Genomic DNA, 57,671 nt, shown 5'->3' on the forward strand with positions numbered 1-57,671 from the left:
TAGGCTTACTGATAGACACAAGACTATCCGTTATTTTAAGAGAGTCCTTGTGTCCTCAGATACGTGGGGCCGCTCCACTGCCGTCGACGGCCGTGATCTCGTCGCCGACACGTAGTCCAGCGGGCCCTGCCGCACCACCCGGCAGGAGCTGGCCCACCTTGACCCGCGCCGACGGCGTCAGACCGAGTCGCTGCATGAAGTCCTGCTCGCCATCGGCGTCGAAGTGCTGACCCGCCGCGTCCAGCATGTATTCAGCGCGCCCGTCGCGGGTACGCGCCACGAGCGTCACGCGCTGCCCTTCGATCATCGGATCGACCAGGCGCCAGCGAAGGTCTTCCCAGGACCGAACGGGCATCTCGTCTCCGACGGCTTCGTCAGGACTCTTCCCGTTATCGCGAACGCCGGTAATCAACTCGCCACCGGACAGCCCCGCGCGAGCGGCCAGCGTACCGGCCGCCGGCGGTGCAATGCGCGCGACGGGTTCGGTCACGCCCGCGAGATTCAGGCCCGCGTACAGGGCGATCGCCAGAAGGAAGTTCGCGACCGGACCGGCCGCCACAATGGCAAATCGCTTATAGACCGATTGGCGGTTGAAGGCCCGCGCGCGATCCTCCGGGGCGACGACCTGGGTTTCATCGCGCTCGTCGAGCATTCGGACGTACCCGCCCAGCGGCAGCGCGCAAACCGTCCACTCCGTACGATCGCGCCCCATCGTCCACTTGAGCAGCGGCGTGCCGAACCCGACCGAAAAACGCAGAACCTTGACGCCGCACAGCCGCGCGACCGAGTAATGCCCCAACTCATGGAATACCACCAGCACGCCAATGGCGACGGCAAACGCAAGCAACGTGGTCAACAGAGTCATGAGCGAATGGGGGCGCGAAGGCGTTACGACATAGGGTCAGGCGTCAGGACGACGCCCGGGCCGGCAGTTTGGCGACGATGGCCGTCGCCAGTTCGCGCGCGCGGCGATCGGCGTCGAGCACGACGTCGAGCGACGTCGCCTCACCGACGGCAACCGCGTCGAGCACCTGCTCGACCACCTGGCCGATGGCCGTAAAGCGAATGCGGCCTTCAAGGAAGGCGGCCACGGCGATCTCGTTGGCCGCATTGAGCAGCGCGCCCGCCGTACCGCCGCGATGCAGCGCGTCGAATGCCAGACGCAGGCACGGAAAACGGCGCAAATCCGGCGCTTCGAAAGTCAGCTTGCCGATGTCGGCAAGATTGAGGCTCGCCACGCCCGACGTCACCCGATCCGGGAACGCCAGCGCATGGGCGATGGGCGTGCGCATGTCCGGATTGCCGAGTTGCGCGAGCGTCGAGCCGTCCGTGTACGTCACCATCGAGTGAATCACGCTCTGCGGATGGATCAACACCTCGATCTTCTCGGGCGGCATATTGAACAACCAATGCGCCTCGATGACTTCGAGGCCCTTGTTCATCATGCTGGCGGAGTCGACCGAAATCTTGCGGCCCATCACCCAGTTCGGGTGCGCGCACGCCTCGTCGGGCGTCACGTTCTCGAGCGACGCCAGCTCGCGCTCGCGGAATGGCCCGCCCGACGCGGTCAACACCAGTTTTTCAACGCCGCGCGTCGACACGCGGTTCTCGCCGGCCACTTGCGGCAGGCATTGGAAGATGGCGTTGTGCTCGCTGTCGAGCGGCAACAACGTCGCCCCGGCGCGTTCGGCCGTCGCCATGAACAGGGCACCGGAGAGCACCAGCGACTCCTTGTTCGCCAGCAGAATGCGCTTGCCGGCGCGCGCGGCGGCGAGTGTCGACTGCAGTCCCGCGGCACCGACGATCGCCGCAACGACCATCGTGGCCTCGGCCGCTTGCGCGATCTCGACGAGCGCCTGCGGACCGTAGGTCACGTCGATCTTCAGACCGGCGTCAGCCAGACGCGCCGCCAGCGAGCGGGCACCGTCGGCGTCGGCCACCACCGCCACTGCTGGGCGATGCGTGACGCACTGCTCGAACAGGCGATCCAGGTTACGGTGCGCCGACAACGCGTAGACGGAGAAGCGGCCGGGATGACGCCCCACCACATCGAGCGTGCTAACGCCAATGGAACCGGTGGAGCCAAGAATGGAGAGTCGTTGCGACATGATCAGACGAAGAGCAAAGCCAGCGGGAGCACCGGGAGCAACGCGTCGATTCGATCGAGCACGCCCCCGTGGCCGGGAAGCAGCGCGCTGGAATCCTTCACGCCGGCCTGCCGTTTGAGTTGAGATTCGAACAGATCGCCCACGACGGAGAAAGCCACCAGCACCGTCAGCGCCAATGCGCCCAGTGCCAGACCTTGCGTGCCGGCGAAATGAGAAACGAGGGTTGGCGCCTGCAAGCCGCTCGCGAGAACCCCGGCAGCGACCACGAGCACCAGCAGCCACCCGCCGATCGCCCCTTCCCAGGACTTGCCGGGACTGATCGACGGCGCGAGCTTGCGACGGCCAAACGCACGGCCGGCGAAATACGCGCCCGTGTCGGCAAGCCAGACGATCACGAGCACCGAGAGCAGGAATGCCACGCCGCGATCACGCGCCAGACACAGCGCCTGCCATGCCGCGATCAGCAACACCGGGCCGGCGACCAGCAACAAACCGCGCCATGCCCCTCGCGTCGCCGGCTTGCGGGCGAGCGTGTAGGGTCCCGCGAGCACCCAAAAGATGGCCGCGGGCTTGAGCCAGATTGACGAGAGCATCCAGCCGCCCGCCCATGTCAGGCCCACCCCCAGGAGGGCGAGCGCCCCATAGAAGACGGCGCCCGTGCCATTCAGACCGACGAGCCGCCCCCATTCCCAGCCGGCGGCGGCCACGATCACTGCGGCAAGTAATGCGAACTGCGCCGGCGTACCGACGAAGATCACAGGCAAAAGAATGGCGAGAAGTACGACAGCGGTAATGACGCGTGTCTTGAGCATCAGGCGGAATGTCCCGGAGGGCTCTGGACTTGCGCGCTGGTACGGCCGAAACGGCGCTCGCGCTGCTGAAACTCGGCGACGGCCCGTTTGAGGGTATTGGCGTTGAAGTCCGGCCAGAATTCTTCGGTGAAATACAACTCAGTGTACGCCAGTTGCCACAACAGAAAATTACTGATGCGTTGATCGCCACCGGTGCGAATGAAGAGATCCGGCTCCGGCGCGTAGGCCATGCTCAGGTAAGGCGCGAGATCGTCCTCGGTGAACGACGCGTCGAGCGCCGCGGCACCACCGGCCGCCACACGCGCGGCGGCAAGCTTCTGGGCCGCCTGCAAAATGTCCCATCGCCCGCCGTAGTTGGCGGCAATGGTCAGCGTGAGGCCCGTGTTGTCCTGCGTGCGGGCTTCCGCACGCCTGACCAGTTCCTGAATGCGCGGCTCGAACGCGTCGAGCGCGCCAATGACGCGAAGGCGAATACCGTTGCTGTGCAGCTTCCCGACTTCACGCTCGAGCGCAAGAATGAAAAGCTGCATCAGCGTCGACACCTCGTCCTGCGGACGGCGCCAGTTCTCGGAACTGAACGCGAACAGCGTCAGATACTCGACGCCGATTTCGGCGCAGGCCGTCACGGCCTCTCGCACGGCATCGACGCCACGCTTGTGGCCCGCAACGCGAGGCAACTTGCGACGGGTAGCCCAACGCCCATTGCCATCCATGACGATAGCAACGTGGCGAGGAATGCTCTCTGTCTTGGGAACGGAGCGCGTAGAGCTGAGAAAACCCATTGAGGTACGGTGCGGGAGTCGAGCGCGAAAGTCAGCGGAGGTCTTGCGGTGAGTGCCGGGGCACTCAGACCGTCATGATCTCGGCGTCCTTCTGCTTGACCAGTTCGTCGATCTCGGCGACAAACTTGTCCGTGAGCTTCTGCACTTCGTCGCTGCCACGGCGCTCGTCGTCTTCCGACGCTTCCTTGTCCTTGACCAGCTTCTTGAGCTGCTCGTTGGCATCGCGGCGCAGGTTACGCACGGCGACCTTGGCGGCTTCGCCTTCCGACTTGACCAGCTTGGTCAGCTCGCGACGGCGCTCTTCGGTCGGCATCGGCATCGGCACACGAATCAGATCGCCTTGCGTGGCCGGGTTCAGACCCAGATCCGATTCGCGGATGGCCTTCTCGACCACGCCAACCATCTTCTTTTCCCACGGTTGCACGCCGATCGTACGGCTATCCACGAGGTTCACGTTGGCGACCTGGGAGATGGGCACCATCGAGCCGTAGTAGTCCACCTGAACGTGATCGAGCAGGCCGACGTGCGCACGACCGGTACGAATCTTCGCCAGGTTGTTCTTGAACGACTCGATCGAGCTTTTCATCTTTTGCTCGACACTTTTCTTGACGTCAGCAACGCTCATGACAACCTCCAAACCTTGAATTGTTACGCAAACGTAAATAATACGGCGTCGGCGCGCCCATGCACGCCGACGCCGCAATTTGAACTCAAACGTGGACGAGCGTTCCCTCGTCTTCGCCGAGAATGACGTGCTTGAGCGCGCCCGGCTTCACAATCGAGAAGACTCGCACCGGCATCTTCTGGTCGCGGCACAGCGCGAAAGCCGTCGCGTCCATGACCTGCAGGTGCTTGGAGATCGCCTCGTCGAAGCTGATGGTCGAATACTTTACCGCGTTGGGATCTTTCTTGGGGTCTGCGGAGTATACGCCGTCGACCTTGGTCGCCTTGAGGACCACTTCGGCGCCGACTTCCGAACCGCGCAGCGCCGCTGCCGTGTCGGTCGTAAAGAACGGGTTGCCGGTGCCCGCGGCGAAAATCACGACTTTGCCCTCTTCGAGCTGACGGATCGCACGCGGGCGGATGTAGGGCTCGACCACCTGATCCATGCGCAGCGCGGACTGCACACGCGCTTCGATACCCGCATGGCGCATGGCATCCTGCAGCGCCAGGGCATTCATCATCGTGGCCAGCATGCCCATGTAGTCGGCCGTTGCACGGTCCATACCCGCGGCACCGCCTGCCACGCCCCGGAAAATATTACCGCCGCCGATCACGACGGCCAGTTGCGTGCCCAGGCGAACGACCTCGGCAATGTCGTCAACCATCCGTTCGATGGTCGCGCGGTTGATGCCGAATGCATCGTCACCCATGAGGGCTTCACCAGAGAGCTTGAGAAGTACGCGTTTGTAAGGAGTAGACATGGCGGTCCTTAAGAAGTCTGGTCGGGCACTGTTGGGTATTCTGGATGAAACAACGGGGACGGCACCGCCGCCCCCGGATACTGCGGTACTGCGCGAATTACGACTGCTTGGCCGCAGCCACTTGCGCCGCCACTTCCGCCGCGAAGTCGTCCTGCTTCTTCTCGATGCCTTCGCCGACCACGAACATGGTGAAAGCCTTCACCGTGGTGTTGTTGGCCTTGAGCATCTGCTCGACGCTCGACTTGTCGTCCTTCACGTAAGCCTGGTTGAACAGCGAGACTTCCTTGAGGAACTTCTGCACGCTGCCTTCCACCATCTTGGCCACGATCTCGGCCGGCTTGCCCGACTCGGCAGCCTTCTCGGCAGCGACCTTGCGCTCCTTCTCGATCAGTTCCGGCGAGACCTGATCGCCCGACACGGCCACCGGCTTCATTGCGGCGATGTGCATGGCGACGTTCTTGCCGACTTCGGCGTCAGCGCCGTCATACTCGACGACCACACCGATACGCGTGCCGTGCAGGTAAGCCGCCAGCTTGCCCGCCGTGTCATAGCGCTGGAAGCGACGAATGGTCATGTTTTCGCCGATCTTGCCGATCAGGTCCGCACGCACTTGCTCAACGGTCTTGCCGTCGAGCGGCAGCGCCGACAGTGCCGCCACGTCGGCCGGGTTGTGCTCGGCGACCAGCTTGGCCACGTCGTTGGCGAACTTCAGGAAGTCGTCGTTCTTCGAGACGAAGTCGGTTTCGCAGTTGATTTCGACCACGGCACCCTTGCCGCCGTCGATGTAGGCGGCGATCACGCCTTCGGCGGTGATACGGCTGGCGGCCTTGCTGGCCTTGCTGCCCAGCTTGACACGCAGGATTTCTTCAGCACGGACCATGTCGCCATCGGCTTCGGTCAGCGCCTTCTTGCATTCCATCATCGGCGCATCGGTCTTGGCGCGCAGTTCGCCCACCATTGCTGCAGTAATTGCCGGCATATCGTTACTCCTGTATATCGAATCAGTCGGGAGTGGATGGCGTCCGGACGGCCTCGCTGCCCGCCCCGTGGCGCCCCGCGCACCCGACGCGGGAAAATCGGACTAAAAAAAAGGGGCGCCACCAGCAGCCCCTTTTGTTACGCAGCGGCGGCCGCTTACGCCTCTTCGTTCACTTCGACGAACTCGTCGTTACCATCGCCGCGAACGGCTTCCACGACTTCCTTGACGGCGTTTGCACGGCCTTCGAGGACAGCGTCGGCAACGCCTTGCACGTACAGTTCGACAGCCTTGCTCGAGTCGTCGTTACCCGGGATGATGTAATCCACACCTTCCGGCGAGTGGTTCGTGTCGACCACGGCGATCACCGGAATGCCCAGCTTGTTGGCTTCCGTGATGGCGATCTTGTGGTAGCCGACGTCGACGACGAAAATGGCGTCGGGCATGCCGCCCATATCCTTCACGCCACCGATCGACTTCTGCAGCTTGGCCATTTCGCGATCGAACAGCAGCGCTTCCTTCTTGCTCATGCGCTCTTGCTCGCCGGCTTCCAGGGCCTGCTCCATGTCCTTGAGCTTCTTGATCGACGACTTCAGCGTCTTGAAGTTCGTCAGCATGCCGCCCAGCCAACGGTTGTTGACGTAAGGCATGCCGGCGCGACCCGCGGCTTCCGCCACGATGTCACGCGCTTGACGCTTCGTACCCACGAACAGGATCGTGCCGCGGTTTGCTGCCAGTTGACGCACATACTTCAGTGCGTCCTGGTACATCGGCAACGTCTTTTCGAGGTTGATGATGTGAATCTTGTTGCGATGGCCGAAGATATAGGGGGCCATCTTGGGGTTCCAGAAACGGGTTTGGTGACCAAAGTGGACGCCCGCTTCCAGCATCTGACGCATAGTGACAGACATGTGATTCTCCGTGAGGGTTAGGTCTTAGACCGGCTGCCGTACCCGTTTCGCCAGACTGCCACACAGCTTTGCATGACCCGTCTGCGAAGATCGGGCACCCTGGGTGCGCCGGCCCGCGATTTCAAAATTTCCAAGCCGACGATCGACACCGCCACCCCGCAATCCGCCGGATGCGGCGCCGATCGGCACCACACTGGGGCAAAAACACCCCTGAAAACCCGGCGAAGACCGTTGAAACACAAGGGAAAACCCTTGGGTTTATTAGCAATTCGTCCTCGACTTAGCCCGAGATTATAGCATCGGAGCCCACCTGCACTCAAGCGACGCGTGAACTTGTGATGACAAGTCGGAAACGCCCGATCTGCGCGGCGCTCCGGACGGTTCACCGCGCGGCCGAGCGCTGCGTCAGGAACCTTGGAAATTCCTCGTCGGAACGCTCCGAAATCCAAGCCGGACGGGGCGAAAACCGTCCGTTGGTGCGATAATGCGGCACTGTTTACGCAATCTCTCCGATTCAGCAATGGCCATCACCCTCAAGAATGCCCACGATATTGAAATGATGCGCGTCGCCTGCCGACTGGCCAGCGAGGTGCTCGATTTCATTACGCCGCATGTGCGCGCCGGCGTCACGACCGGGGAACTCGACCGGCTTTGCCACGAATACATGCTCAAGGAGCAGGGCACCGTGCCGGCACCGCTGAACTATCAACCGCCCGGTTATCCGCCCTACCCCAAGGCCACCTGCATCTCGGTCAACGACGTGATCTGTCACGGCATTCCCGGCGACAAAACGCTCAAGAATGGCGACGCCCTGAACATCGACATCACCGTCATCAAGGATGGCTACTTCGGCGATACCAGCCGCATGTTCATCGTCGGCGAAGGTTCGATCCTGGCGAAGCGTTTGGCGCAGGTGACGTATGAATGCATGTGGCTCGGCATCAACCAGGTCCGCCCGGGCGCGCATCTGGGCGATATTGGCCACGCCATCCAGACGCATGCCGAAGCCCAGGGATATAGCGTGGTACGCGAATACTGTGGCCACGGCATCGGCCAGGTATTCCACGAGGACCCGCAGATCGTGCATTACGGTCGCCAGGGCACCGGCCTCGAGTTGCAGGCGGGCATGATCTTTACCATCGAGCCGATGATCAACGCGGGCAAGCGCGAGATTCGGACGATGCCCGATCAATGGACGGTCAAGACGCGCGATCGCAGTCTGTCGGCGCAATGGGAGCACACGGTGCTCGTGACGCCAACGGGCCACGAGGTGCTCACGCACTCCGCCCTGACGCCACCGCCGCCGCCCGGTTCGTCGTACGTGACATCGTTCGCCACCGCTACCTGAGCCACTGAAGTCCGGCCGCCTGTCACCGCGGCGGCCGCCCGGCCTGACTCGTTACTTTCACCACCAGGAAGCCGCCATGCACGCGCGTGCGCACGCCCCGTCTCCGCTACGTCAGGCCCTCAAGGACCGCAAGGCCGAACTCGTCGACCGCTTTTCCACACATGGCAAGATCGACGTGCTTCTGCATGGCTTATGCCAGGCGGTCGATCAAGCCATGCGCGACGCGTGGGACGAGTGCGAAATGCCCGATGGTTTCGCGCTCGTCGCCGTGGGCGGCTACGGGCGCGGCGAACTGTACCCGCACTCGGACGTCGACATTCTCCTGCTCCACGCGGACGCCGACGCGCAGGTGCTCACCTCGCACGTGGAGCCGTTTATCGGCTTCCTGTGGGATATCGGGCTCGAGATCGGATCGTCGGTCCGCACGGTCGACGAGTGCATCACCGAAGCCCATGCCGACGTCACGGTACAAACCAGCCTGCTCGAAGCCCGCCTGCTCACCGGCAATGCGGCGCTCTTCGACGACTTCGAGCGGCGCTTCTCCGCCGATCTCGATCCGCGAGCGTTTTTCCGCAGCAAACAGCTGGAGATCCGCCAGCGTCACGCCAAGTATCAGGACACCCCGTACAGCCTTGAACCCAACTGCAAGGAAAGCCCCGGCGGACTGCGCGACCTGCAGGTCATTCTCTGGATGACGAAGGCCGCCGGCCTCGGCAACAGCTGGGCGGAACTGTTCGCGCGGGAACTGCTGACCGATCGCGAGCTCAAGGAGCTGCGCCGCAACGAGCAATTCCTCAAGGGCCTGCGCGCACGGCTGCACTTATTGGCGCGACGGCGTCAGGACGTGCTCGTATTCGACATGCAAACGTCGCTCGCGCAAAGTCTCGGCTTCGACGCCACCCCCACCAAGCGGGCCAGCGAGCAGCTCATGCGGCGCTACTACTGGGCCGCCAAAGCCGTCTCGCAACTCAATACGGTGCTGCTGCTCAACGTCGAAGCGCGCCTGTTCCCGCAAACCAGCGGGGTCACGCGGGTGATCAACGAGCGTTTCGTCGAGAAGCAAGGGATGATCGAAATCGTGGACGACGAGTTGTACCAGCGTCACCCGAACGCGATCCTCGAGACATTCCTGCTTTACGAACAGGTCGTCGGTGTGAAGGGGCTCTCGGCGCGCACGCTGCGGGCGCTGTACAACGCTCGCGAACTGATGAACGCGCAGTGGCGCGCCGACCCCGAGAATCGCAGCACGTTTCTCGGCATTCTCCAGCAGCCACAGGGCATTACCCACGCCTTGCGCCTGATGAACCAGACGAGCGTGCTCGGCCGCTATCTGATCAACTTTCGTCGCGTGGTCGGCCAGATGCAGCACGACCTGTACCACGTCTACACCGTCGACCAGCACATCCTGATGGTCGTGCGCAACATCCGCCGTTTCGCCGTGGCGGAGCACGCGCACGAGTACCCGTTCTGCAGCCAGTTGATCGCGAACTTCGACCGACCTTGGGCGCTGACGGTCGCGGCCTTGTTTCACGACATTGCGAAGGGTCGCGGCGGCGATCACTCCACACTCGGCATGGCCGATGCCCGACGTTTCTGCACCCGTCACGGCATCGACAAGGAGGACACGGATCTGATCGTCTGGCTGGTGGGTGAGCATCTGACGATGAGCACGGTGGCGCAGAAGCAGGACACCACCGACCCCGAGGTCATCCGCCGCTTTGCGGCGAAAGTGGGGAATGAGCGGCGCCTGACGGCACTGTATCTACTGACGGTCGCCGATATTCGCGGCACCAGCCCGAAGGTATGGAACGCCTGGAAGGGCAAGCTGCTGGAAGACCTGTACCGGCTGACGTTGCAGGTGCTGGGCGGCGCCAATCCGGATCCGCGTTCACAGCTCAAAACGCGCAAGGAAGAGGCCCTCGGGCTGCTGCGCCTTTACACCGTGCCGGAGCGCGCGCAGGAGGCGCTCTGGAGCACGCTGGACGTCGCCTACTTCCTGCGCAACGATCCGGCCGACGTCGCATGGCAGACGCGCCATCTTTGGCGGCACGTGGGCAGCGCGACCCCCATTGTCAAGGCACGTCCCTCACCGATCGGCGAAGGGCTGCAGGTGATGGTCTACGTGCGCGACCAGCTCGATCTGTTCGCGCGCATTTGCGGCTATTTCGAGCGCAAAGGGCTATCGATTCTCGACGCAAAGGTACACACGACCAGCCACGGCTTTGCCCTGGACAGCTTTCTGCTGACCGACCCGGGTCTGGACACGAGCTATCGCGACATCATCAATCTGGTGGAGAGCGAACTGGTGTCGCTGCTCACGCGTGTCGAGCCGCTGGCAGAGCCCAGCAAAGGCCGGCTGCCGCGACGCTCGCGCAGTTTCCCGGTCACGCCGCGCGTCGATTTGCGACCCGACGATCGCGGTCAGTACTACTTGCTATCGGTGTCGGCCAACGACCGCACCGGTCTGCTGTACGCGGTCGCTCGCGTGCTTGCGCGTCACGGCGTAAGCGTGCGTACCGCCCGCATCAACACCCTCGGCGAGCGTGTCGAAGACACGTTCCTGCTCGATGGCAGCCGTTTGCAGGACAGTCGTCTGCAAATCGCCGTCGAGACCGAATTACTCGAAGCATTGGAATCATGAGCGATACCCCGCGCACCAAACTGAGCGCCAAACATCCCCGCACTCTCGACAAGACTCGCGCTCCGGTGCGTTCGTCCGGCGCGCTGAGCCGTCCGACCAAAGCCGTGCCCGCGTCGATGCTCGACGCGAGCGGCGCAAAGAAGAAGCCGGCCGCGAAACCGGCACGACCGCGTCCGGTGGACAATGCGGCTACGCCGGCGGGTACACGTCGCCCGGCCGGAAGTGCCGCCGCGCCACGCAAACCTGCGGCCGGCAGCACAACGCCGTACGAAAAGCGTTCGACGGGCGAACGTCCGCCCGCACGTGGCCAACGCGAGCGCGTTGCTGGCGCGCGTCCGGCACGACTTGACGACGAATCGCGTCCACGTCGCGCTGCCGAAGGTGGCGCCCGTGGCGATTTCGCCCGCCCGGCCAAACGGGGACCCGACGACCGCGCCCCGCGCCGTTTTGACGAAGATCGTCCGCGTCGTGCCGCCGAAGGTGGCGCCCGTGGCGATTTCGCCCGTCCGGCCAAACGGGGACCCGACGACCGCGCCCCGCGCCGTTTTGACGAAGATCGTCCGCGTCGTGCCGCCGAAGGTGGCGCCCGTGGCGATTTCGCCCGCCCGGCCAAACGGGGACCCGACGACCGCGCCCCGCGCCGTTTTGAAGAAGATCGTCCCCGTCGTGCCGCCGAAGGTGGCGCCCGTGGCGATTTCGCCCGTCCGGCTAAACGGGGACCCGACGACCGTGCCCCCCGCCGTTTTGACGAAGACCGCCCGCGTCGTGCTACCGAAGGCGGTTCCCGTGGCGAAGGCGCGCCCGGCGGCCGCTTCGCCCGCGACGATCGTGACGCGCGGACTGCACGGCCGGCACGCCCCGCGCGCGTCGCGCGCGATGCCGATGACGACATCAAGGTCCATCACGACGCCGCTGGGTCGCTGCGCCTGTCCAAGCGCATGTCTGAGCTCGGCCTGTGTTCGCGTCGCGAAGCCGACGAGTGGATCGCCAAGGGCTGGGTTCGCGTCGACGGCAAGGTCGTGACCGAACTCGGCACGAAGATCCTGCCGACCCAGGACATCACCGTCGTGCAGGCTGCGCACAAGGAGCAGGCCAACCGCATGACGATTCTGCTGCACAAGCCCGTGGGCTACGTCTCCGCACAGGCAGAAGACGGCTACGAGCCCGCTGTCGTGCTGGTCACGCGCGAGCATCACTGGACCGAGGACGATGCCGGCGTGCGCTTCTCGCCGTCGCATCTACGCAGTCTCGCGCCCGCCGGACGCCTCGACATCGACTCGACCGGCCTGCTCGTCCTGACGCAAGACGGTCGCATTGCCAAGCAACTGATCGGGGAAGATTCGGATATCGAGAAGGAGTACCTCGTGCGCGTCTCGTATAACGAGCATGTCGAGAACGTTCAGGCGCATTTCCCGACAGACCGTCTGGCCCTGCTGCGTCACGGCCTGGAACTCGACGATCAACCGCTCAAACCCGCACAGGTCGAGTGGCAGAACCCGGAGCAACTGCGCTTCGTGCTCAAGGAAGGCAAGAAACGCCAGATCCGCCGGATGTGCGAACTGGTCGGCCTGCATGTGACCGGCCTCAAGCGCGTTCGCATGGGACGCATCACGCTGGGCAACCTGCCCGTTGGTGAGTGGCGCTATCTGCGCGCCGGCGAAGGCTTCTGAGTCAGCGACGACATAGCCCATGAAAAAGCCCGCCATCGAGGCGGGCTCAGCGTTCAGACGAACCCCATGTTTTTCGGAGCATGGGGTTTTGTCTTTCAGGCGAGGGCATTATCGGACTGGCCCGCGATCCGGTCCAGACGCTCGGCAAGATCAGCCAATTGCCGCGTATCAGGTTAACGCGGTGCCGCCTCGTCCCCACGTCAGTCGTCGCTCTTGGGATCCAGTCCCGGAAAGAGAATCTCGGTAAATCCAAACTTGCTGAAGTCGGTAATGCGCATCGGGTAGAGCTTGCCGATCAGGTGGTCGCACTCGTGTTGAACGACCCGGGCGTGAAAGCCCTCAGCCACGCGGTCGATCGCTCGGCCATACTGGTCGACCCCCTCATAGCGCAGCATCGAATAACGATTGACCATGCCGCGCAGCCCCGGCACCGACAAGCAGCCTTCCCAGCCCTCTTCCATGTCCTGCGTGAGCGGCGTGATGACGGGATTGATGAGCACGGTTTCAGGCACTTCGGGCGCGTCCGGGTAGCGCTCGTTATGCTCGAAGCCGAAGATCACCACCTGCAGATCAACGCCGATCTGCGGCGCCGCCAGTCCCGCGCCGTTTGCGTGCTTCATGGTGTCGAACATGTCGGCGACCAGCTCCCGCAACTCGGGCGTGTCGAAATGTTCCACGGGTTTGGCGATGCGCAGCAGGCGCGGATCGCCCATCTTCAGGATGTCGCGAATCATCGATTGGATCCTCCCATCAAAGCGCGGCCAACATCGCCCGCATAGCGTCTTCGTCCAGCACGGGCACACCCAGTGCCTCGGCCTTCGCCAACTTGCTGCCAGCTTCTGCGCCCGCGACCACGTAGTCGGTTTTCGCAGAAACCGAGCCGGCAACCTTTGCCCCCCGCTCCTCCAGCATGGCTTTCGCCTCGTCGCGCGAGAGCGTCGGCAGCGTGCCTGTGAGCACGAAGGTCTTGCCGGCCAGCGGCAGCGGTGCCGCAGCCGCCGGCTCAGATTCCACCCAGGTCACGCCCGCCGCCCGCAGTTGCTCAATCACTTCGACATTATGCGGTTCGCCAAAGAAATTGGCGATGGATTGGGCCACAATCGGTCCGACGTCGGGCACGGCCAGCAATTCCTCGGTGCTCGCCGCCATCACATTGTCGAGCTTGCCAAAATGACGCGCGAGATCCTTCGCCGTCGCCTCGCCCACATGGCGAATACCCAACGCGAAGATGAACCGCGCCAGCGTCGTGTGACGGGCCGTCTCCAGCGCCGCCACGAGATTGGACGCCGACTTGTCGGCCATCCGGTCAAGCGCGGCAAGCTTCGCCACGCCCAGTTTGAACAGATCCGCAGGCGTGCGAATGATGTGCTGGTCAACCAGTTGCTCCACGAGCTTGTCGCCAAGCCCCTCGATGTCGAGCGCCCGACGCTGGGCGAAGTGCAGCAACGCCTGCTTGCGCTGCGCCGCGCAAATCAAGCCGCCCGTGCATCGCGCGATCACCTCGTCGGGCAGTTTCTCGATGGCCGATCCGCACACCGGGCACGCCGTCGGCATGACGAACGCTCTTGCATCGTCCGGTCGACGCTCGAGCACCGATCCGACGACTTCCGGAATCACATCGCCCGCCCGGCGCACGATCACCGTATCGCCAATCATCACGTCCTTGCGGCGAATCTCGTCTTCGTTGTGCAGCGTAGCATTCGTGACGGTCGCTCCGCCGACAAAGACGGGCGAGAGCCGCGCCACCGGCGTAATTGCCCCGGTTCGCCCCACCTGCACTTCGATGTCGAGCAACGTCGTCAGCGCCTCCTGCGCCGGAAACTTGTGCGCCAGCGCGAAGCGCGGGGCGCGTGAGACAAATCCAAGCCGATCCTGCTCGTCGCGACGGTTGACCTTGTAGACGACGCCATCGATGTCGTAAGGCAGCGTCTCACGCGCCTCTCCCACCGCGCGGTAGAACGCCAGCAACCCCTGTGCGCCCCGCACGACTTCGCGCCGCTCGTTAACCGGAATTCCGAGCGTGACATACCAGTCGAGCAATGCCGAGTGCGTCTCCGGCATCGGGACACCCACCAGCTCCCCCACCCCGTAAGCAAAGAACGACAACGGACGCCTCGCCGTAATCCTCGAATCGAGCTGTCGCAGACTGCCCGCCGCCGCGTTGCGCGGATTGACGAACACCTTCTCGTGCGCCGCTTCCTGCGCCCGATTGAGCTTGTCGAAGTCGGCCCGGAACATCAGCACTTCACCCCGCACCTCGAGCACTTCGGGCGGGTTATCGGTCTTCAGGCGCAGCGGAATCGTCTTGATCGTGCGGATGTTCGCGGTGACCTCCTCGCCCGTCGTGCCGTCGCCACGCGTGGCTGCCTGCACGAGCACCCCGCGTTCATAGCGCAAAGCGATCGCGAGCCCGTCAAACTTCAGCTCGGCCGCATATTCGACGGGCGCGCCGAACAGATCGCCGGTGGGTGCTCCGCCATCGCGCAGTCCATCCGACACACGACGATCGAACGCTTCAACATCCTCGTCGGCAAAGCCGTTGTTCAGCGAGAGCATCGGCACGCGATGCACGACCTGCGCGAACCCTTCCACCGGCTTGCCACCCACACGTTGCGTGGGCGAATCGGGACGCTTCAATTCGGGATGACTCGTCTCGAGCGCGACCAGTTCGGCAAACAGGCGGTCGTACTCGGCATCCGGAATCAGCGGCGCATCCTCTTCGTAGTACGCGCGGTTGTGACGCACCAACTCGGCACGCAACTCGGCCGCGCGGCGGGTGGCGGGCGATGCATCGGTAGCGGTAGGGGCGTTCGCGCCCTGACCCGGAACAGAAGTTTGGGACATGCAAGCAGACTCGGGAGACGGGAAGTCAGGACATTATGCCTTCGACGTACGCAACTGCGCGTTGTCGATCGCTTTCATCCATCGATTGGAACAAAAAACGCCGCTCACCCGACGGTGAACGGCGTGCGTCGAACGCGGCATCCGACGGGTCGTCGTCTGCCGCGCTTCGGTTCGAAATTACTGGCTGAACAGGCGGCGCGTGACGGGCGAGCCCGCCGGCAAACCGCGCGCCTCGAGACGTTCGTAGAGCTTGAGCAATTGCTTGTCGACGTTTTGCAGCGCAGCATCGGAGAGCGGTCGACGCTGATCGTCCACCACGCGGCCCCCAATGCGTTGTCCGATCGAACGTGCGTAATCGCACATCAGACGGAACGGCAGCAGGTCCTCGTCGGCCACCGGCACATCGAGCAGCATCGTGATCAGATCGCCGCCCTTGTAGGTCAGGTCGTCACGCAGAAAGTTGGTGTCGCCGAACTGCAGCATGAACACCGGATTCTGGCGTGCATCGAGCTTGACGAACCGCATGCCGTCGCGTGAGAGCAGCAGCCCGTCTTGCGTGGCGACCGCCTGCACGTAGTTGGCCGACCACGGCGCGCCGTCCGAAAGCACGTTCACCGACAGTTGGGCATCGCATTGCGCGGCAAAGCTGTCGAGTTCGCGGCCGCGGGCGACCGTCTCCACCATGTCGGGCAATTCGGGCAACGCGTCAGCCGCATCGGCGAGCGTCTGCACGAGATTCGAAAACTCGGAGAACTCGACCTCATTCAGGGCGCCCGCGCGGTTGGCCAACTGTACAGCCATGCGCAACTGGTGGTAGCGCCCGCCGGAGCGAATCAACTCCCACGGCGAATGCTCGTCGGCACGGCCCTCGATGTTGACGGGTTTGCTGCCCGCGCGGCGCATGCGTACCGTCAGCGGCATCAAACGCTCCGCCGCGATCACATTGGCCAACGGCAGCGCAACGACGCAGTCGATGCGCTCGTCGATGACCGGCGGCGGACCGCTCGGCGCAGCCGGCGGTGCCGCCACGGGCACCACGGTCGCAGCCGCTGCCTCGGGCGTGGCAGCCGCCGTCGCGACTGCCTCGGCGTTTGCAACGGGTTCGTGGGTGTCGACGTTGGCGAGCTCGGGCGCCCCGGCCACCGTGGCGACCGAACCGGCTGCCGCAGCGTCCACGGTGTCATCGGCCGCCAGTTCCGCGTCAAAGCGTGCGACCGCGCTCGCGGCCGCCGCTTCCTGCGCGTCGCGGGCCTGCGCTTGCCTGTCGAGAGCGCCGTCGTCGGCCTCCACCGCCGTGTCGGCCGTGGCAGTCACGGGTTCCTCGGGGCGGGCGGCATGGGCGGCGGCGTCCTGCGCGGCGCGCTTGCGCGACGCCGGCGGCGCATCCCAGGCATCCTCGTTGATCGCGAAAGCATCCTGCACCGAACTGCCGGCCGCCACCACTGGCCCCAGTGTGGGCTCACGGCGCTCGCTCGACTGTGCCGGCACCCGGGGCGGCGAAAGCGTCGGTTCGATGAACGGACGGTCGTCGTCGGCATCCGGCACGCCGGCCGTCGCATCGATGCCGGCACCGTCGACCGGCATGCGACGCGGTATTCGTGCGCGTGCCTTGCTGCCCTGCCAGGCGTTATAGGCCACGACTCCCAGCAGTACCACTACCCCTGCGCCAATCAAGCTGAGCTGCAGTTCATTCATGCGCGGCGTTCCTCTCTCTTCTCCATCGTGGGCGCGGGCTCAGACGATCTCGGCCAGATTGATCGCCGACTCCATGTCCACCGCGACGATCCGCGACACCCCTTGTTCCTGCATGGTGACGCCGATGAGCTGATTGGCCATTTCCATCGCGATTTTGTTATGCGAAATAAATACGAATTGGGTGCGGTCCGACATGCGCGCCACCATCTTGGCGTAGCGCTCGGTGTTGGCATCGTCCAGCGGCGCGTCCACCTCGTCGAGCAAACAGAACGGTGCCGGATTGAGCTGGAACATGCCGAACACCAGTGCAATGGCCGTGAGCGCCTTCTCTCCCCCCGACAGCAGATGAATCGTGGAGTTCTTCTTGCCCGGCGGTTGCGCCATGACTTGTACGCCAGCGTCGAGGATTTCGTCGCCGGTCATGATGAGCTTGGCTTGTCCGCCGCCGAACAGCAGCGGGAACAGTTCGCCGAAATGCTTGTTCACTTCGTCGAATGTGCCCTGGAGCATCACCCGCGTCTCTTCGTCGATTTTGCGAATTGCGCCTTCGAGGGTGTCGATGGCGTCGTTCAGGTCGGCCGACTGTGCGTCGAGGAAGACCTTGCGCTCACGCGCCGTCTCCAACTCTTCCAGCGCGGCCATGTTGACCGGACCCAACGCGTTGATCGCGTTGTTGATGCGGGTGACTTCGCCTTGCAGGTACGACGGCTTCATATCGGGCGTCAGCTTGACGGCGAGTGCCTCCTCGTCGACCTCGGCCGCCGTCAGTTGCTCGACAAACTGCTCTCGGTTCAGGCGTGCCGCCTGCTCCTTCAACTGGAATTCCGTGATCCGGTCGCGCAGCGGTTGCAGCCCGCGCTCCGCCGCCAGCCGCTCTTCGTCGCTCTGACGCAACTTGTGCGTGAGCGCCTCGAGTTCGATGCGTGCGGCCCCGAGAATCTCTTCCTTCTGCGCGCGGAGTTCAAGCGCGTCCTGCAAACCGTTCTCGACCGTCTGTTCGGTGATCTGCGTGAGTTCGGCCTGTGCCTGCTCGATCGACACCACCAAACGTTCGGCCTGCTCGAGCGCCGTCTGGATACTGCGGCGGTGCTCGTCGATCTTGCTTGAAATCCCCTTTTGACCGAACGCCGCTTCCTGCGCCAGACGCTCCAACTCGCGCGCACGGTTGCGGGCATCCGAGAGCCGGCTGTCGAGCGATTCAAACTCGAGCTGACCGTCTTCGAACGTCGCCTGCAATTCGGCCAGACGCGCGTCGCTCTGCTCGAAGTTCGCCTCCGATTCGGCGCGCAGCGCCAGTTGCTCCTCGATCTGCGCGGCGATTTCACGCAGCTCTTCGTCGATCTGCGTGCTGCGGGCGTTGAAGCGCTCATAGGCTTGCGTGAGCTTGAGCACGTCCATCTGCAGCGCATGCACACGCTGGGTGGCGCGCTCGGCACGCCCGCGCACCTCGCTGAGCGACTGGGCCGCCTGGCTGTAGGCAGCCTCCGCCCGCACGGCGGCGGCCTTGGCTTCGTCCGACAGCAACACCTGCGCGCGCAGTTGCTTGCCCAGGTTCTCGATTTCCTGCTGACGCGCGAGCAAGCCAGCCTGCTCGGAGTCGGCGGCATACAGCTGCACACCCACGCGCGTGACCTGGTGCCCCGCCTTGACGACGAGCGACGCGCCCTCCGGCAGTTGCGCCCGGGCGACCATCGCCTGCGCGAGATCGTCGGCGACGAACACGTGGCCGAGCCATTCCTGCAGCACGGCACGAAGGCCAGGATCGTCGATGCGCAGCAACGAAAGCAGCGGGCGCAGCGACGCCGGGGCGTCGAGCGCACGCGCGGCTGGTGGCGGCGAATAGAACGCCAGCTTGGCCGGCGGCGCATCGCTCGCAAACGCCTTCACCCACTCGAGATTGCTGATTTCCAGGGCGGCGAGACGCTCGCGCAGCACCGATTCAAGGGCGTTTTCCCAGCCCGGCTCAATGTGCAGTTTCTTCCATAGACGCGGCAATTGCGCCAGCTCGTGCTTGTCGAGCCACGGCTGCACCTTGCCCTCCGTCTGCACACTCTCCTGAAGTTGCTTGAGTGCGGTGAGGCGCGCTTCGAGCTGCGCAATGGACGCGGCTTCGGACTGCACCCGCGCCTGCGCCTCGGCACGCTCGGCTTCGAGTCGCGGCAGCCGCTCCTGCGCATCGGCGAGTTCGGCCTGCGCGTCTTCGAGCATCGCCTGATGTTCGGCAAGATCGGCGCGCTGCATCTCCAGTTCGGCTTCGTCGGGCTTGTCGAGCCCGCGCGCCTCGCCTTGCAGACGCTCCTGACGCTGCTGCAACTGCTGCAACGCCTGATCGGCATTGCGCTGGTGCGCCGCTTCGAGTTTCAGACTCTGCTCGACCTGCGAAATCTCGCTGCGTTGCTCGTTGAGCAGCGTCTGCGCGTCGCGCCAGCCGGCTTCCAGCGCCGGCAACGCGTCGTTCTGATCGGCCGCCTGATCCTGCGCCGTGGCCGCGCGCTCTTCGGCGATGATGAGTTCTTCTTCCGCGAGCGCCAGGGCCTCTTCCGACTGCGCCGAGCGCGCCTGCCATTGCTCGCGCTGCGAAGTGAGCGCGGCCAGTTGCGCCTGCACGCGGTTGCGCGACTCGACGACGTAGCGGATCTCGGCTTCCAGCCGGCTGACCTCCGAATTCGCCTCGTACATGGCGCTTTGCGCGGCCTGAACGGCATCGGTGGCCGTGTAATGGGCGGCGCGCAGCGTTTCGAGATCCGATTCGGAGCCGCGCAGACGCGCCATCTGCGCTTCGAGATCGACCTGCGCCGATTCGATCGCGCGCTGTTGACGTTCTTGTTCGTTCTGGGCTTCGTTCTTGCGCAGCAGCCACAGCAACTGCTGCTTTTCTTCGCCGTCGCGATGCAAGTCCTTGTACCGATTGGCCACCACGGCCTGCGATTCCAGCTTTTCGAGATTACTGCCGAGTTCGCGCAGAATGTCTTCGACGCGCGTGAGGTTCTCGCGCGTGTCCTGCAGGCGGTTCTCGGTCTCGCGACGACGCTCCTTGTACTTGGAGACGCCCGCAGCTTCTTCGAGGAACACGCGCAACTCTTCCGGCTTGGCCTCGATGATGCGCGAGATCATCCCCTGTCCGATGATGGCGTAGGCGCGCGGCCCGAGGCCGGTACCGAGGAAGATGTCCTGGATGTCCCGCCGGCGGGCCGGCAGGTTGTTGATGTAGTAGCTGGAGGTGCCATCGCGCGTGAGCACGCGCTTAACCGCGATGTCGGCGTACTGGCTCCACTGCCCGGCGGCGCGCCCGGCGCTGTTGTCGAACACGAGTTCGACGCTGGCGCGGCTCGCCTGCTTGCGGGCGGTCGACCCGTTGAAAATCACGTCCTGCATCGATTCGCCGCGCAGTTCCGAGGCGCGCGACTCACCGAGCACCCAGCGCACGGCGTCGATGATGTTGGATTTGCCGCACCCGTTGGGGCCAACGATCCCGACCAGTTGGCCAGGCACCGCGAAGTTCGTCGGATCGACGAAGGACTTGAAGCCGGCGAGTTTGATGGAGGTCAGACGCACGGCAGGTTCGCTTTATCGGTCATGGAATGATGGGAAAGACGCAGACGCGCTTAGCTGGTCCTGACGGGCCTTGCGCGCACTGCTGCGCACTGGCCGCTGACATCGATATGACATCGGTTCGCATCATACCATCGCATCCCTCGCCGTCGCGCATTTACAACGCCCGGAATCCGGCAAAATGCCTGACAGCACGCCGGCGGCCACAATGCACAGTCCACCCGCGATGTCGCGCACGCCCAGCCCTTCGTTCGCCAGCCACCAGGACGACATCGCCGCCACCACGATCTCGAAGAGCATGATGAGCGCCGCCTGATTGGCGGGCACCTGGGCCAACCCGAACTGCACCACGACATTGGTCAGCGCAATCGCGCAGCCCAAGGCGAGCGCCACGGCAGCGGCGGCCGTACCCGACGTGAGCGCCGAGACGGCAGCGCGCCCCGTGTCGGCCCCGCCATCGAACGGCAACACCAGCAACCCGCCGACCACGCAGCCAAGATACAGCGTCCAACTACGCATTTCGGCACGCACGTCAGGCATCGCCTGACTGACGCGCCGCAGCAGCACGTTATTGAGTGCAAAGGCCGCCCCGGCAATGGCGCCCGCCCATTCGCCGGGGTTGTTGGGCAGCGGCCAGCCCAGCGCGGGCGACCAGAGCATCAGCCCCGCCCCACCGAGCGCCAGCGCGATCAGCCCCACGCCGCGCACACCGACGCGCTCGCCCAGCAGCCAGTGGGCGAACAGCGCCGTCCAGACCGGCGTCAGGTAGAACAGCAGCAGGACACGCATCACATGTCCGTGCGTCGTGCCCCAGACAAACGCGACGTTGGTCGCGCCGCCGGCGAACGCCACCCCCGCGAGCAGCCACGACCACCGCAGCGTGCCGAGCGAGCGGCGATATACGAGCGTGAGCAACAGCAGCGCGACGCATGCGGTGCCGATCTGGGCGGGGACCGCCCCCACGCCCCACTGGGCTAGCATGCGATAGGGAAACCAGGCCAGCCCCCACACCGACGACCCCATAAGAATGGCCAGGGCAGGTGCCGCCCGAGCGCGCCGCGACGCGCTCGCCGTCGACGCCGGGCCGTGCGCGCCGTTACCGGCTACGGTCATGCTGTTGACTCCTGAAAAATCTGAGTTATTCCCTGGGCTTGCCCCATCGGCGCCTCGGAATAGGCTGAATTACGCAGCGGTCGCGCTTTGTGCGCGCCATAACGGTATAATTTTCGCTTTGCCGATCTTGCCATTCTTTAGCGCGTTCGGGAACCGTCCTTCGCGCGTTGTTACGAACGATACCGCCGCCCTGTGTGGCCTGCGCCCTGCCAGTCCGGCCCCGGAAAGCGCTCGTCGTGCCGCGCGGCGGCGCGGCGCAACGCCCAGCCGGCCGGCCCGCACGGCGCCGGATTGCCCTCGAAAGTTGCCTTGCTCGGCAGCGCGAACCCTAGCCCTGAGTCTGTTTGAATTCTCGTGAACCCATTACTCGACAAGCTCCAGCCCTACCCCTTTGAACGCCTGAAGTCGTTGGTGGCGGACATCACGCCTGCCAGCGCGTACAAGGCCATCAGCTTCGGCATCGGGGAACCCAAGCACCCGACGCCGCAGTTCATCAAGGAAGCCCTGATCGATGGGCTGGGCGGCCTCTCGAACTATCCGGCCACCGCGGGCGGCGAGCCGCTGCGCGCGGCGATCGCCGAGTGGCTGGAGCGCCGGTACGCACTGCCCAACGTGAATCCGGCCACGGAAGTTCTGCCGGTCACGGGCTCGCGCGAGGCGCTCTTTTCGTTCGCCCAGGCGGTCGTCGACGGCAGCAAGCCCGGCGCGCGCGTGGTGTGTCCGAACCCGTTCTACCAGATCTACGAAGGCGCCACGTTGCTCGCCGGCGCGACGCCCTATTACGTCGACAGCGATCCCGCGCGTAATTTCGCCCCGGACTACGACGCCGTGCCGGCCGACGTCTGGCGCGACGTCCAACTTGTCTATCTCTGCTCGCCGGGCAATCCGACCGGCGCCGTGCTGAGCCTTGCCGACTGGAAACGCCTGTTCGACCTCTCCGACGAATTCGGCTTTGTGATTGCGTCCGACGAGTGTTATTCCGAGATCTACTTCGACGAAGAACATGCGCCACTGGGCGCCCTGGCGGCGGCGCATCGACTGGGTCGGGGCTTCGACCGTCTGGTCGTGTTCTCGAGCCTGTCGAAGCGCTCGAACGTGCCGGGCATGCGCTCGGGGTTCGTGGCGGGCGACGCCGCCGTCCTCAAGAAATTCCTGCTGTACCGCACGTACCACGGCTGCGCGATGAGTCCGGCCGTGCAAGCGGCGAGCGTTGCAGCGTGGAACGATGAAGCCCACGTGCGCCTGAACCGCAGCAAGTACCTGAAGAAGTTCCAGACCGTCACGCCAATGCTCGCCGACGTGCTCGACGTGCGTCTGCCAGACGCGGGCTTCTACCTGTGGGCTCGGGTCGACACGAAAACCGGCCTGTCCGACACGGAATTCACGCGCCAGTTGCTGGCGCAATACAATGTGGCCGTCCTGCCCGGGTCATACCTGGGCCGCGCGGCGCACGGCACCAACCCGGGCGAGAACTATGTGCGCATCGCCCTTGTGGCCGATGTGGACGAATGCACCGAAGGCGCCCAGCGCATCGTGCAGTTCTGCCAATCCCTTTAATTCTCACTGCAACCGATTCTCGCCATGTCGCAACAACTGCAAACCACCATCGACCAAGCCTGGGACAACCGTGCCGAGATCTCGGCGAAGTCGGCACCTGCCGAGGTGCGTGAGGCCGTCGCCCACGTCATCGCCGAACTGGACAAGGGCGCCCTGCGCGTGGCCCAGAAGCAAGACGGCCATTGGATCGTGAACCAATGGGTCAAGAAGGCCGTGCTGCTGTCGTTCCGCCTCGAAGACAATGTCGTGATGCCGGCTGGCGGCTTCAGCCAGTTCTACGACAAGGTGCCGAGCAAGTTCGCCAACTACACCGCCGACGACTTCGCACGCGGCGGTTTCCGCGTCGTGCCGCCGGCCGTGGCGCGTCGTGGCTCGTTCATCGGCAAGAACGTGGTGCTGATGCCGTCGTACACGAACATCGGCGCCTACGTTGACGAAGGCACGATGGTCGACACCTGGGCCACCGTCGGTTCGTGCGCCCAGATCGGCAAGAACGTTCACCTCTCGGGCGGCGTCGGTATCGGCGGCGTGCTCGAACCGCTGCAGGCCAACCCGGTCATCATCGAAGACAACTGCTTCGTCGGCGCCCGCTCGGAAGTCGTGGAAGGCGTGATCGTCGAAGAGAACTCGGTGATCTCCATGGGCGTGTATCTGGGGCAGTCGACCAAGATCTACGATCGCGAAACCGGTGAAGTGCATTATGGCCGCGTGCCGGCCGGCTCGGTCGTGGTGCCGGGCAACCTGCCCTCGAAGGACGGAAAGTACAGCCTGTACTGCGCCGTGATCGTGAAGAAGGTCGATGCGCAAACGCGCGCCAAGACGGCCATCAACGACCTGCTGCGCGGCGAGTAAGGCAACGCGGCATCCGAGGCTTCGCCGCCGGTTGGGCGGCGAGGGCTTCGGCGCATCTTTGCAATCGCGACACCAGGAGTTTCGGCGATGACGGCAGTGCTGTATGGCATTCCCAACTGCGACACCGTGAAGAAGGCGCGCACCTGGCTCGACGAGCACGGCGTGGCGTACGACTTTCACGACTTCAAGAAAGCGGGCGTGAACGACGCGCTGCTGGACACTTGGCTCGCCCAGGTGCCGCTTGCCACGCTGCTCAATCGCAAGGGCACGACCTGGCGCAAACTCTCGCCGGAACAACAAGCGGCGGCGGCCGATACGTCGGTGGCCCGCACGCTGATGGTCGAAAATCCATCGCTCATCAAGCGCCCGGTGCTGGTGGCCGACGGCCAGGTTTCCGTGGGCTTCACGCCCGACAGTTACGCCTCACGATTCTGAATTCATGACTTTCTCCCAAGGCGCCACACTGGCGCTCACCGAGCAACTGATCGCCCGTCACTCGGTGACGCCCGAAGACCGCGATTGCCAGGCCATCCTGGCGCGCCGCCTTGAGGCCATCGGCTTCGCGTGCGAGACCATCGCGTCGAACGGCGTGACCAACCTCTGGGCGATCAAGCGCGGCACGCGCGGCCCCGACGGCCGGCTGCTCGTCTTCGCAGGCCACACCGACGTCGTACCGACCGGCCCGCTGGAGCAATGGCATTCGGATCCGTTTGCCCCCACGCATCGTGACGGCATGCTCTACGGTCGTGGCGCCGCCGATATGAAAACGTCGCTGGCGGCGTTCGTGGTCGCCTCCGAGGAGTTCGTCGCCCAACATCCGGATCACACCGGCTCCGTGGGTTTCCTGCTGACCAGCGACGAGGAAGGCCCCGCCACCGACGGTACCGTGAAGGTCGTTGAAGCGCTCACGGCGCGGGGCGAGCGCCTGGACTACTGCGTGGTCGGTGAGCCGACCTCGAGCCAGCGCCTGGGCGACATGGTCAAGAACGGCCGTCGCGGATCGATGTCGGGCAAGCTGGTCATCAAGGGCGTGCAGGGGCACATTGCCTATCCGCACCTCGCCAAGAACCCAACGCACCTGTTCGCGCCGGCACTGGCCGAGCTGACGCAAACCGTGTGGGACAACGGCAACGAGTATTTCCCGCCCACCACGTGGCAAATCTCGAATATCCACGCAGGCACCGGCGCGACCAACGTCATTCCCGGCGAGTTGACGGTGATGTTCAACTTCCGCTTCTCGACCGCCAGCACGTCCGACGGCCTCCAGCAACGGGTGCATGCATTGCTCGACCGTCACGGCCTGACCTATACGCTCGACTGGTCGATCAGCGGCCAGCCGTTCCTCACGCCGCGCGGCGACCTGTCGGCAGCGCTCGCGAGCGCCATCCGCGAGGAAACGGGGCTCGAGACCGAACTCTCGACCACGGGCGGCACGTCCGACGGGCGTTTTATCGCACGCATCTGCCCGCAGGTCATCGAATTCGGTCCGTGCAACGCCAGCATCCACAAGATCGACGAACACATCGCGGTGGCCGACATCGAACCGCTCAAGAACATCTATCGGGGCGTGTTGACGCGCCTGGTGGCCTGAGGCGCACGAGGCATTCCACCATGACGACACCGACCCATCCCTTCCAGACGTTACGCGACCTGTTGCGCTACGCCGTTTCGCGCTTCACCGAGGCCGAGCTGGCCTTCGGGCATGGCACGGCCACGGCGTACGACGAGGCCGCCTATCTGCTGCTGCATACGCTGCACCTGCCGATCGACACACTCGACCCGTTTCTCGACGCCCGTTTGCTGCCCGACGAAATCGAGCGCGTGCTGTCGGTCGTCAACCGTCGAGCGGGCGAGCGCGTGCCGGCGTCTTACATCACGAATGAAGCGTGGATGCACGGCCACCGGTTCTACGTGGACGAGCGCGTCATCGTGCCGCGCTCGTTCATCGGCGAATTACTGGAAGACGCCTTGCAGCCGTGGGTCGATCACGCCGACGACGTGGCCGAGGTCCTCGAACTGTGCACCGGCTCGGGCTGCCTGGCGATTCTGGCCGCCGAGACCTTCCCGGCCGCGCAGATCGATGCCGTCGACATTTCACCCGACGCGCTCGCCGTGGCCAGGATCAACGTGGCCGACTACAGCCTCGACGACCGAGTCGCGCTGCATCTGGGCGACCTGTATGCACCGCTGCCCACGGGCAAGCGTTACGAAGTCATCCTCACCAATCCGCCGTATGTGAACGAAGGTTCGATGCAGGTGCTGCCGGCCGAGTATCGCCACGAGCCGCGTCTTGCCCTGGCGGGGGGTAACGACGGGATGGACGTGGTTCGACGCATCATTGCCGGTGCACGCGAGCACCTGACGGAGCATGGCGTTCTGGTCGTGGAAATCGGCAACGAACGTCACTTTGTCGAAGCCGCGTTCCCCGATCTGCCGATGACGTGGCTCGCCACGAGCGCCGGCGACGACATGGTGTTCCTGGTACAGGCCGCCGATCTGCCGTAATCGCCTCGGTGCTCGCCCATTGCAGCGAGGGCTCGCCTAAGGTCATGCAGCCCGGTTACACTCGGGTTCCCGGGTCCGCGCGACTCACGGCATGGAGGAAGATTGTCCGTCATGGTGCTCAATTGGCTCGACGTCGGCTTTGCCGTCGCCTGTATCCATGCACTGGGGGCGATCGCCGCGATCCATGCCGTGCTGACGGTACGGACGTCGCAGGGCGCCGTGGCGTGGGCGGTATCGCTCGTCACGATGCCCTACCTCACGCTCATCCCCTACCTGTTCCTCGGCCGATCGAAGTTCATCGGCTACGTCGAGGCCCGGCGCGCCCGGAATCAAGCGTTGCAAACCCGCATCGGCGAAACACAATGGAGCGGTGAGCCGCCTGTCGCGATGGAAGCCCATCCCGAGTTTGCGGCGCTCACCGCCATGACGGGCATGTCGTTCGTTGCCGGCAATCGCGTGCGTCTGCTGGTGAACGGCCACGCCACGTTCGACGCCATCTTTGCCGCCATCGACCGCGCGCGCGACTACATCGTCATTCAGTTCTTCATCGTCAAGGACGATGCCCTTGGACGCGCCCTGTCCGCCCGCCTGCTCGCGCGCGCCGCCACGGGCGTGAAGGTATTCTTTCTCTACGACCGGATCGGCAGCCACGACTTGCCCGGCAGTTACTGCGACACGCTGCGCCAAGGCGGTGTCCTCGTGCACGAGTTCGCCGCCGCCAAGCGCGGTATTTTCGTGAATCGCTTCCAGTTGAACTTTCGCAATCACCGCAAGATTGTCGTGATCGACGGCAACGAAGCGTTCATCGGCGGTCACAACGTCGGCGTGGAGTATCTTGGCGAGAAACCGCCGCTGGCCCCCTGGCGCGACACGCACATTGCCGTGCGCGGCCCGGCAGTGGTCGGCATTCAACGCGCGTTCGCCGAAGACTGGCACTGGAGTACGGGCACGGTACCGGAGCTGAATCGTCAACCGGTCGCCTCCGGCGAAGACATGCACTGCCAGGTGGTGCCCAGCGGCCCCGCCGACCGGCTGGAAACGTCGTCGCTCTTCTTTGTCACCGCCATCAACGCTGCGCAACAGCGGGTCTGGCTCACCACTCCCTACTTCGTGCCCGACGAAGCCGTGTTCTCCGCATTGCGCCTGGCGGTGCTGCGCGGCGTGGACGTGCGCATCCTGATCCCCGACCGGGCCGATCACCGCGTGGTGTTCGAAGCCACCACGTCGTACGCCTTCGAAGCCGCCCGCAGCGGCATCAACGTCTATCGGTATCAACACGGCTTCGTTCACCAGAAGGTCGTACTGATCGACGACAGCGCGGCCGCCGTCGGTAGCGCCAACCTCGACAACCGGTCGTTCCGCCTCAATTTCGAGATCATGCTGCTGACCGTCGACCGCGCCTTTGCCGATGACGTCGCGTTCATGCTCACGCACGACTTCGAGCATGCCACCCTGCTGAACAAGGACGAATTTCGGACGATTCCGAAATGGCGCCAGATTGTGATGCGCGTGGCGCGGCTTTTCGCCCCAATTCTGTAGCCAGTCGACGGCGCACATCGCATTCGCCTGCGCGGACCGGTAAAATGGCGGTTTTGCCGTCCTCTGCGCGTGGGTTTGCCGGCATCGCACGTTCGGTCCTCATTGGATCGACGGCACATGCCCGCCGCGCAGGCCAAGGACGCACTGACCCGCTTACCCCTCGGCCTTTTTCGTGATCCGATTCGAACACCTTTCCCTCGCGCGCGGCACCAAGCCGCTCTTCGAGGACACCTCCGTCACGCTCAACCCGGGCGAGCGCGTCGGCCTCGTCGGCGCCAACGGCGCCGGCAAGTCCACGCTGTTCGCGCTGTTGCGCGGGCAGTTGCACGCAGATGGGGGCGATGTCTTCGTGCCCAGTAGCTGGCGCCTGGCGCATGTGATGCAGGAGACGCCAGCGGTCGAGCGTACTGCGCTCGACTACGTTCTCGACGGCGACACGCGGCTGCGTGAGATCGAAGCGAATATTGCGGCGGCGGAAGTCGCTCACGACGGCCATGCCCAGGCCGACGCCCACGCGGCCTTCGCCGACGCCGACGGGTACACCGCCCCGGCCCGCGGCGAGGCGCTGCTGCTCGGCCTCGGCTTTACGTTGGCGCAAACGCAGTTGCCGGTCGCCAGCTTCTCGGGCGGTTGGCGCATGCGCCTGAATCTGGCGCAGGCGCTCATGTGCCCGTCCGATCTGTTGCTGCTCGACGAGCCGACCAACCACCTGGATCTGGACGCCATCGTCTGGCTCGAAGACTGGCTCAAGCGTTACCCGGGTACGCTCATCGTGATTTCGCACGATCGCGAATTTCTCGACGAGGTCTGCAACGTCACGCTGCATATCGAGAATCAGCAGATCAAGCGTTACGGTGGCAACTACAGTCAGTTCGAAATCCTGCGCGGCCAGCAACTGACGCTGCAGCAAAGCGCCTTCGAGAAGCAGCAAAAGACGATTGCGCACCTGGAGTCGTTCATCACGCGCTTCAAGGCCAAGGCGACGAAGGCACGCCAGGCGCAGAGTCGCGTGAAGGCGCTCGAAAAGATGGAGCGCATCGCCCCCGCGCATATCGCGTCGCCGTTCACGTTTGAGTTCCGCCCGGCTGACAGCGCGCCGAACCCAATGCTCGTGCTCGAAGCCGTCCGTTGCGGCTACCCGCTCGAGGACGGCAGCGAGAAGGTCATCCTGCCGCACGTCACGATGTCGGTGCAGAACGAGCAACGTATCGGCCTGCTCGGCGCCAACGGTCAGGGCAAATCGACGCTGATCAAAACGCTCGCCGGCACGCTGGCGACCCTCACCGGCTCGGTGAAAACCGGCAAGGGCCTGCAGATCGGCTACTTCGCCCAGCATCAGGTCGAAACGCTGCGTCACGACGATTCGCCGTTGCAGCACTTGCAGCGGCTCGCCCCGGATACGCGCGAGCAGGAGCTACGGGATTTTCTGGGCGGGTTCAATTTCCGTGGTGACATGGCCACGTCATCGATCGCCCCGTTCTCCGGCGGCGAGAAGGCGCGTCTGGCGCTCGCGCTCATCATCTGGCGCAAGCCGAACCTTCTGCTGCTCGACGAACCGACCAATCACCTGGACCTCGAAACGCGCCACGCGCTCACGATGGCCTTGGCGCAGTTCGACGGCACATTGATTCTCGTCTCGCACGATCGGCATTTGCTGCGCGCGACCACCGATCAGTTTCTGCTCGTGGCCGGCGGCGAAGTGAAACCGTTCGACGGCGATCTCGACGACTATCGCGACTGGCTGCTGCAACACGCGGCCGACCAACGGGCCGCGGCACGTGACGCCAGCAATGGTAGCGGTGAGAGTGCAGAGGGTGGCGACGGCGTCAATCGCAAGGATCAGAAGCGCGCCGAAGCGCAGGAACGCCAGCGGCTGTCTCAACTGCGCAAACCGCTGCAACGCAAGATCGAGAAGCTGGAGCAATCGATGGCGAAACTCGCGGACGAAAAGGCGCGACTCGACGCCATCCTCGCCGACAGCGGCACCTATGAAGACGCGAAAAAAGCCTTGCTGACCGACAGCCTGAAGCAGCAGGTGGACGTCACGGCCAAACTGTCGGACATTGAAGCCGAATGGCTCGACGCACAGGAAGCGCTCGAGCAGATCGTCTGACAGGCGTCAGACCCTGGCTGCCGGGGCGGTGGCATGGCCTTGAGAAGGCCTGCCCCGGAGCGCCCCAAGCGCCAGCGCGACTACAACCCCGCCACGACGGAAATCGCGTGCTCCAAACGGTCGACGGCATGCACTTCGAGGCCGTCGATCGGTTGCTTCGGCGCATTCGCCTTCGGGATGATCGCAATCGAAAAGCCCAGTTTGGCGGCTTCCTTGAGACGATCCTGACCGCGCGGGCTCGGCCGGATTTCGCCCGCCAGCCCGACCTCGCCGAATGCCACGATGCCGCGCGGCAACGGCTTGTTGCGCAGCGACGAATGAATTGCCAGCAACACGGCCAGATCGGCCGCCGGTTCCGAGATCTTCACGCCGCCGACGGCGTTCAGGAACACATCCTGATCGAAACAGGCGATGCCCGCGTGACGATGCATCACGGCGAGCAACATGGCCAGCCGGTTCTGCTCCAGCCCCACGGCCAAACGCCGCGGATTGGGCACCTGCGCCGTGTCGACCAGCGCCTGCACCTCTACGAGCAGCGGGCGCGTGCCTTCCTGCGTGACGAGCACGCACGAGCCCGGCACGCTTTGCTCATGTTGCGAGAGGAACAAGGCCGACGGATTCGCCACGCCGCGCAGGCCTTTCTCCGTCATCGCGAACACGCCCAACTCGTTGACGGCACCGAAGCGATTTTTGAACGCCCGCACCAACCGGTACGACGAGTGCGTATCGCCCTCGAAATACAGCACCGTGTCGACGATGTGTTCGAGAACGCGCGGCCCGGCGAGACTGCCTTCCTTGGTCACGTGGCCAACCATGATCACCGTTACGCCGCTCTGCTTGGCGCTGCGCGTGAGTTGCGCCGCGCATTCGCGCACCTGCGCGACCGATCCCGGCGCCGAACTGAGCGCTTCTGAGTAGACCGTCTGGATCGAGTCGATCACGACCACGTCGGGCTTCTCCGACTCGATGGCGCCCAGAATCTTCTCGAGCTGGATTTCCGCCAGCAAATCCAATTCCCCGCCGCCCTCGCCCGCGGCGCCGAGGCCCAGGCGCTGCGCACGCAAGGCAATCTGCGCGCCCGATTCTTCGCCGCTCACATACAGCGCACGCCGTTCGCGCGCCAGATGCGCAAGCGACTGAAGCAGCAGCGTCGACTTGCCGATCCCGGGATCCCCCCCGATGAGCACCACGCCGCCGGCAACCAGACCGCCGCCCAGCACGCGGTCGAATTCGCTCACGCCGCTGGAGAAGCGCGGCACATCGGCCGCCTCGATCTGCGCGAGCTTGCGCACGGGCGTACTCTTGGCGAGCGATTGGTATCGATGACCTGTCGGCGCTTCCGCCACCGATTCGACGAGCGAGTTCCAGCCGTTGCAGTGGGGACACTGCCCCGCCCACTTGGGCGTCTGCCCGCCGCATTCGGTACAAATATAGACAGTCTTGGCTTTGGCCATGCGTGGCGATCCTGTCCTGATGCTCAGTTCGCGTACACCGGCACGCGGCGCGCCACGGCACACATCAGCTCATAGCCGAGCGTGCCGGCCGACGCTGCGACCTCGTCGATGCAAAGGCCCCGCCCCCACAACGTGACAGGCGCACCCACGCGTGCCTGCGGCACCGGCGTGAGATCGACGGCGAGCATGTCCATCGACACGCGCCCCACGGTGCGCGTGCGCACACCGTCGACCAGTATCGGCGTGCCCGAGGGGGCAACACGCGGATAGCCGTCGGCATAGCCGCAGGCCACTGTGCCCACGCGCATCGGCGTCTCGGCGGTGAAGACGCTACCGTAACCGACGGTACCGCCCGCCGGCACGTCCTGAATGCCGATCAACTCGGCTTCGAGCGTCATGGTCGGTTGCAGATCAAGCGTGGCCGCCGGGACTTCGAGACCTTTCGGCGAGGAGCCATAGAGCATGATCCCCGGACGCACCCATGCGCCGTGTGCTTCCGGATGGAACAGCGTGGCGGCCGAGTTGGCCAGGCTGCGCTCGCCCGGCACGTCGCATGCGCCGCGCTCGAACGCTTCCATCTGATACGCGATGCCGCGCGGACCGTCGGCATCGGAAAAGTGAGTCATCAGCACGATCTGGCTCACGCCGGGAATCGCGCGAGCACGCTCCCATGCGGCGCGAAAACGCTCGGGGGCGAAGCCGAGACGGTTCATGCCCGAATTCATCTTGAGCTGCACGTTGAGCGGCTTGCTCAGGCGCGTGGTCTCCAGCATGCGCAGTTGTTCGTCGCTGTGCACGGTCGTCGTCAGACCATACTTGTCGACGACGGCCAGATCTTCGGGTTTGAAGAACCCTTCGAGCAGCAGAATGGGACCGGCCCAGCCGAGTTCGCGCAAACGCACGGCCTCGTCGAGATCGAGCAGGCCGAAGCCATCGGCGTCGCGCAATCCGGGATACGCGTTTTCAATGCCATGCCCGTAGGCATTGGCCTTGACCACGGCCCACACCTTGGCGCGGGGCGCACTGCGGCGGGCGACATCGAGATTGTGAGCGAGGGCTGCGGTGTGAATCGAGACTTTGATTGGACGAGGCATAAGCGGACACGGGATCGAAGGAGACGCTCGCCAGGACAGGCTGGCGGCATAACGCATCGGCATATTTTCGTGTTATAAAGCCGTGCGCACAACTTGTTTTGCCAAATTTTTCTCCCGATAACAAGACCGGTCTCAGACCGAGGGCGACCGGGCGCCCGACACGGGGAGCATCAAGGCCGAATATACGGCCGAATAACGACAGTTGATTGGCCGAAGCGCGCCGATACCCCGATGTTTAAGCCCGGTTTCTTCCGTGGGGAAGCCCGTTGCGGGCGCTGCGGATACCGACAACCGAGACACGCAAGTTTTACGCAGCACGGGATCGACTCAAGGAACGATGAAGAAAGGCTTTTATACCATCATGGCCGCGCAGTTTTTTTCGTCGCTGGCCGACAATGCATTGCTCATCGCCGCAATCGCGCTCCTGAAAGATCTGCACTCCCCGCAGTGGATGACGCCGCTGCTCAAGCTCTTCTTCGTGCTCTCGTACGTCATTCTCGCCGCCTACGTCGGGGCCTTCGCCGATTCGATGCCCAAGGGCAAGGTCATGTTCATCAGCAACTCGATCAAGGTCGCGGGCTGCCTGATGATGCTGTTCGGCTCGCATCCACTGATCGCGTATGGTGTAGTCGGCTTCGGCGCGGCGGCCTACTCGCCCGCGAAGTACGGCATTCTCACCGAATTGCTGCCTGCGGAGAAACTGGTCGCGGCCAACGGCTGGATCGAGGGGCTGACGGTCAGCTCGATCATTCTCGGCACCGTCCTCGGCGGCACACTCATCAGTCCACATATTTCCGAATGGGTGCTCCAACGCACGCCAGAGGTCATCAATACGCCGGCGATGGCCTCGATGGTGGTCATCATGGTCATCTACGTGATTGCCGCGCTGTTCAATTTGCGCATCCCCGACACGGGCGCGCGTTACGCGCGTCAGCAACGTAATCCAATCCGACTCGTCTCCGATTTTGCCGACTGCTTCACCACGCTGTGGCGCGACAAGCTGGGCCAGATCTCGCTCGCCGTCACGACCCTGTTCTGGGGCGCGGGAGCAACGCTCCAGTTCATCGTGCTGCGCTGGGCCGAAAAAGCGCTGGGCATGACGCTGTCGGAAGGCGCCATCCTGCAGGCGGTGTCCGCGGTGGGCGTGGCCATCGGCGCCATCGCCGCCGCCTCGCGCATCCCGCTCAAGCGTTCGCTCTCAGTACTGCCGGTCGGCATCGCCATGGGCATCGCGGTGATGGCGATGGCCTTCTTCTCGAAGGACCTACTGCCGTGGGGCGCCGATTGGAAAGTACCGCTGTACCTGATCGTTGCCTACATCTTCCTCATCATCGTCGGTGCGCTCGCGGGTTTCTTCGTGGTGCCGATGAACGCCCTGCTCCAACATCGCGGTCACGTCTTGCTCTCGGCGGGCCATTCCATCGCCGTGCAGAACTTCAACGAGAACCTTTCCGTGCTCATCATGCTGTGCCTCTACGCGCTGCTGATCTGGTTCAACGTGCCGGTGGGGGTCGTCATCATTCTGTTCGGCGTGTTTGTCTCGGGCACGATGTGGCTCGTCATGCGGCGTCACCAGGCCAATCAGCGCGAATTCGATTCGGTCGCGCTCATCGGCGAAATCAAGCATTGATATGTCTTCGCGTCAGTCGTCCGTTCCCATCGTCCTCACCATTGCCGGCTCGGATTCCAGCGGTGGCGCCGGCATCCAAGCCGATCTGAAAACGTTTTCCGCGCTCGGCGCCTACGGCGCCAGCGTGATTACCGCCCTCACCGCGCAGAACACGCAGGGGGTCACCGCCATCCACACGCCGCCGGCGAGTTTCGTCACTGCGCAAATGGATGCCGTTTTCCAGGATCTGACGGTCGATGCCGTCAAGCTGGGCATGCTAGGCAATGCCGAGGTCGTGCGCGCCGTTGCCGCCGGATTGCGGCAGTACAAGCCGCGCTTTGTCGTGCTCGATACCGTGATGATCTCGAAGAGCGGCCACGCGTTGCTGCAACCCGACGCCGTCGCCGCATTGCGCGATGAACTGCTGCCGCTGGCGGATCTGATCACACCCAACCTGCCGGAAGCCGCGGCGCTGCTCGGCGTCGAGCCCGCGACCGACGAACGCGAGATGGAACAGCAAGCGCAAGCGCTGCGCGCGCTGGGCGCTCGCCATGTGCTGGTCAAGGGGGGCCATCTGGCCAGCGATCTCAGCCCGGACTGGCTCGTGAGCGCGACCGGGGTCGAGCGCTTCACCGCCCCGCGCATCGCCGTGCACAACACCCACGGTACCGGCTGCACGCTCTCCGCCGCGCTGGCAGCGCTGCGACCTCGTCGCAACGACTGGTCGGACACCGTACGTGATGCCAAGGCGTATCTCAACGGCGCGCTTGCCGCCAGTGACACATTGCACATCGGCCACGGTGTCGGCCCCGTGCATCACTTCCACGCCGTATGGCCCAAGGCGTGACGCAGTGAGGCGCTAACGAGCTGAATGCGCTGAACGCTCGCAATACCCGCAATGCGCCGACTCAGATCGACGGCGCGCCGTCGTCGGCACTCTGCGCCAGCGCGCGACGCGCGGCCGCGTCGGCCCGTTCGCTCAATTCCTCGATGCGATGCCGGGCGCGCGGTGCCCAGAAATCAGGCACGATAAATCCGCGCTCTTCCTCGAACCAATCCCCGTCGCCCGCCCGCCGGTTCAGCGACACGACGAGCAACGGCTCGGCGCCGCGTTCTCGCCAGTGCGTCTCGATTCGGGTATGCAGCGCCACCAGCGATAGCGCCGAGGAATCGCTGACGCGCGCGGGGGCCAGCCAACGCGCGCGCGGCAGCAATGCCCACGTGCGTTCGCGTGCGGCGCTCGGCGCTTGCTGTGTCGACTGCGCGTGCGCCCACCACGCGTCGAGCGTCGCCCACCAGCCTCGACCGTGTGCCTCGGACGCCACCGCCGGCAACTGCCCACCTTGCGCGAGTGGATGGAACAGCCAGCCCTTCAGATAGACCTGCGGCAGCCACGGCCCGGCGGCAGGCAATGCGCTAAGCGCTGCGTCCAGCGTGGTCAGGCGCAATTGATGATCGAGCAACCGCGCCACCTTGTCGGCCAGGCTGTCGGCCAGGTTCGGTCCGAGCCAGTGAAACTGCACGGCACGTTCGTCGAGCCCCGACGACGGCGTCGCTGGCGGCACGAACAGATACAGCTTCACCGCCAGCTCCCAATGCAGCAATTGACAGTCGGCGCGCCGGGCCAACAGGAAATCGCACTCGCCAAGCGTCATATTGCCGCGCCGGGCGTCACGCACCTGCAAACCGGCGGCGAGCAGATCGAAGCGAGGACTGTGCAGCAGTGCGAAGTGCAGCAGTTGCTCCGCATAGCGGCCCAGGCGATGACTTTCGCCGCGCGCAAGAAAGTCGCGCAACGGCTCGACGTCGGCATCGCAGGCCAGTAGCCAGTCGCGCAGGATTCGGGAATGGGGGACGGGATCGGCGATGTCGGGCTGGCGCGCCACATCGTTCACCGCCTGCACGCCGTCGAACTGCGCCAGCGCCGCCGGAAAGCGGGCGGCACTGAGCAGATCGGCGGACAACAGCAGCCACGCGAGGTCGCGCACCGGCGCCTCGCGCAGCGTTTCGATCAGTTCGCCGTAGGCGTCTGGGAGGGAGTCGATTCGCACACAGCCTCGTAGGTAGCCCGTGCCAGGCACCAATCGGTCCAGGCCTTGGCCTTGTCGGGCAAACTGCGCAACAGGTAAGCCGGATGGTACGTCACGATCACCGGCACGCCTTCATATTCATGCACGCGCCCGCGCAGGCTGGCGATGCTCGCCTGCGTGCGCAAAATGCTCTGCGCGGCGAAACGCCCCATCACCACGATCACGCGCGGCTTGAGCAGTGCCACCTGACGCTTCAGGTAAGGCTCGCAGCTCGCCACTTCGGTCGCTTCGGGATCTCGGTTGTTCGGCGGACGGCACTTGAGGACGTTCGCGATATACACGTTCTCGCCGCGCTGCAATGTCACGGCGCGCAGCATGTTGTCGAGCAGCTTGCCCGCCTGCCCCACGAACGGCTCGCCCTGCAAATCCTCCTGCTGGCCCGGGGCTTCCCCCACGAGCAGCCAGTCGGCCTCGCGGTCGCCCACGCCGAAGACCGTCTGCGTACGCGTTTCGCACAGGCCGCACAGGCGGCAATTGGCGACGCGCTCCGTCAGCGCCTCCCAGTCCAGTGTCTCGACGCCCGGCAGCGCAGGACGCGACGGCGCCCCGGCCTCGCCCGCATCGCGCATGATCGACCACAGCGCAGCATCGGCGGCTGCGTCGCCGTCGCCGCTGCCATCGCTGTCGAGCCACATCGGCCTGTCGTCGGGCGGCAGGTCCTCCATGTGACGGCTGGCCCCACGCGGTGCGGATGTCGGTGCGGGCACCGGTGCCGACTCACGGCGAACAGGGGCCGCGGGTACTTCGCCCGATATCGCGGCGCGTCCGGCAGCACGCGCCATCGCCGGCGTGACGCTCGGCGTCACGTCCCACGGCGGCAGGTCGTCGGCATGAGCTTCGCCCCGAGGGGCGGCCGCATCGACGCGTGTCGCAACGTCGCCGCCCTCGTCGATCGCCGTTACCGTTGCCGTCGCCACTTGGGCCACGGCCTCGTGCGACATCCACACCGGCCACAGCCCGAACTCTTCCAGAATCGCTTTAGGCCACGGCACGATCAGTCTCCCACGTCAGGCGCATCACAATGGCGTCTTCACGACGCCCGCTCGCCGGATAATATCCCTTGCGCCGGCCAATCTGCACGAATCCGAAACGCTCGTACACGCGCAGCGCCCTCACGTTCGACGGACGCACCTCCAGCAATACGCCGCTCATACCCTGCGCACGCGAGACTCGCACGACCTCGTCAAGCAACTGCACGCCCAGCCCGTTGCCCTGCATTTCCGGCTCGACGCACACGTTGAGCAAATGTGACTCGTCGACGACCGGCATCATCAGAAAATAACCGAGCAGTGTGCCATCGACCGCGCGCAGGCAGACGCCCTGATGCCCGGCGTCGAGCGAATCGGCGAAGTTCTGGCGGGTCCAGGGATACGGATACGCGCGCACTTCGACGGCTACGACCTCGTCGAGATCGGCCAGCGTCATCGGCGAATAATGGTTCGGACCGGTCTGGCGCATCAGGGCACCTCCGGGGCATTTGCCTTCGCGGTCTGGGCCACGGCCTGCTTGATCGCTTCGCGCTCGGCGGTCGTTTGCGCCACCTTGTTGCGGATGTAGACCGGCATGGCCTGATCGGCGGGAATGGCGCCGCCCCGCGCGAAGGCGCGGGCCGCGAGCGCTGCGACGTAACGGGCACGCGGCATGGCGTTGGCCAGGACCGCCTGCGCCTGCACGCTTGCCTGCAATCGATCGCCGAACGCCAGCGCGGCATTGCCCGCGATGACGAAATCCACTTCGGGTGCGCGCACCCGTTCGGCAGCGTCGAGCGACGCAGGCAGAACTTCGCGCCAGTCGTTCGTGGCGCTGTCCCAGGCGTAATCGGCCCAATAGGCCTCATTCATGCGCGCATCGAGTGCGACAAGCACGCGTTGTGTGTCGACGCGCAATGCGCGCGCCGCTTCGGCACACGCGAGCAACGTGCCCACCGGCACCACGGGCAGTGCGGCGCCAAACGCCAACCCCTGCGCGACACCGCAGGCCGTGCGCAACCCGGTAAACGACCCCGGCCCCGCCCCGAAGGCGATCGCGTCGCATTCGGCGAGCGTGACGCCGGCCTCGCGCAGCACGTCGCGCGCGGCGGGCAGAATATGAGTGCTGGAGACCGGGCCGGTATCGAGGTGGCGCTCGACCACAAGGGCCGGGGCACCGCTGGCGAGATCGTGACGGTATACGGCAACCGAACAGAATTCGGTCGAGGTATCGAGGGCGAGAAGCGTAATCGAAGACATGGCGCTATTGTAATCGGGTGGGCGGCGAGCCACCTAGCGGCACCGACGGTCGCCCGCCCCTGGCCAGTGCCAGCTTGCCGCATTCCGCGTAGCCGAGCATCGCAACCGCCCTATTACTCCGTGCAAATCCGAACGTGCACTTCCCCAAAAACACTGCTATAATCCGCGCTTCGCTTCGCGGATCGTCATTGGACTTCCTGCGAGGCGACGAAAAACTGCGTTTTGCCCCAATCCTGTGATAAGCCGCTGTAGTTCTTGCCGGTACTGGCGCTCCTGATAAAGGAACGACCCGCCACCGTCCCTGGCTTACGATACGGATTTCGATCCGCTTTCTGCCCCATCCGCGATTTGCTTCCTGCTTGCGACGAATTGGGTTTGCCGATTGGCGCCAACGCCCCGACATCACCTTTTTGATCCGCAAGAGGCTTCATGGAACAAACTTCCAAGATGTCTGCGCTCGCGCAGACGTATTTCCCTTCGTCCGAAGAAAACGCTAACGCTATTGTTGTCGATGCTGCTCCGGCACCCAGCGACGACGGCAAGCCCACGTTCGCCGAACTCGGCTTGAACGCGGCGATTCTGTCGACGCTCACCACCGCAGGCTATACCCATCCGACGCCGGTGCAGCAGCGCGCGATTCCCGCCGCGCTCGCCGGTCGCGATCTGCTCGTGTCGAGCCCGACGGGCTCCGGCAAGACGGCCGCCTTCATGCTGCCCGCCATCCACCGCTTCGCGGAAATGCAGGCCAGCGGCGAGCTGAACAGCCGCGCCCCGGCCGCGCATCCGCGCAACGTGCCGGCAGAGCCGGGCGAAAAGCCCCGCAAGGGCCAGCGCGTGCGTCGCGTGGCCGCCCAGCCGCTGCTGCTCGTGCTCACGCCGACGCGCGAACTGGCGCAACAGGTCTCGACCGCGGCCGACACGTACGGCAAGCAACTGCGCCGCCTGCGCACGGTGAGCATTCTCGGCGGTATGCCCTACCCCCGTCAGCTCGAAATGCTGGCGAAGCAGCCCGAGATCATCGTGGCGACGCCGGGCCGTCTGCTCGATCACATCTCCAGCGGCAAAATCGACCTGTCGCAATTGATGATGCTGGTGCTCGACGAAGCCGATCGCATGCTCGACATGGGCTTCATCGACGACATCCAGACCATCGTCGACGCCACGCCGGCATCGCGTCAGACGCTGCTGTTCTCGGCAACGATCGACGGCCGCATGGGCGAAATCACGCGTCGTCTGCTGCGCGATCCGGAAACCATCGAGATCACGCGCGGCTCCGACCAGCGTACCAACGCTAACATTGAGCAAACGCTCCATTACGTGGACGATCGCGCCCACAAGGATCGCCTGCTCGCACACCTGCTCGGCAACGATTCGCTCGACCAGGCCATCGTGTTCACGTCGACCAAGCGCGACGCCGACCTGATCGCCGACCAGCTCGAACAAGCCGGTTTCGACAGCGCCGCGCTGCACGGCGACATGCCGCAAGGCGTGCGTAACCGTACGCTGCGTGCCCTGCGCGAGCGTCGTGTGCGCGTGCTGGTCGCCACCGACGTGGCCGCACGCGGCATCGACGTGCCGGGCATCACGCACGTGTTCAACTACGATCTGCCGAAGTTTGCGGAAGACTACGTCCACCGTATCGGCCGTACAGGCCGTGCCGGTCGTCGTGGCGTGGCCGTGAGCCTGGCCGCACACGCCGAAATCGGCGCGGTGCGTCGCATCGAACGCTACACGCGTGAACTGCTGCCGGTGAATGTCGTGGCCGGTTTCGAACCGCGCCGTGCCGCACCGAAGGCCGGTGCCGGCGGCAAGCGTCCGGGCCCGAGCCGCAATGGTCCGCGTCACGGTCAAGGCAACGGCGGCGGCAGCCGCTGGAGCAACAACGGTCCGCGTCACGCCAGCAGCGCCGGTAACGGCGGCAGCGGTAGCGGCGGTTATCAGGGCGGTCAGCGTTTCGGCGGCAACAAGCCGGCCGGTGCCCCGTTCGAGCGTCGCGAGGGCAATGGCTTCCAAGGGGGTTACCCGCAGAACGGCGCGGGTAACGGCGGTAATGGCGGCAACGGCTTCTCGAACGGCAGCGCGACCGACCGCTTCGAGCGTCGCGCTCCGCGCCCCGCCGAAGGCGGCTATCGTCAGGATCGCGGCACGCGCAGCTTCGACGCCCCGCGTCAAGATCGCGGCTTCAGCAATCGCAACGGTGGCGGCTTCAACAAGCGTCGCGACGACTGAACGGCCTGAGGCCGTCAGGACCGATGCCACATCGGTCCTGCGCAAACGCCTGAAAACCCCGGATGTTGACGTCAACGGTCAACGCCGGGGTTTTTTCTTACGCGCGCCGGATCGAAAGAGGCCGACGCGCAGGCGCAAGCACTGCCAATCGGCGCTCGCCAGACGACGCCGTCGATCTCACCGCGTCGACACAAACTGATCGGTCGCTTCGATCAACCAGTGCAGAATGGTGGGCTCGTTGAAGGCATGTCCGGCGTCGGGCGCCCAATAGAAATCCGCCTCCGGCCACGCCTTGTGCAAGTCCCAAGCCGTGCGGGCGGGGGTCGCCACGTCGTACCGACCCTGGACGATCACACCCGGAATGTCGCGCAGGCCGCGCGCACCATCGATCAACTGGTTCGGCGCGAGAAAGCCGTCGTTGACGAAGTAATGATTCTCGATGCGAGCGAACGCAATTGCGTAGCGCGGATCGCCGAACGCCTCGGCAAGACGGTCGTCGGGCAGCAGCGTGATGGTGCTGCCCTCCCACACACTCCATGCCCGCGCCGCCTCGATTCTCACGGCCTCATCGCGATGGGTCAGCCGCTTCTGGTAAGCACGCATCAGATCGCCCCGCTCTTCAAGCGGGATCGGCGCGAGGAAAGACTCCCAGCGATCCGGAAACAGCCACGATGCGCCCTTCTGGTAATACCACTGCAACTCGTCGCGGCGCACGGTGAAAATGCCGCGCACGATCAATTCGCTCACTCGGTCGACGTGCGCCTGCGCATAGGCCAGTGCCAAGGTGCTCCCCCACGAGCCCCCTAACACCAGCCAACGGTCGTATCCGAACTTGACGCGCAAGCACTCGATGTCATCCACCAGATCCCACGTCGTGTTGTGGTCCAGACTCGCATGCGGTAACGAACGTCCGCAGCCACGCTGGTCGAACAGCGTGATGCAGTATTTGGCCGGATCGAACAACCGCCGATGCTCCGGCGAGCAACCGCCCCCGGGCCCCCCGTGCAGAAACACCGCCGGCTTGCCCCGCGGATTGCCGCACCGCTCCCAATACACTTGGTGCCCATTGCCCACATCGAGCACGCCGCACTCAAAAGGCTCGACCGGCGGGTACAGGCCGCGCAGCGTCTCCGGGCGAATCTCTACCACCTTGCCAGGCCCCCGCGGTACAAGCGCCTGCGCGCGCGGACCGTTTGGCAGGCTGCGGGCGGCATCATCGGGAAAGTCGAGCGACATCGGCATCCTCACTTGAACACGGGGCTGGGCAGTGTCAACGTCACGCCCCAGCGCAACGCCGACCATGGAACCTCGCGCGAACAGCACGAGAATCCATCCGTCGAAGTTCAGTGTAGCGCGGCACCCAAGACAAGACAAAGCGCGCGCTCAAAACGAAATGGGACGATGTTGCCATCGTCCCATTCGTACAGCAATGCGATCACCGAGTCACGATAGGGGCGTGATTTCGACTCAAGCCTAGTGAGACCGTTTCAGCCCCCATCGGAGCCCTTCATCACGCTTCAAACCACTTCGTACAGCGGCAGCGTAAGGAACTCGACAAAGTCGTCGCTGGTGCTCATCTGCTCGAAGATGACGGCCGCGCGATCATACGTCGGCGCCACTTGCCCCACGAGTGCTTTCACATTGGCAAGCTCTTGCGCAATCAGCTCGCGCACCAGCTCGGCGGTGACCTTGCGGCCGTCGTCGAGCTTGCCCTTCGGCGAGCGGATCCACTGCCACACCTGCGAGCGAGAGATCTCGGCCGTTGCCGCATCTTCCATCAGGTTGTGAATCGGCACGCAGCCATTGCCCGCCAGCCAGGATCCCAGGTAGTGGATGCCGACATTGATGTTGTTGCGCAGCCCCGCCTCGGTAATTGGCGCTTCCGGCTGGAACGTCAGCAGGTCACCGCCCGAGACCGTCACATCGTCGCGTTGCTTGTCGATCTGGTTCGGACGCTCGCCCAGCACCTTCACGAACTCTTCCATCGCCACGGGCACGAGCCCTGGGTGTGCCACCCAGCCGCCGTCGTAACCGTCGGCGGCGTCGCGCGCCTTGTCGCCGCGAATGCCGGCCATCGCCCGCTCGTTCGCTTGCGGATCGTGCTTGATCGGAATCAACGCGCTCATGCCGCCAATGGCAGGCGCATTGCGGCGGTGACACGTCTTGAGCAGCAGCAGCGCGTAGGCCCGCATGAACGGCACCGTCATGGTGATGCGACTGCGATCGGCCAGGCAGAAGTCGGCATCGACCTTGAACTTCTTGATGCACGAGAAGATGTAATCCCAGCGGCCGGCGTTCAGGCCCGCGCTGTGCTCGCGCAGTTCATACAGAATCTCGTCCATTTCGAACGCGGCGAGAATCGTCTCGACGAGCACGGTCGCCTTGATCGTGCCCTGCGCCAGGCCCAGTTCGTTTTGGGCGAGCACGAACACGTCGTTCCACAGACGCGCCTCGAGGTGGCTCTCCAGCTTCGGCAGATAGTAGTAAGGCCCGAAGCCGCGCTCGAGCGACGCCTTCGCGTTATGGAACACATGCAGGCCAAAGTCGAACAGGCTGCCTGACATGCGCACACCGTCCACGCTCACGTGCTTCTCGTCGAGATGCCAGCCGCGCGGACGTACGATCAGCGTGGCGACCTTGTCGTTCAAGGCGTAACGCTTGCCGTTCTGTTCGAGACTGATGGTGCCGCGCACGGCGTCGCGCACGTTGATATGCCCTTGCAACTGGTTATGCCAGTTCGGCGTGTTCGAGTCCTCGAAGTCGGTCATGTAGCTGTCCGCCCCCGAGTTCAGCGCGTTGATGATCATCTTGCGCTCGACCGGCCCGGTGATTTCCACACGGCGGCATTGCAACGCCGCCGGCAACGGCGCGATGCGCCAGTCGCCGTCGCGGATCGCTTGCGTCTCGGGCAGGAAATCGGGCACTTCGCCGGCGTCGAGTCGTGCGGCGCGGTCCGCGCGGGCCGCAAGTAGTGCCTGACGGCGTGGTTCAAAGGCGCGGTGCAGCTTGGCGATGAAAGCGAGTGCCTCGGGGGTCAGGATCGCTTCGTACTCAGAACGAATATCGGTGCTGGCATCAACATGCAATTGCATGCCGGGGGGCAGAATCAGGGACATCAGGGATCTCCAACGATCTTCATTTATATAAGGGAGTGCGCCGCAAGGAAGAACTTCAGGGGCTTTGCACCAGGCCTCACACCGCGTTGGGCGTCAGGCGCGCGCTCCCGTCACTACCTCGACGAACCGCTGCAAGTCGCGCATGTCGCGCCCCATCCCTTGCGGCGTGACGCCGAGCTGTTCGACCGGCAGCCCGGCCCGGTTGACCCAAAACGTCGGGTAACCGAACCAGGTGGCACCGGCCGCATCCCAGCCGTTGCTGGAGACGAAAACGATGGCGTCGGCAGGCAAGCCGAACGCGTCGGGGCCGAGTTGATAGGCCTCCGGGGCGGTCTTGAATTTGCGTACCGCGTCGACCGACAGCACATGCTCGAACAGATCCTTGATCCCAGCGCTCTTCAGGCCGACGTCGAGCATGCGGGGATCGCCATTCGAAAGCACGCCGAGCCTGAGACCCATTGCACGCAACGCGCGCAGCACGGACGGGTTTTCGGGGAAGACCGACAGGCAGGTGTATTCGTCCATCAGGCGCTTCTCGGCGACAGGCGAGAGCGTGAGATTCAGACGCGCCGCAGCGTAGCGCAACGCGTCGACGGTGATGTCCCAGAACGGACGGTAGCGTTCGCCGCGCGGGCCCGAGAGCGAGCGCAGTTGCGTGTATTCGATCTGCTTGGCCCGCCACAGCTCGGCAAGCGCCGCCCCGCGTCCCGGGAACTGCTGCTCGGCGGCCGCCGCGACGGAGTACACGTCGAACAATGTGCCGTAAGCATCAAAAATCACTGCCTGAATACGCGAAGCCATAAGCTGGGTATCACTCAATATCACTTGTCATTGCCTGCCAATTGTATTATTGATAGCAATCGCCATAAAAGCGCACAAAAATCACTTTATCTTTGACTTTTTAGTACATAATCCGCCGCGTGGATCGCTTCAAACAAATCGAAACGTTCGTCGCCGTGGCCGCCAAGGGGAGTCTGTCGGCGGCCGCAGCGCTCGAAGGCGTGGCGCCGGCCGTGATCGGGCGGCGCATCGACGCGCTCGAGTCCCGCTTGGGCGTGAAGCTGCTCGTGCGCACGACGCGGCGGGTCACGCTCACGTTCGAGGGATCGGCGTTTCTCGAGGACTGCCAACGCATTCTCAACGAGATGCACAACGCCGAGGCCGCCGTATCGGCGGGCGGGGTCAAGGCCAGCGGCCATCTGCGGCTCTCGGCACCGGCCGGGTTCGGGCGACGGCACGTCGCCCCGCTGCTGCCGGTGTTCATCGAATCGCATCCAGACGTCACGGTCACGCTCGACCTCTCCGACCGTCTCGTCGATCTGGTCAACGAAGGCTTCGATTGCGCGATCCGGCTGGGCGAGTTGCCCGATTCGAGCCTCGTATCGCTGCGGCTGGGCGAGAACCGGCGCGTGTGCGTGGCGTCGCCGGGGTATCTCGCACGACACGGACGGCCCGAATCGCTCGACGCCCTCGCCCGTCACAATTGCCTCGCCTTCGGATCTACCGCCAACCAGCAGCGCGGCTGGACCTTCTCGCAGGACGGCAAGGTCGTCACCATCCGTGTCAACGGCACGATGGAATGCACCGACGGTGCGGTACTGCACGACTGGTGCCTGGACGGCTACGGCCTCGCATGGCGCTCGTGGTGGGAGGTGGGCGACGACATCCGGGCGGGCCGGCTCATGAGCGTGCTCGACGACTTTGCCGCGCCGCCCATCGGCATTCATGCCGTGTTCCCGCAACGCCGTCACCTGCCGCTGCGCGTACGCCTGTTCATCGACCATCTCAAGCACCACTACAGCAGTTCGGTCTACTGGCGAGATGACGCGGCGCCCATCGCGCCGCACGGCGCGGCCGTCTGAGCGGCGGCGCGTCGCGGTGCGAGGGGGCGTGAGGGGGCGTGAGGGGGCGTGAGGGGACCTGAGGGATCACCGCCCTATCGGGACTATCGGGTTTGCCCCCGTTGTTGCGTCGCGCCAAAGCCATAGAATCGAAACGAAGGGTCCGCTGGCGATGCGCAGGCTTGAGGGCGAGACATGGCCCTGACTGGCACCGGATGTCTCGGGACAGCGGACGGGGGCAAGACCGTGATACCTGCGCGAGCCTGTGAACGCGTGTTCAGCAACGCCAACTGCGGGAGGTCATATGCTGTTTACCCACATCCTCATTCCGACCGACGGCTCGGAGCTTTCCGAAAAGGCGGTCACGGGCGGACTCGAACTGGCGCGCGCGCTCGGCGCGAAGGTGACGGGCTATTGCTGCCTCGCGGAGTATCCGTATTCGCCCTTCAGCGAGTATGTACTGGAAGCGCCGGCCACTTTCAGCGAGCGCATTGCCGAAGAGGCATGCGCACACCTCGACAAGCTGGCCGAAGCCGCCGCGGCGGCGGGCGTGCCGTTCGAGCGCGACAGCTCCACCTTCCCGGCGCCTTATCTCGGCATCATCGACGCGGCGCAACGTCACGGATGCGATGTCATCCTGATGGCCTCCCACGGACGGCGCGGGCTGACCAGCCTGCTGCTTGGCAGCGAGACGCAACGTGTTCTCGTGCACTCCAAGATTCCGGTGCTCGTCTACCGCTGATCCATTCGCGGCAACTCGATCGCACATGAAAAAAGGCCCGTGAGCGGGATACGCTCACGAGCCTCCTCTCGTTCAGGCGTGCATGGCACCCTCACCGCGACGGGACCGCAGTCAGGGCCGCCCCGGCCGGATAGGCCAGACGCGCGGTCATAGCGCGATGTCGCACCGCCGGCTGACGATGTGCCCCCACGCGCATCGTCGCTGGCGGGCGCACCGCGCCCTCCCTCAGCCCGGTCAGGCTGCCTTGACCTTTGCCTTCTTCTCGTCGAAGAACTGTTCGTCCTCCGTCGAACCCTTCAGGGCCGTGGTCGATGCGTCACGCTCAATCGTCTGCGTAACGGCATCGAAGTAGCCCGTACCCACCTCGCGCTGGTGCTTCACCGCGGTGAAGCCCTTGTCCGCCGCCGCGAATTCGGCTTCCTGCAACTCCACGAAGGCGCTCATCTGACGACGGGCATAGCCATGCGCCAGGTTGAACATCGAGTAGTTCAGGCTGTGGAAGCCGGCCAGCGTGATGAACTGGAACTTGTAGCCCATGGCGCCGAGTTCCTTCTGGAACTTGCCGATGGTCGCATCGTCGAGGTTCTTCTTCCAGTTGAACGACGGCGAACAGTTATACGAAAGCATTTTGCCGGGGAAGTGCTTGTGAATCCCCTCGGCAAATTGCCTGGCGAATTCGAGATCGGGCTTGCCGGTCTCGCACCACACCAGATCGACGTACGGCGCGTAAGCCAGACCACGGGCAATCGCCTGATCGAGGCCATTGCGCGTGCGGTAGAAGCCTTCGACCGTGCGCTCGCCGGTGCAGAACGGCTGATCGATCGGATCGACGTCAGCGGTGATCAGGTCTGCTGCTTCGGCATCGGTCCGGGCGATCAGGACGGTCGGCACGCCGAGGACGTCGGCCGCCAGTCGCGCCGCCACCAGCTTGGCCACGGCTTCGCGCGTCGGCACGAGCACCTTGCCGCCCATGTGACCGCACTTCTTGACCGACGCGAGCTGATCTTCGAAGTGCACACCGCCGGCGCCCGCTTCGATCATCGCCTTCATCAGTTCGAAGGCGTTGAGCACGCCGCCGAAGCCGGCTTCGGCGTCGGCCACGATCGGGGCGAAGTAATCGATATAGCCTTCGTCGCCCGGGTTCTTGCCTTCCGACCATTGGATCTGATCGGCCCGCGTGAAGGTGTTGTTGATGCGGCGCACGACTTGCGGCACCGAATTGGCCGGATACAGCGACTGGTCGGGGTACATTTCACCCGCCATGTTCGCATCGCCGGCGACCTGCCAGCCCGACAGATAAATCGCCTTGAGGCCGGCCTTGACCTGTTGCATGGCCTGATTGCCGGTCAGCGCGCCGAGGGCGTTCACAAACGGCTCGTCGTTGATCATTTGCCACAGGCGCTCTGCACCGCGGCGGGCGAGTGTTTGTTCAGGCTGGATCGATCCACGCAGGCGCACCACATCTTCGGCCGAGTAGCCACGCTTGATGCCCTGCCAGCGCGGATTGTTCGCCCAATCCTGCTCGAGTTGCTTCACCTGGTCTTGACGTGTCGTCATGATGATCTCTCCTGGTTTCTCGATACAAATAAAGCGGTGACGCCTGACTGCCTGTGCGGCTTGAAACCGGCATGTCTTGTATAAGAGTTTAGGGATTTTTCACGCAACGCAACAGAACGAACGACGGCATGGAGTAAAATTTTTTAATTATAAAAATCAATAGCATATGAACGTTATTTCTTGATACGAAATGATATTTTCCGTTCTGAAATGGCATCGTTGTGCCGAGCAGCGCAAATTTTTACGCACCGCAAGATCGTTCCACATCATGAAAAAAGCCGGTGACGGCGAGTCCCGGCTTTGCAACCTCGCGAACAGGCGCGGGCGCGGTGGTTAAGATGCGGCCCGACGGGCTGCCGTCGCCGCCCTGGGCGGCTTGCATACGAACCACACAGCGAGCGCGATGAAACAGCCGCCGACAACGTGCGCCATCGTGACCGCTTCATTCAGGAACAAGGCGCCCCACAGCACACCGAACGGCGGAATGAGAAACGTCACGGTCAGCGAGCGCAACGGGCCCAGATCCGCGATCAGGCGGAAGAACATCATGTAGGCCACCGCGCTGCAAAGGAAGCCGAGTGCGGCCATTGCGGCCCAGACGCCGCCAGTCGCCGGGCCGGGAATGCCGGACGTTGCCGACACGTAGCCGAAGAACGGCAGCAGCACGACGGCCGCCCCCAGTTGGCTGCCGAAGGCGACCAGCTTCGCATCGAGGCCGCCCCGGTCGGAAATCCAGCGTTTGGTCAGATAGCCCGCCAGGCCATAGCAGGACGTGGCGACGAGACACGCCAACGCCCCCATGACCACCGGCCCCGACATCGTGACCGGTCCGGCCCGCGTCAATACGGCCACACCGACAAGCCCGAGCAACACGCCCAACCCCTTGGCTCCCGTCAGGCGCTCACGGAAGAACAACGTGCCGATGATGACGCCCATCAACGGCGTAGTTGCGTTGAGAATCGCCGAGTAACCGGCCGGGAGCACGCGCGCGGCGAGGCAGTACATCGCGAACGGAATGCCGGAATTGATGACGCCGAGCAGCATCGACGCCCCGAGCCGCCCCTTGAACTCCCAGCGCACGCGCATGACCAGCAGGATGACCGCCAGACCGGTGGCGCCCAGGGTCACGCGAAGGAACGCCGTGGGCAGCGGCCCGAGCACAGGGACGATGATGCGCATGAAAAGAAAGCTCGCGCCCCAGATGGCGGAGAGCGTCAGCAAACGGGCAATGTCGGACGAACGCATAGTCGGCATGACGGCACGGTTGGCCGCCGGGAAGAATGGGAACGCGTGAATCGTCCCACATCGACGCCAGGCCTGCTGGTCAAAATCGGACATGGCGGCAACGGCACAGTGGCGTTCATCGTCAACCCATATCGCCCGCCACGGTGGGTCACGCACGGTCCATTTTCGGAATCGGCGCATTGAGCAAGCAAGTGGTCGCGCGCTATGGTGACTGACCGATCGATCGGAGATTTCATACTCATGACGTATCACGATTCACGCGCCGACGCTCCTCACGAGGTCCGCCCGCCGTCCGACGGGCGACCTCTCACTCACCAGACCGTCATTCATCCGATTCGCCGCACCCGCCCTCCCACCCAGACGACCTCACTGCACGCATCGCCCGCCGTGGTGCCACGCGGTTACGATCTATGGAATCACTATGAGGTCGCTTGGCTCGACATGCATGAGCGCCCCCAGATCGCCGTGGCGGAAATCGTGATTCCATGCGATTCCCCGTACACGCTGGAGATGTCGGACGCGCAACGCTATTTCCTGACGTTGCGCGAGCAATGCTTCGAATCTCCCGACGCGCTGGAAGCGCACGTGGCGGGCGAATTATCGCGCTGCCTGCAAGCGTATGTCCTGGTGCGCACGACACCGGTCAGGCAAGCCGTTCGCACCACGGCCGCCTGCGGGCCGGGCGCGGAGAGTCTCGACCTCGCGCCGGTCAGCGTAGTGCGCGGTGGCGTGTCGGCCCATGTCCTGTGCCTCGCCAGCGACGCCGATGGGGCGCTGGCCTCGCCGATTCGCGAATGCCTGGTCTCCGACCTGTTGAGCGTGCGATGCCCGCTCACCGGCGGCGTCGACTACGGAACCGTCTGGTTCGACTACACCGGCGCGCCGATCTGTCGCCGCGCACTGCTCGCGTACGTCCTGTCGTTTCGCGATAGCGCGATGCTGATCGAGCACTGCGTAGATACGCTCTTCAGTGACGTGCTCACGCGATGCGCGCCAACGCGACTGGCAGTCGGCGCACGCTTCACGCGGCGTTACGGACTCGATATCAATCCCGTGCGCTCCACACATGCCATCGCCCTCACCAATCTGCGCACCATTCGCCAATGACCTCGACGATCTCCCCTGCCCCCCTGCCCCGCTGCCCTCAGCGCTCGCCGCACGCCAGGCCACGCGCATGACGCCCGCCGTCATCGTGCTTGCGATCGCCTTCGTGAGCTTCCTGCTGATCTCGAACGCATTGGGCGCTCGCGTATGCGAGGTCGCGCTGCCCTGGTCGGTCGGCGACGAGCCGTTACGGCTGACATTCTCGGCCGCCCTCATCAGCTTCCCGTTTGCTTACCTCTTTGCGTCGGTGCTCACGGAGGTCTACGGCTATCGCATCAGCCGCATCGTGATCTGGAGCGGACTCGCGGCCAATCTGGTGATGATCGGGTTTCTCTGGCTGATGACCCGGCTGCCCACCGAAGCAGCCTGGGCGGCAGAAACCGGCTTCACGGACGAGGTACAGCGTCACTGGTACGAGGCCATTGCGCATATGTTCCTGGCATCGGTGTCGTGACGTCGGCACCTCGCTCAATCCGTTCCGATTTCGAGCAGCGATGCCGCGGCAATCCGTGGAGATTCGATAACGCATGTCGCTCGCGCGCTGTCACAGCCGTGCCGCAGCGACACCACGGCTACACCAGGATTACGCCGCGTTGGCGTCGCGCGCGCGACGATACTTGACCCAGTCTCCATCGGCAATCTGCGGCAATGCGTGGACCGCCGATTCGCTCACCGGATAGACGATGCAAGCGTAGGTTGCGCCGTCACAGGCGACCTCGCGCATGTCTCGAACGAACAACCCCGCCTCGCCCGGATACACGGCTTCGATCTCGTCGAGCACGGGGACCAGTGCCGTTGCGATGCGATAGACGTCGCCAGTGACGCGGCCTGCGCTATGGCCGTCGCACGCCGTGGCGTCGAGCACCATGCCCGGATAGTCCCCGAAATCGTACAGCCGCCCGCCGAGTGATGTGGTGCCGACATAGACCGGCGCCTCGATGCCGTGCCGCTCGGCGGCATACGACACGTCGTTGATTTCGCCGGCACGCAGCGTGCCATAGACAAAAACGTAGACCCCCTCGTCCTGCGAGTCATGGGCATCGTGGGCGTCGACCCGGTCACGCGTTGCAGTATTCATCACCAGCATCCAAATCGGAAAAAGTGGGGAAGCAGGCAACGCGTCGGCCCTGAACTGCGCATGCCGTGCCCAACACGTCCTCTGTCCGAGCCAATCGTCGTCCTGATGACCGACGGCGGACACGATCGCGCGTACCCCTGAAGTAAAAATCCCCGCGCACCTTGCAATACGCGGGGACGGATCATGCGGTCCAAGCGAGTTGCAGGAACCGCGGTCGCGCTTACTCGGCGGCCGGTGGCGTCGCTTCGGCCGCTTCGGTCACCGGCCCGGCGGCGTCGCCCTCGAACGTGAATCGCCCGTTGCGCCAGTCGACCGGGATGGTGTCCTTCGGCCCGAACTTGCCCGCCAGCACCAGCTTGGCGATCGGGTTCTCGATTTCCTGCTGGATCGCCCGCTTGAGCGGCCGCGCACCGAACACCGGGTCGAAGCCTTCCCGCGCCACATGCGTGAGTGCCGCCTTGGTCACGTCGAGCGTCATTTCAAGCTTGGCCAGACGTTGACGCAGGATCTCGATCTGGATCGTGGCAATCGACTCGATGTGCTTCTGGTCGAGACCGTGGAACACCACGACTTCGTCGATCCGATTCAGGAACTCCGGACGGAAGTGATCCTTGATCTCCCCCCACACGGCATCCTTGATGCGGTCCTGCGGCTCGCCGACCATCGACTGAATCATCGACGATCCGAGATTCGACGTCATCACGATCACCGTGTTCTTGAAGTCCACCGTGCGGCCCTGGCCATCGGTCATGCGCCCGTCGTCGAGCACTTGCAGCAGCACATTGAACACATCCGGGTGCGCCTTTTCGACTTCGTCGAGCAGGATCACGCTGTACGGCTTGCGACGCACGGCTTCCGTCAGGTAGCCGCCCTCTTCATAACCGACATAGCCCGGAGGCGCGCCAATCAGCCGAGCGACGCTGTGCTTCTCCATGAACTCGCTCATGTCGATGCGGATGAGGTGATCGTCGGCATCGAACAGGAACATCGCCAGCGCCTTGCACAGCTCGGTCTTGCCCACACCGGTCGGCCCGAGGAACAGGAACGAACCATACGGACGGTTCGGATCCGACAGCCCGGCACGCGAACGCCGGATGGCGTCGGCCACGGCGGTAATCGCCTCGTCCTGCCCAATCACGCGCTCGTGCAGCTTGTCTTCCATGTGGAGCAGCTTTTCGCGCTCGCCCTGCATCATCTTCGAGACCGGGATGCCGGTCGCCCGCGAGACCACTTCAGCAATCTCTTCGGTGCCCACCTGCGTGCGCAACAGGCGTGGATGCGACTGCTGGCCCGCCGCTTCCGCCGCGTCGGCGTCCTTCAACTGGGCTTCGAGCTGCGGCAGCTTGCCATATTGCAGTTCAGCCACCTTGTCGAGCTTGCCTTCGCGTTGCAGCTTCGTAATGTCGGCACGCACGCGCTCGATCTCTTCCTTGACCTGGGCGCTGCCCTGTACCGCCGCCTTCTCTGCGGTCCACACTTCTTCGAGGTCGGCGTACTCGCGTTCCAGGCGCGAGATCTCTTCCTCGATCAGCGCCAGGCGCTTTTGCGAGGCTTCGTCGGTTTCCTTCTTGACGGCTTCGCGCTCGATCTTCAACTGGATCAGGCGACGATCGAGCTTGTCCATCACTTCCGGCTTCGAGTCGATTTCCATCTTGATCTTCGACGCGGCCTCGTCGATCAAGTCGATGGCCTTGTCCGGCAGGAACCGGTCGGTGATGTAGCGCTGGCTGAGTTCCGCCGCCGCCACGATGGCCGGGTCGGTGATCTCCACCCCGTGGTGCAGCTCGTATTTCTCCTGCAAGCCACGCAGAATCGCGATCGTTGCCTCGACACTCGGCTCGTCGACGAGCACCTTCTGGAAACGACGCTCCAGCGCGGCGTCCTTCTCGATGTACTTGCGGTATTCGTCGAGTGTGGTCGCGCCGATGCAATGCAATTCGCCGCGCGCGAGCGCCGGCTTGAGCATGTTGCCCGCGTCCATGGCGCCTTCGGCCTTGCCGGCCCCCACCATCGTATGAATTTCGTCGATGAACAGGATCGTGCGCCCTTCATCCTTGGCAATGTCGCTCAGCACGCTCTTCAGCCGCTCTTCGAATTCGCCACGGAATTTCGCGCCGGCGAGCAGCCCCGCCATGTCCAGGGCAAGCACGCGCTTGTTCTTGAGCGACTCCGGCACTTCGCCATTGATGATGCGCTGCGCAAGTCCTTCCACAATGGCGGTCTTGCCCACCCCCGGCTCACCGATGAGCACCGGGTTGTTCTTCGTGCGGCGTTGCAGAATCTGGATCGTGCGACGAATTTCGTCGTCGCGGCCGATCACCGGATCGAGCTTGCCAAGCGACGCGCGCTCGGTCAGATCCAGCGTGTACTTCTTGAGGGCTTCGCGCTGATTCTCGGCATCCTGGCTGTTGACGGATTGTCCGCCGCGCACACCTTCGATGGCGGCTTCGAGCGACTTGCGCGTCAGGCCACGCGCCCGCGCCAGTTTGCCCGTTTCGCCCTTGTCGTCGGCCAGCGCGAGCAGAAACATTTCGCTGGCGATATAGCTGTCGCCATGCTTCTGCGCTTCCTTGTCGGCCTGATTGAGCAGGCCCGCGAGTTCACGGCCGACCTGGACGTTGCCGTCGGTGCCTTGAACTTGCGGCAGCTTCGCGAGGGCCGTCTCGATGTCGTGCGCGAGCGGCTGCACCTGCACGCCGGCGCGCTGCAGCAACGAGCGCGCGGCGCCCTCGGGTTGAGCAAGCAGCGCTGCGAGAAGATGCAGCGGCTCGATGTATTGCTGGTCGCGACCGACTGCCATGCTTTGGGCATCAGCCAGCGCTTCCAGGAACTGCGTGGTGAATTTGTCTTGTCGCATCTAGGGCTCCGGTAAGAAATCTCTCTGGATCGGATGTGCGGACAAGCCCCTGCGGTTTCAAGGGGCATGGCAGCGCGACGATTGACATTGTCGTGCGAGGTCGGAACGGGTCAGCACCCGCGCCAACATCGGGCGAGATGGCGCCATACGGGGAGCGTGAAACGACCGCAGGACACGTCCGGCATTGAAGCTCATAATAGCGATTTTCAGCCTCCCGCACCACGCGTCGCGCTGACGGTAGAACGTCGAAAAGTGCCGGCGCGCCCGCCCGGGTGCCACTCGAAATGTCAGCACAAACCTCCCGCCAGCCGCCGGATCCGTGGCCCGCAACGCGCCTCGCCGAGATCGACGAAGACGCCGTGCGACTGCTCGTGAACACCTTCTACGGGCGCATCCGCGACGACGAGATGCTCGGCCCGGTGTTCCGGCAGGCGCTCGAAGGCCGCTGGGATATGCATCTGGAAAAAATGGTGGCTTTCTGGTCCAGCATCGTGCTCGGCGCCAAACGCTACCGCGGCAATGTGACGCAGGCGCATCAGCCGTTCGGCCACCTGAGCGGCGAGCATTTCAGCCGCTGGCTCGCCCTCTTCTTCGATACGCTGGACAGGCTCTTCGAACCGCAGGCCGCCTTCGCCTTCGCGGAACCGGCCATCCGGATCGCGGAAAGCCTTCAGTTGAATCTGTTCGGATGGGAATACACGCTGCCCCCGGCGCAACGGGCGCTACTCGACAGCGTGAAGCAGGCGAGGCCTGCACGGCCCCAAGAATGACACGATCGGCGATGATGGGAAATCTTCGCCGATGTTATTTGATAATCAAAGAAGAAATCAGCGGTTACCAGTCGACTCGGGCGCCCCTTCGGTCGCCCAGCGCTCGCGTGCTGCCGTGTCCGTCTCGCGCGCATCGACCCAGCGCTCGCCCTGCGGCGTCGCTTCCTTCTTCCAGAAGGGCGCCTCGGTCTTCAGATAGTCCATGATGAACTCGCAGGCAGCAAACGCATCCCCCCGATGGGCGGACGTGACAGCCACGAGCACAATCTGATCGCCGGGGCCCAGTTCGCCGTAGCGGTGAATCACCAGCGCGTCGAACAAGCGCCAACGCGCACACGCCTGCTCGACGATCGCCGCGAGCGCCTTCTCCGTCATGCCCGGATAGTGCTCGAGCGTCATGCGCGAAACGTCGTTGCCGTCGTTCAAATCGCGCACCGTGCCCACGAAGCTCGCCACGGCCCCCACGCGCAGATCGCCTGCGCGCAGCCGTCGAATCTCCTCCGACAGGTCGAAATCCTCGGTCTGTACACGAATCGGCATGCTGGCGGTATCTCCTGTCCCGTGAATCGCTACGCTGGCGACGACATGCGGCTCAACCGCCCGTCACGGGCGGGAAGAACGCGACTTCACAACCGTCGGTCAGCCGCGTGGCCGCCGGCACCATCGTATGGTCGAGCGCCATGCGCAGCGCGCGCTGTGCGCCGAGCGTCTCGGCCCACACCGGTCCACGGCCGCACAGCCACTGACGCACGTCGCCCACCGTGGCAATCCCGGCGGGAACATCCACACGCTCCTCAGCGACATTGAGCGCCTCGCGGACGCTGGCGAAAAAGCGAAGTTCGATCTGCATAGTCTGGCTGGCGCGCCGCATCGGCGACGCACCTGTCTCTCAATATAGGAGGTCGGAGAACGGCAGGAACGCCACCGTCTGGCCGGCTTCGATACGATGCCCCGGCGGATTGTCGATGAGGCCGTCGCCCCACACGGTCGACGTCAGCACCGCCGAGCTCTGGTTGGGAAACGCGTCGAGGCCTCCCTGCTCGTTGATACGGGCGCGCACGAATTCATTGCGACGGTCCGCCTTCGTCTGCGTGAAGTCCGCGCGCATGGGAATGCGACGCGGCGTCACCGCCGTCGCGCCCAGCAAACGCAGAATGAACGGGCGCACGAACAGCAGGAACGTCACGAAGCTGGACACCGGATTGCCGGGCAGGCCGATGAAATGCGCCGTCTCACCGCCGGCCCGATTGACCTCGCCATACGCCAGCGGCTTACCCGGCTTGAGCGCGATCTGCCACAGATTGAGGCGGCCTTCGGCTTGCACGGCGGGTTTGACGTGATCCTCCTCGCCCACCGACACGCCGCCGGACGTGATGATCAGGTCGTTGCCGCGCGCCGCGTCGCGCAGAATCGCGCGCGTGGCGGCCAGATTGTCGGGCACGATGCCGTAATCGGTCATCTCGCAGCCCAGATTCTCCAGGAGCCCGCGCAGCAAGAAACGGTTCGAGTTGTAAATGCTGCCTGCACGCAGCGCCTCGCCAGGCATGGTCAGCTCGTCACCGGTGAAGAAGACGGCCACACGCAAGCGACGTGCGACTTGCAGCTTCGCCATGCCTACGGACGCCGCGAGCCCCAGCGCCGGGGCCCTCAGCCGGGTTCCGGCGGCAAGCACGACGCTGTCACGGCGAATATCCGACCCTTGCCGATTGATGAACTCCTCGACCGCCGGCCTATGGCGAATCACGATGGTCCCGTCCTCGCGCGCGTCGCACTGCTCCTGCATGACGACGGCGTCGGCACCCGGCGGCACCGGCGCGCCCGTGAAGATGCGCGCCGCCGTGCCGCGGGCGAGCGGTTCAGGGGCGTGCCCCGCCGCAATGCGCTGCGAGACCGGCAGCACGGTCTCGTCCCCGACCAGGTCCGCGACCCGCACGGCGTAGCCGTCCATGGCACTCGTATCCATCGGCGGCACGTCCAGCGTGGCGATCACGTCGGCGGCCAGCACGCGAGCGTTGGCCGCAAGCGTGTCGACCGTCTCCTGCCGATCCAGCGGTCGGGCTGCTGCCAGCACGGCATCCAGGGCGTCTTGTGTACTCAGCATGGTGAAGGCGCGCAAGTCAAGGGAGACATCAGGGGGAAAGGGCGAGCGCCGCCTTACAGGCCGGTGTGCTCGGCGATATAGGCCTTCACGCTCGCGACGTCGTTCGGCACCGTC

Annotated in this window: 49 protein-coding genes (1 of these 49 running past the window's edge); 18 read left to right on the top strand and 31 right to left on the bottom strand. The window is 64.5% G+C overall.

The genetic code is table 11. The features are described 5' to 3' along the window. Positions 1–55 precede the first annotated feature (55 nt). The 8 genes from rseP to rpsB form a co-directional block, all read right to left on the bottom strand. Positions 56–865, bottom strand: a complete 810-nt coding sequence (rseP, locus tag PCE31106_RS12840; RefSeq protein ID WP_150563518.1) for an RIP metalloprotease RseP — start codon at positions 863–865, stop codon at positions 56–58. 43 nt (positions 866–908) lie between these two features. Further along, positions 909–2,108, bottom strand: coding sequence for a 1-deoxy-D-xylulose-5-phosphate reductoisomerase (gene ispC, locus PCE31106_RS12845; protein ID WP_150563519.1), 1,200 nt, complete (start codon positions 2,106–2,108; stop codon positions 909–911). A 2-nt stretch (positions 2,109–2,110) separates the two neighbouring features. Then, positions 2,111–2,920 carry a phosphatidate cytidylyltransferase gene (locus PCE31106_RS12850; protein WP_150563520.1) on the bottom strand — a complete coding sequence of 270 codons (810 nt, stop codon included), beginning with the start codon at positions 2,918–2,920 and terminating at the stop codon, positions 2,111–2,113. Further along, positions 2,920–3,702: a polyprenyl diphosphate synthase gene (gene uppS, locus PCE31106_RS12855; RefSeq protein WP_150553422.1), complete on the bottom strand. Its 783-nt coding sequence runs from the start codon at positions 3,700–3,702 to the stop codon at positions 2,920–2,922. Before uppS ends, PCE31106_RS12850 begins: the two co-directional genes overlap by 1 nt. Before the next feature lie 64 nt (positions 3,703–3,766). Further along, positions 3,767–4,327: a ribosome recycling factor gene (gene frr / locus PCE31106_RS12860; RefSeq protein ID WP_017234137.1), complete on the bottom strand. Its 561-nt coding sequence runs from the start codon at positions 4,325–4,327 to the stop codon at positions 3,767–3,769. An 85-nt stretch (positions 4,328–4,412) separates the two neighbouring features. Further along, on the bottom strand, positions 4,413–5,126 hold the full coding sequence (pyrH, locus tag PCE31106_RS12865) for a UMP kinase (RefSeq protein ID WP_026131984.1): 714 nt from the start codon (positions 5,124–5,126) through the stop codon (positions 4,413–4,415). Between the two features lie 97 nt (positions 5,127–5,223). After that, positions 5,224–6,105, bottom strand: coding sequence for a translation elongation factor Ts (tsf, locus tag PCE31106_RS12870; protein WP_026131985.1), 882 nt, complete (start codon positions 6,103–6,105; stop codon positions 5,224–5,226). A 155-nt stretch (positions 6,106–6,260) separates the two neighbouring features. Next, on the bottom strand, positions 6,261–7,013 hold the full coding sequence (gene rpsB / locus PCE31106_RS12875; protein ID WP_020372913.1) for a 30S ribosomal protein S2: 753 nt from the start codon (positions 7,011–7,013) through the stop codon (positions 6,261–6,263). A 484-nt stretch (positions 7,014–7,497) separates the two neighbouring features. On the opposite strand from rpsB, the gene map reads away from it, so the two are divergent. From map to PCE31106_RS12890, 3 genes are all read left to right on the top strand, one after another. Next, positions 7,498–8,361 carry a type I methionyl aminopeptidase gene (gene map / locus PCE31106_RS12880; RefSeq protein ID WP_150563521.1) on the top strand — a complete coding sequence of 288 codons (864 nt, stop codon included), beginning with the start codon at positions 7,498–7,500 and terminating at the stop codon, positions 8,359–8,361. Between the two features lie 76 nt (positions 8,362–8,437). Further along, entirely contained in the window at positions 8,438–11,002 is a 2,565-nt protein-coding gene (locus PCE31106_RS12885; RefSeq protein ID WP_150563522.1) for a [protein-PII] uridylyltransferase, read from the top strand. Next, on the top strand, positions 10,999–12,672 hold the full coding sequence (locus PCE31106_RS12890; RefSeq protein ID WP_150563523.1) for a pseudouridine synthase: 1,674 nt from the start codon (positions 10,999–11,001) through the stop codon (positions 12,670–12,672). The genes PCE31106_RS12885 and PCE31106_RS12890 overlap by 4 nt, the downstream gene beginning before the upstream one ends. A 200-nt stretch (positions 12,673–12,872) precedes the next feature. On the opposite strand, the gene def is transcribed toward PCE31106_RS12890, so the two are convergent. The 5 genes from def to PCE31106_RS12915 all read right to left on the bottom strand — a co-directional run bounded on the left by def (position 12,873) and on the right by PCE31106_RS12915 (position 21,876). Further along, the gene (gene def, locus PCE31106_RS12895) at positions 12,873–13,406 is read right to left on the bottom strand and encodes a peptide deformylase (protein ID WP_150563524.1); all 534 of its coding nucleotides are present in this window, start codon (positions 13,404–13,406) and stop codon (positions 12,873–12,875) included. A gap of 16 nt (positions 13,407–13,422) precedes the next feature. After that, complete coding sequence (gene ligA / locus PCE31106_RS12900) at positions 13,423–15,516, bottom strand: NAD-dependent DNA ligase LigA (RefSeq protein ID WP_150563525.1); 2,094 nt, start codon at positions 15,514–15,516, stop codon at positions 13,423–13,425. Positions 15,517–15,693: 177 nt separating this feature from the next. Beyond that, a complete protein-coding gene (locus tag PCE31106_RS12905; RefSeq protein ID WP_150563526.1) occupies positions 15,694–17,211 on the bottom strand; it encodes a cell division protein ZipA C-terminal FtsZ-binding domain-containing protein in 1,518 nt (505 codons plus the stop codon). Positions 17,212–17,250: 39 nt separating this feature from the next. Next, positions 17,251–20,766, bottom strand: a complete 3,516-nt coding sequence (smc, locus tag PCE31106_RS12910; protein WP_150563527.1) for a chromosome segregation protein SMC — start codon at positions 20,764–20,766, stop codon at positions 17,251–17,253. A gap of 123 nt (positions 20,767–20,889) precedes the next feature. Beyond that, positions 20,890–21,876: a DMT family transporter gene (locus PCE31106_RS12915; RefSeq protein WP_150563528.1), complete on the bottom strand. Its 987-nt coding sequence runs from the start codon at positions 21,874–21,876 to the stop codon at positions 20,890–20,892. A gap of 354 nt (positions 21,877–22,230) precedes the next feature. On the opposite strand from PCE31106_RS12915, the gene dapC reads away from it, so the two are divergent. The 7 genes from dapC to PCE31106_RS12950 all read left to right on the top strand — a co-directional run bounded on the left by dapC (position 22,231) and on the right by PCE31106_RS12950 (position 30,442). Further along, positions 22,231–23,433, top strand: coding sequence for a succinyldiaminopimelate transaminase (dapC, locus tag PCE31106_RS12920; protein ID WP_150563529.1), 1,203 nt, complete (start codon positions 22,231–22,233; stop codon positions 23,431–23,433). A gap of 24 nt (positions 23,434–23,457) precedes the next feature. Next, complete coding sequence (gene dapD, locus PCE31106_RS12925) at positions 23,458–24,285, top strand: 2,3,4,5-tetrahydropyridine-2,6-dicarboxylate N-succinyltransferase (protein ID WP_017234110.1); 828 nt, start codon at positions 23,458–23,460, stop codon at positions 24,283–24,285. Positions 24,286–24,372: 87 nt separating this feature from the next. Then, positions 24,373–24,720, top strand: coding sequence for an ArsC family reductase (locus tag PCE31106_RS12930; RefSeq protein WP_150563530.1), 348 nt, complete (start codon positions 24,373–24,375; stop codon positions 24,718–24,720). A 4-nt stretch (positions 24,721–24,724) separates the two neighbouring features. Continuing rightward, entirely contained in the window at positions 24,725–25,876 is a 1,152-nt protein-coding gene (dapE, locus tag PCE31106_RS12935) for a succinyl-diaminopimelate desuccinylase (protein WP_017234108.1), read from the top strand. A 20-nt stretch (positions 25,877–25,896) separates the two neighbouring features. Further along, positions 25,897–26,790 carry a 50S ribosomal protein L3 N(5)-glutamine methyltransferase gene (prmB, locus tag PCE31106_RS12940; RefSeq protein ID WP_150563531.1) on the top strand — a complete coding sequence of 298 codons (894 nt, stop codon included), beginning with the start codon at positions 25,897–25,899 and terminating at the stop codon, positions 26,788–26,790. A gap of 111 nt (positions 26,791–26,901) precedes the next feature. Further along, a complete protein-coding gene (gene cls / locus PCE31106_RS12945) occupies positions 26,902–28,329 on the top strand; it encodes a cardiolipin synthase (protein WP_017234106.1) in 1,428 nt (475 codons plus the stop codon). Positions 28,330–28,501: 172 nt separating this feature from the next. After that, positions 28,502–30,442 (top strand): ATP-binding cassette domain-containing protein, encoded by a 1,941-nt coding sequence (locus PCE31106_RS12950; RefSeq protein WP_130025793.1) that lies wholly within the window; start codon positions 28,502–28,504, stop codon positions 30,440–30,442. An 80-nt stretch (positions 30,443–30,522) separates the two neighbouring features. Here the strand turns inward: PCE31106_RS12950 and radA are convergent, their stop codons facing one another. Continuing rightward, positions 30,523–31,896 (bottom strand): DNA repair protein RadA, encoded by a 1,374-nt coding sequence (gene radA, locus PCE31106_RS12955; protein WP_017234104.1) that lies wholly within the window; start codon positions 31,894–31,896, stop codon positions 30,523–30,525. A gap of 23 nt (positions 31,897–31,919) precedes the next feature. Next, on the bottom strand, positions 31,920–32,990 hold the full coding sequence (alr, locus tag PCE31106_RS12960) for an alanine racemase (protein WP_017234103.1): 1,071 nt from the start codon (positions 32,988–32,990) through the stop codon (positions 31,920–31,922). Positions 32,991–33,327: 337 nt separating this feature from the next. On the opposite strand from alr, the gene lplT reads away from it, so the two are divergent. Both lplT and thiD read left to right on the top strand, forming a co-directional pair. Continuing rightward, a complete protein-coding gene (gene lplT, locus PCE31106_RS12965; RefSeq protein WP_017234102.1) occupies positions 33,328–34,620 on the top strand; it encodes a lysophospholipid transporter LplT in 1,293 nt (430 codons plus the stop codon). Position 34,621: 1 nt separating this feature from the next. Beyond that, positions 34,622–35,446 carry a bifunctional hydroxymethylpyrimidine kinase/phosphomethylpyrimidine kinase gene (gene thiD / locus PCE31106_RS12970; RefSeq protein WP_150563532.1) on the top strand — a complete coding sequence of 275 codons (825 nt, stop codon included), beginning with the start codon at positions 34,622–34,624 and terminating at the stop codon, positions 35,444–35,446. Positions 35,447–35,507: 61 nt separating this feature from the next. Here thiD and PCE31106_RS12975 read toward each other — a convergent pair whose 3' ends face one another. The 5 genes from PCE31106_RS12975 to PCE31106_RS12995 form a co-directional block, all read right to left on the bottom strand. Then, a complete protein-coding gene (locus tag PCE31106_RS12975; protein WP_174975157.1) occupies positions 35,508–36,650 on the bottom strand; it encodes a DUF1853 family protein in 1,143 nt (380 codons plus the stop codon). After that, entirely contained in the window at positions 36,611–37,681 is a 1,071-nt protein-coding gene (locus tag PCE31106_RS12980; protein ID WP_150563534.1) for a uracil-DNA glycosylase, read from the bottom strand. The genes PCE31106_RS12975 and PCE31106_RS12980 overlap by 40 nt, the downstream gene beginning before the upstream one ends. Next, complete coding sequence (gene rimI, locus PCE31106_RS12985) at positions 37,668–38,147, bottom strand: ribosomal protein S18-alanine N-acetyltransferase (RefSeq protein ID WP_017232251.1); 480 nt, start codon at positions 38,145–38,147, stop codon at positions 37,668–37,670. Before rimI ends, PCE31106_RS12980 begins: the two co-directional genes overlap by 14 nt. Then, on the bottom strand, positions 38,147–38,917 hold the full coding sequence (gene tsaB, locus PCE31106_RS12990) for a tRNA (adenosine(37)-N6)-threonylcarbamoyltransferase complex dimerization subunit type 1 TsaB (RefSeq protein ID WP_150563535.1): 771 nt from the start codon (positions 38,915–38,917) through the stop codon (positions 38,147–38,149). Before tsaB ends, rimI begins: the two co-directional genes overlap by 1 nt. 185 nt (positions 38,918–39,102) lie before the next feature. After that, positions 39,103–39,348, bottom strand: a complete 246-nt coding sequence (locus PCE31106_RS12995; protein ID WP_150563536.1) for a hypothetical protein — start codon at positions 39,346–39,348, stop codon at positions 39,103–39,105. Between PCE31106_RS12995 and PCE31106_RS13000 the strand changes: the two genes are divergently transcribed. After that, positions 39,347–41,146, top strand: coding sequence for a DEAD/DEAH box helicase (locus PCE31106_RS13000; protein ID WP_254441029.1), 1,800 nt, complete (start codon positions 39,347–39,349; stop codon positions 41,144–41,146). The two genes, PCE31106_RS12995 and PCE31106_RS13000, sit on opposite strands and share 2 nt — an antisense overlap. A gap of 177 nt (positions 41,147–41,323) precedes the next feature. Here PCE31106_RS13000 and pip read toward each other — a convergent pair whose 3' ends face one another. From pip to PCE31106_RS13015, 3 genes are all read right to left on the bottom strand, one after another. Continuing rightward, the gene (pip, locus tag PCE31106_RS13005; RefSeq protein WP_217425910.1) at positions 41,324–42,262 is read right to left on the bottom strand and encodes a prolyl aminopeptidase; all 939 of its coding nucleotides are present in this window, start codon (positions 42,260–42,262) and stop codon (positions 41,324–41,326) included. 401 nt (positions 42,263–42,663) lie between these two features. Next, positions 42,664–44,262: a malate synthase A gene (aceB, locus tag PCE31106_RS13010; RefSeq protein WP_150563537.1), complete on the bottom strand. Its 1,599-nt coding sequence runs from the start codon at positions 44,260–44,262 to the stop codon at positions 42,664–42,666. A 93-nt stretch (positions 44,263–44,355) separates the two neighbouring features. Continuing rightward, positions 44,356–45,063: a haloacid dehalogenase type II gene (locus PCE31106_RS13015; RefSeq protein ID WP_017232256.1), complete on the bottom strand. Its 708-nt coding sequence runs from the start codon at positions 45,061–45,063 to the stop codon at positions 44,356–44,358. Positions 45,064–45,182: 119 nt separating this feature from the next. Here PCE31106_RS13015 and PCE31106_RS13020 point away from each other — a divergent pair, with 119 nt between their 5' ends. Continuing rightward, positions 45,183–46,124 carry a LysR family transcriptional regulator gene (locus PCE31106_RS13020; RefSeq protein ID WP_150563538.1) on the top strand — a complete coding sequence of 314 codons (942 nt, stop codon included), beginning with the start codon at positions 45,183–45,185 and terminating at the stop codon, positions 46,122–46,124. A gap of 286 nt (positions 46,125–46,410) precedes the next feature. After that, entirely contained in the window at positions 46,411–46,845 is a 435-nt protein-coding gene (locus PCE31106_RS13025; RefSeq protein ID WP_026131659.1) for a universal stress protein, read from the top strand. A 234-nt stretch (positions 46,846–47,079) separates the two neighbouring features. Here PCE31106_RS13025 and aceA read toward each other — a convergent pair whose 3' ends face one another. Continuing rightward, positions 47,080–48,402, bottom strand: coding sequence for an isocitrate lyase (aceA, locus tag PCE31106_RS13030; protein WP_017232259.1), 1,323 nt, complete (start codon positions 48,400–48,402; stop codon positions 47,080–47,082). A 333-nt stretch (positions 48,403–48,735) separates the two neighbouring features. Beyond that, a complete protein-coding gene (locus PCE31106_RS13035; RefSeq protein WP_174975175.1) occupies positions 48,736–49,647 on the bottom strand; it encodes a DMT family transporter in 912 nt (303 codons plus the stop codon). A 240-nt stretch (positions 49,648–49,887) separates the two neighbouring features. Here PCE31106_RS13035 and PCE31106_RS13040 point away from each other — a divergent pair, with 240 nt between their 5' ends. Together PCE31106_RS13040 and PCE31106_RS13045 are read left to right on the top strand one after the other, a co-directional pair. Beyond that, a complete protein-coding gene (locus tag PCE31106_RS13040; RefSeq protein ID WP_174975159.1) occupies positions 49,888–50,754 on the top strand; it encodes an NADPH-dependent 7-cyano-7-deazaguanine reductase QueF in 867 nt (288 codons plus the stop codon). A 67-nt stretch (positions 50,755–50,821) separates the two neighbouring features. Beyond that, complete coding sequence (locus tag PCE31106_RS13045; protein ID WP_174975161.1) at positions 50,822–51,205, top strand: VUT family protein; 384 nt, start codon at positions 50,822–50,824, stop codon at positions 51,203–51,205. 129 nt (positions 51,206–51,334) lie between these two features. Here PCE31106_RS13045 and PCE31106_RS13050 read toward each other — a convergent pair whose 3' ends face one another. Together PCE31106_RS13050 and clpB are read right to left on the bottom strand one after the other, a co-directional pair. Then, the gene (locus PCE31106_RS13050; protein ID WP_083902197.1) at positions 51,335–51,829 is read right to left on the bottom strand and encodes a gamma-glutamylcyclotransferase family protein; all 495 of its coding nucleotides are present in this window, start codon (positions 51,827–51,829) and stop codon (positions 51,335–51,337) included. A gap of 220 nt (positions 51,830–52,049) precedes the next feature. Next, positions 52,050–54,686 (bottom strand): ATP-dependent chaperone ClpB, encoded by a 2,637-nt coding sequence (gene clpB, locus PCE31106_RS13055; RefSeq protein WP_017232264.1) that lies wholly within the window; start codon positions 54,684–54,686, stop codon positions 52,050–52,052. A gap of 371 nt (positions 54,687–55,057) precedes the next feature. On the opposite strand from clpB, the gene PCE31106_RS13060 reads away from it, so the two are divergent. Next, the gene (locus tag PCE31106_RS13060) at positions 55,058–55,456 is read left to right on the top strand and encodes a group III truncated hemoglobin (RefSeq protein ID WP_254441030.1); all 399 of its coding nucleotides are present in this window, start codon (positions 55,058–55,060) and stop codon (positions 55,454–55,456) included. Positions 55,457–55,513: 57 nt separating this feature from the next. On the opposite strand, the gene moaE is transcribed toward PCE31106_RS13060, so the two are convergent. The 4 genes in view from moaE to thrC are tightly spaced (at most 53 nt apart) and all read right to left on the bottom strand, a layout consistent with a single transcriptional unit that may run on beyond the window. Further along, complete coding sequence (gene moaE / locus PCE31106_RS13065; protein WP_017232266.1) at positions 55,514–55,996, bottom strand: molybdopterin synthase catalytic subunit MoaE; 483 nt, start codon at positions 55,994–55,996, stop codon at positions 55,514–55,516. 52 nt (positions 55,997–56,048) lie between these two features. Then, positions 56,049–56,306: a molybdopterin converting factor subunit 1 gene (moaD, locus tag PCE31106_RS13070; RefSeq protein ID WP_017232267.1), complete on the bottom strand. Its 258-nt coding sequence runs from the start codon at positions 56,304–56,306 to the stop codon at positions 56,049–56,051. Positions 56,307–56,345: 39 nt separating this feature from the next. After that, complete coding sequence (locus PCE31106_RS13075) at positions 56,346–57,557, bottom strand: molybdopterin molybdotransferase MoeA (protein ID WP_150563543.1); 1,212 nt, start codon at positions 57,555–57,557, stop codon at positions 56,346–56,348. Positions 57,558–57,610: 53 nt separating this feature from the next. Next, a protein-coding gene (gene thrC / locus PCE31106_RS13080; protein ID WP_150563544.1) for a threonine synthase crosses the window boundary here: on the bottom strand, positions 57,611–57,671 show its 3' portion. It continues 1,406 nt past the right edge of the window; only the last 61 of its 1,467 coding nucleotides appear in the window; the start codon falls outside the window, past its right edge — the gene reads right to left on this strand; the stop codon is at positions 57,611–57,613.

It is taken from the genome of Pandoraea cepalis, from assembly GCF_902459665.1.
Taxonomy (GTDB): Bacteria; Pseudomonadota; Gammaproteobacteria; order Burkholderiales; family Burkholderiaceae; genus Pandoraea; species Pandoraea cepalis.

Bases quoted from the DNA above. Each gene is read 5' to 3' on its own strand.
- PCE31106_RS13015 (WP_017232256.1), bottom strand. From the start codon at position 45,063: ATGGCTTCGCGTATTCAGGCAGTGATTTTTGATGCTTACGGCACATTG.
- PCE31106_RS13040 (WP_174975159.1), top strand. From the start codon at position 49,888: ATGACGTATCACGATTCACGCGCCGACGCTCCTCACGAGGTCCGCCCG.
- PCE31106_RS13000 (WP_254441029.1), top strand. From the start codon at position 39,347: ATGGAACAAACTTCCAAGATGTCTGCGCTCGCGCAGACGTATTTCCCT.
- thiD (WP_150563532.1), top strand. From the start codon at position 34,622: ATGTCTTCGCGTCAGTCGTCCGTTCCCATCGTCCTCACCATTGCCGGC.
- def (WP_150563524.1), bottom strand. From the start codon at position 13,406: ATGATTCGCGACATCCTGAAGATGGGCGATCCGCGCCTGCTGCGCATC.
- ispC (WP_150563519.1), bottom strand. From the start codon at position 2,108: ATGTCGCAACGACTCTCCATTCTTGGCTCCACCGGTTCCATTGGCGTT.
- tsaB (WP_150563535.1), bottom strand. From the start codon at position 38,917: ATGTCTTCGATTACGCTTCTCGCCCTCGATACCTCGACCGAATTCTGT.
- rpsB (WP_020372913.1), bottom strand. From the start codon at position 7,013: ATGTCTGTCACTATGCGTCAGATGCTGGAAGCGGGCGTCCACTTTGGT.
- PCE31106_RS12915 (WP_150563528.1), bottom strand. From the start codon at position 21,876: ATGACCGTAGCCGGTAACGGCGCGCACGGCCCGGCGTCGACGGCGAGC.
- PCE31106_RS12885 (WP_150563522.1), top strand. From the start codon at position 8,438: ATGCACGCGCGTGCGCACGCCCCGTCTCCGCTACGTCAGGCCCTCAAG.
- tsf (WP_026131985.1), bottom strand. From the start codon at position 6,105: ATGCCGGCAATTACTGCAGCAATGGTGGGCGAACTGCGCGCCAAGACC.
- map (WP_150563521.1), top strand. From the start codon at position 7,498: ATGCGGCACTGTTTACGCAATCTCTCCGATTCAGCAATGGCCATCACC.
- moaD (WP_017232267.1), bottom strand. From the start codon at position 56,306: ATGCAGATCGAACTTCGCTTTTTCGCCAGCGTCCGCGAGGCGCTCAAT.
- dapE (WP_017234108.1), top strand. From the start codon at position 24,725: ATGACTTTCTCCCAAGGCGCCACACTGGCGCTCACCGAGCAACTGATC.
- PCE31106_RS13075 (WP_150563543.1), bottom strand. From the start codon at position 57,557: ATGCTGAGTACACAAGACGCCCTGGATGCCGTGCTGGCAGCAGCCCGA.
- frr (WP_017234137.1), bottom strand. From the start codon at position 4,327: ATGAGCGTTGCTGACGTCAAGAAAAGTGTCGAGCAAAAGATGAAAAGC.
- uppS (WP_150553422.1), bottom strand. From the start codon at position 3,702: ATGGGTTTTCTCAGCTCTACGCGCTCCGTTCCCAAGACAGAGAGCATT.
- pyrH (WP_026131984.1), bottom strand. From the start codon at position 5,126: ATGTCTACTCCTTACAAACGCGTACTTCTCAAGCTCTCTGGTGAAGCC.
- moaE (WP_017232266.1), bottom strand. From the start codon at position 55,996: ATGCCGATTCGTGTACAGACCGAGGATTTCGACCTGTCGGAGGAGATT.
- PCE31106_RS13045 (WP_174975161.1), top strand. From the start codon at position 50,822: ATGACGCCCGCCGTCATCGTGCTTGCGATCGCCTTCGTGAGCTTCCTG.
- aceA (WP_017232259.1), bottom strand. From the start codon at position 48,402: ATGACGACACGTCAAGACCAGGTGAAGCAACTCGAGCAGGATTGGGCG.
- PCE31106_RS12995 (WP_150563536.1), bottom strand. From the start codon at position 39,348: ATGAAGCCTCTTGCGGATCAAAAAGGTGATGTCGGGGCGTTGGCGCCA.
- clpB (WP_017232264.1), bottom strand. From the start codon at position 54,686: ATGCGACAAGACAAATTCACCACGCAGTTCCTGGAAGCGCTGGCTGAT.
- PCE31106_RS12850 (WP_150563520.1), bottom strand. From the start codon at position 2,920: ATGCTCAAGACACGCGTCATTACCGCTGTCGTACTTCTCGCCATTCTT.
- PCE31106_RS12930 (WP_150563530.1), top strand. From the start codon at position 24,373: ATGACGGCAGTGCTGTATGGCATTCCCAACTGCGACACCGTGAAGAAG.
- PCE31106_RS13050 (WP_083902197.1), bottom strand. From the start codon at position 51,829: ATGAATACTGCAACGCGTGACCGGGTCGACGCCCACGATGCCCATGAC.
- rseP (WP_150563518.1), bottom strand. From the start codon at position 865: ATGACTCTGTTGACCACGTTGCTTGCGTTTGCCGTCGCCATTGGCGTG.
- PCE31106_RS13035 (WP_174975175.1), bottom strand. From the start codon at position 49,647: ATGCGTTCGTCCGACATTGCCCGTTTGCTGACGCTCTCCGCCATCTGG.
- PCE31106_RS12905 (WP_150563526.1), bottom strand. From the start codon at position 17,211: ATGAATGAACTGCAGCTCAGCTTGATTGGCGCAGGGGTAGTGGTACTG.
- prmB (WP_150563531.1), top strand. From the start codon at position 25,897: ATGACGACACCGACCCATCCCTTCCAGACGTTACGCGACCTGTTGCGC.
- lplT (WP_017234102.1), top strand. From the start codon at position 33,328: ATGAAGAAAGGCTTTTATACCATCATGGCCGCGCAGTTTTTTTCGTCG.
- dapD (WP_017234110.1), top strand. From the start codon at position 23,458: ATGTCGCAACAACTGCAAACCACCATCGACCAAGCCTGGGACAACCGT.
- aceB (WP_150563537.1), bottom strand. From the start codon at position 44,262: ATGTCCCTGATTCTGCCCCCCGGCATGCAATTGCATGTTGATGCCAGC.
- rimI (WP_017232251.1), bottom strand. From the start codon at position 38,147: ATGCGCCAGACCGGTCCGAACCATTATTCGCCGATGACGCTGGCCGAT.
- ligA (WP_150563525.1), bottom strand. From the start codon at position 15,516: ATGTCCCAAACTTCTGTTCCGGGTCAGGGCGCGAACGCCCCTACCGCT.
- radA (WP_017234104.1), bottom strand. From the start codon at position 31,896: ATGGCCAAAGCCAAGACTGTCTATATTTGTACCGAATGCGGCGGGCAG.
- alr (WP_017234103.1), bottom strand. From the start codon at position 32,990: ATGCCTCGTCCAATCAAAGTCTCGATTCACACCGCAGCCCTCGCTCAC.
- PCE31106_RS12890 (WP_150563523.1), top strand. From the start codon at position 10,999: ATGAGCGATACCCCGCGCACCAAACTGAGCGCCAAACATCCCCGCACT.
- cls (WP_017234106.1), top strand. From the start codon at position 26,902: ATGGTGCTCAATTGGCTCGACGTCGGCTTTGCCGTCGCCTGTATCCAT.